Annotated in this window: 58 protein-coding genes and 3 pseudogenes (1 of these 61 only partly in view); 29 read left to right on the top strand and 32 right to left on the bottom strand. The window is 70.7% G+C overall.

Features of this window, described 5'->3' with window-relative positions:
- Together ACGFNI_RS04260 and ACGFNI_RS04255 are read right to left on the bottom strand one after the other, a co-directional pair.
- Positions 1 to 422: pseudogene (locus tag ACGFNI_RS04260) on the bottom strand (SDR family oxidoreductase); its annotated part reaches 292 nt to the left of the window's first position; the annotation flags it as partial.
- A gap of 110 nt (positions 423 to 532) precedes the next feature.
- Positions 533 to 1474: an NADP-dependent oxidoreductase gene (locus ACGFNI_RS04255; protein ID WP_393680444.1), complete on the bottom strand. Its 942-nt coding sequence runs from the start codon at positions 1472 to 1474 to the stop codon at positions 533 to 535.
- A gap of 69 nt (positions 1475 to 1543) precedes the next feature.
- Here ACGFNI_RS04255 and ACGFNI_RS04250 point away from each other — a divergent pair, with 69 nt between their 5' ends.
- Positions 1544 to 2521 (top strand): GlxA family transcriptional regulator, encoded by a 978-nt coding sequence (locus ACGFNI_RS04250; protein WP_393680443.1) that lies wholly within the window; start codon positions 1544 to 1546, stop codon positions 2519 to 2521.
- A gap of 109 nt (positions 2522 to 2630) precedes the next feature.
- On the opposite strand, the gene ACGFNI_RS04245 is transcribed toward ACGFNI_RS04250, so the two are convergent.
- A complete protein-coding gene (locus tag ACGFNI_RS04245) occupies positions 2631 to 3029 on the bottom strand; it encodes a DUF4345 domain-containing protein (protein WP_393680441.1) in 399 nt (132 codons plus the stop codon).
- A gap of 81 nt (positions 3030 to 3110) precedes the next feature.
- On the opposite strand from ACGFNI_RS04245, the gene ACGFNI_RS04240 reads away from it, so the two are divergent.
- Entirely contained in the window at positions 3111 to 3719 is a 609-nt protein-coding gene (locus ACGFNI_RS04240; protein ID WP_393680440.1) for a TetR/AcrR family transcriptional regulator, read from the top strand.
- Between the two features lie 245 nt (positions 3720 to 3964).
- Here the strand turns inward: ACGFNI_RS04240 and ACGFNI_RS04235 are convergent, their stop codons facing one another.
- Together ACGFNI_RS04235 and ACGFNI_RS04230 are read right to left on the bottom strand one after the other, a co-directional pair.
- Positions 3965 to 4231: a hypothetical protein gene (locus ACGFNI_RS04235; RefSeq protein WP_393680438.1), complete on the bottom strand. Its 267-nt coding sequence runs from the start codon at positions 4229 to 4231 to the stop codon at positions 3965 to 3967.
- Between the two features lie 56 nt (positions 4232 to 4287).
- Positions 4288 to 4674: a nuclear transport factor 2 family protein gene (locus ACGFNI_RS04230; protein WP_393680437.1), complete on the bottom strand. Its 387-nt coding sequence runs from the start codon at positions 4672 to 4674 to the stop codon at positions 4288 to 4290.
- A gap of 127 nt (positions 4675 to 4801) precedes the next feature.
- On the opposite strand from ACGFNI_RS04230, the gene ACGFNI_RS04225 reads away from it, so the two are divergent.
- On the top strand, positions 4802 to 5149 hold the full coding sequence (locus tag ACGFNI_RS04225; protein ID WP_393680435.1) for an ArsR/SmtB family transcription factor: 348 nt from the start codon (positions 4802 to 4804) through the stop codon (positions 5147 to 5149).
- A gap of 46 nt (positions 5150 to 5195) precedes the next feature.
- Here ACGFNI_RS04225 and ACGFNI_RS04220 read toward each other — a convergent pair whose 3' ends face one another.
- The gene (locus ACGFNI_RS04220) at positions 5196 to 6128 is read right to left on the bottom strand and encodes a LysR family transcriptional regulator (protein WP_393680433.1); all 933 of its coding nucleotides are present in this window, start codon (positions 6126 to 6128) and stop codon (positions 5196 to 5198) included.
- Positions 6129 to 6251: 123 nt separating this feature from the next.
- Here ACGFNI_RS04220 and ACGFNI_RS04215 point away from each other — a divergent pair, with 123 nt between their 5' ends.
- Positions 6252 to 7499 (top strand): MFS transporter, encoded by a 1248-nt coding sequence (locus ACGFNI_RS04215; protein ID WP_393680432.1) that lies wholly within the window; start codon positions 6252 to 6254, stop codon positions 7497 to 7499.
- 402 nt (positions 7500 to 7901) lie between these two features.
- Positions 7902 to 8732 (top strand): alpha/beta fold hydrolase, encoded by an 831-nt coding sequence (locus tag ACGFNI_RS04210; protein ID WP_393680430.1) that lies wholly within the window; start codon positions 7902 to 7904, stop codon positions 8730 to 8732.
- Positions 8733 to 9052: 320 nt separating this feature from the next.
- Here the strand turns inward: ACGFNI_RS04210 and ACGFNI_RS04205 are convergent.
- From ACGFNI_RS04205 to ACGFNI_RS04195, 3 genes and pseudogenes are all read right to left on the bottom strand, one after another.
- A pseudogene (locus ACGFNI_RS04205) lies at positions 9053 to 9781 on the bottom strand (hypothetical protein); the annotation flags it as partial.
- 100 nt (positions 9782 to 9881) lie between these two features.
- Positions 9882 to 10292 carry a RidA family protein gene (locus ACGFNI_RS04200; RefSeq protein WP_393680428.1) on the bottom strand — a complete coding sequence of 137 codons (411 nt, stop codon included), beginning with the start codon at positions 10290 to 10292 and terminating at the stop codon, positions 9882 to 9884.
- Between the two features lie 90 nt (positions 10293 to 10382).
- Complete coding sequence (locus ACGFNI_RS04195) at positions 10383 to 10940, bottom strand: quercetin 2,3-dioxygenase (protein ID WP_393680426.1); 558 nt, start codon at positions 10938 to 10940, stop codon at positions 10383 to 10385.
- A gap of 118 nt (positions 10941 to 11058) precedes the next feature.
- Between ACGFNI_RS04195 and ACGFNI_RS04190 the strand changes: the two genes are divergently transcribed.
- Entirely contained in the window at positions 11059 to 11502 is a 444-nt protein-coding gene (locus ACGFNI_RS04190) for a MarR family winged helix-turn-helix transcriptional regulator (protein ID WP_393680424.1), read from the top strand.
- Between the two features lie 69 nt (positions 11503 to 11571).
- Here the strand turns inward: ACGFNI_RS04190 and ACGFNI_RS04185 are convergent, their stop codons facing one another.
- Complete coding sequence (locus ACGFNI_RS04185; RefSeq protein WP_393680423.1) at positions 11572 to 13089, bottom strand: MDR family MFS transporter; 1518 nt, start codon at positions 13087 to 13089, stop codon at positions 11572 to 11574.
- 31 nt (positions 13090 to 13120) lie between these two features.
- On the bottom strand, positions 13121 to 13717 hold the full coding sequence (locus ACGFNI_RS04180) for an NADPH-dependent FMN reductase (protein WP_393680422.1): 597 nt from the start codon (positions 13715 to 13717) through the stop codon (positions 13121 to 13123).
- Positions 13718 to 13837: 120 nt separating this feature from the next.
- On the opposite strand from ACGFNI_RS04180, the gene ACGFNI_RS04175 reads away from it, so the two are divergent.
- On the top strand, positions 13838 to 14587 hold the full coding sequence (locus ACGFNI_RS04175) for a TetR/AcrR family transcriptional regulator (RefSeq protein ID WP_393680421.1): 750 nt from the start codon (positions 13838 to 13840) through the stop codon (positions 14585 to 14587).
- A gap of 36 nt (positions 14588 to 14623) precedes the next feature.
- Here the strand turns inward: ACGFNI_RS04175 and ACGFNI_RS04170 are convergent, their stop codons facing one another.
- The 4 genes from ACGFNI_RS04170 to ACGFNI_RS04155 all read right to left on the bottom strand — a co-directional run bounded on the left by ACGFNI_RS04170 (position 14624) and on the right by ACGFNI_RS04155 (position 20486).
- A complete protein-coding gene (locus tag ACGFNI_RS04170) occupies positions 14624 to 16744 on the bottom strand; it encodes a serine/threonine-protein kinase (protein WP_393680419.1) in 2121 nt (706 codons plus the stop codon).
- A gap of 54 nt (positions 16745 to 16798) precedes the next feature.
- The gene (locus ACGFNI_RS04165) at positions 16799 to 18958 is read right to left on the bottom strand and encodes a protein kinase (RefSeq protein ID WP_393680418.1); all 2160 of its coding nucleotides are present in this window, start codon (positions 18956 to 18958) and stop codon (positions 16799 to 16801) included.
- 4 nt (positions 18959 to 18962) lie between these two features.
- Positions 18963 to 19838: a serine/threonine protein kinase gene (locus ACGFNI_RS04160; protein ID WP_393680417.1), complete on the bottom strand. Its 876-nt coding sequence runs from the start codon at positions 19836 to 19838 to the stop codon at positions 18963 to 18965.
- A 114-nt stretch (positions 19839 to 19952) separates the two neighbouring features.
- Positions 19953 to 20486, bottom strand: coding sequence for a hypothetical protein (locus ACGFNI_RS04155; RefSeq protein ID WP_393680415.1), 534 nt, complete (start codon positions 20484 to 20486; stop codon positions 19953 to 19955).
- Between the two features lie 234 nt (positions 20487 to 20720).
- Between ACGFNI_RS04155 and ACGFNI_RS04150 the strand changes: the two genes are divergently transcribed.
- Positions 20721 to 21389, top strand: coding sequence for a class I SAM-dependent methyltransferase (locus ACGFNI_RS04150; protein ID WP_393680414.1), 669 nt, complete (start codon positions 20721 to 20723; stop codon positions 21387 to 21389).
- Here ACGFNI_RS04150 and ACGFNI_RS04145 read toward each other — a convergent pair whose 3' ends face one another.
- Positions 21390 to 21755, bottom strand: coding sequence for a VOC family protein (locus ACGFNI_RS04145; protein WP_393680412.1), 366 nt, complete (start codon positions 21753 to 21755; stop codon positions 21390 to 21392).
- Between the two features lie 62 nt (positions 21756 to 21817).
- Complete coding sequence (locus ACGFNI_RS04140) at positions 21818 to 22513, bottom strand: flavin reductase family protein (RefSeq protein WP_393680411.1); 696 nt, start codon at positions 22511 to 22513, stop codon at positions 21818 to 21820.
- Between the two features lie 56 nt (positions 22514 to 22569).
- Here ACGFNI_RS04140 and ACGFNI_RS04135 point away from each other — a divergent pair, with 56 nt between their 5' ends.
- On the top strand, positions 22570 to 23298 hold the full coding sequence (locus tag ACGFNI_RS04135) for an ArsR/SmtB family transcription factor (protein WP_393680409.1): 729 nt from the start codon (positions 22570 to 22572) through the stop codon (positions 23296 to 23298).
- A 65-nt stretch (positions 23299 to 23363) separates the two neighbouring features.
- Positions 23364 to 24029, top strand: coding sequence for a DNA alkylation repair protein (locus ACGFNI_RS04130; protein WP_393680407.1), 666 nt, complete (start codon positions 23364 to 23366; stop codon positions 24027 to 24029).
- A gap of 25 nt (positions 24030 to 24054) precedes the next feature.
- On the opposite strand, the gene ACGFNI_RS04125 is transcribed toward ACGFNI_RS04130, so the two are convergent.
- On the bottom strand, positions 24055 to 24978 hold the full coding sequence (locus tag ACGFNI_RS04125; protein WP_393680405.1) for a helix-turn-helix transcriptional regulator: 924 nt from the start codon (positions 24976 to 24978) through the stop codon (positions 24055 to 24057).
- A 222-nt stretch (positions 24979 to 25200) separates the two neighbouring features.
- On the opposite strand from ACGFNI_RS04125, the gene ACGFNI_RS04120 reads away from it, so the two are divergent.
- A complete protein-coding gene (locus ACGFNI_RS04120) occupies positions 25201 to 26235 on the top strand; it encodes a zinc-binding dehydrogenase (RefSeq protein ID WP_393680403.1) in 1035 nt (344 codons plus the stop codon).
- 31 nt (positions 26236 to 26266) lie between these two features.
- Complete coding sequence (locus tag ACGFNI_RS04115) at positions 26267 to 27118, top strand: aldo/keto reductase (RefSeq protein WP_393680401.1); 852 nt, start codon at positions 26267 to 26269, stop codon at positions 27116 to 27118.
- Positions 27119 to 27122: 4 nt separating this feature from the next.
- Here the strand turns inward: ACGFNI_RS04115 and ACGFNI_RS04110 are convergent, their stop codons facing one another.
- On the bottom strand, positions 27123 to 27569 hold the full coding sequence (locus tag ACGFNI_RS04110) for an Lrp/AsnC family transcriptional regulator (protein WP_393680400.1): 447 nt from the start codon (positions 27567 to 27569) through the stop codon (positions 27123 to 27125).
- Between the two features lie 74 nt (positions 27570 to 27643).
- Here ACGFNI_RS04110 and ACGFNI_RS04105 point away from each other — a divergent pair, with 74 nt between their 5' ends.
- Together ACGFNI_RS04105 and ACGFNI_RS04100 are read left to right on the top strand one after the other, a co-directional pair.
- Positions 27644 to 28393 carry an AzlC family ABC transporter permease gene (locus ACGFNI_RS04105; RefSeq protein ID WP_393680398.1) on the top strand — a complete coding sequence of 250 codons (750 nt, stop codon included), beginning with the start codon at positions 27644 to 27646 and terminating at the stop codon, positions 28391 to 28393.
- Positions 28386 to 28712, top strand: coding sequence for a branched-chain amino acid transporter permease (locus tag ACGFNI_RS04100; RefSeq protein ID WP_393680397.1), 327 nt, complete (start codon positions 28386 to 28388; stop codon positions 28710 to 28712). Before ACGFNI_RS04105 ends, ACGFNI_RS04100 begins: the two co-directional genes overlap by 8 nt.
- Positions 28713 to 28757: 45 nt before the next feature.
- Here ACGFNI_RS04100 and ACGFNI_RS04095 read toward each other — a convergent pair whose 3' ends face one another.
- Positions 28758 to 29375 carry a hypothetical protein gene (locus ACGFNI_RS04095; RefSeq protein WP_393680396.1) on the bottom strand — a complete coding sequence of 206 codons (618 nt, stop codon included), beginning with the start codon at positions 29373 to 29375 and terminating at the stop codon, positions 28758 to 28760.
- Here ACGFNI_RS04095 and ACGFNI_RS04090 point away from each other — a divergent pair.
- From ACGFNI_RS04090 to ACGFNI_RS04075, 4 genes are all read left to right on the top strand, one after another.
- Positions 29374 to 30651, top strand: coding sequence for an SAM-dependent methyltransferase (locus ACGFNI_RS04090; RefSeq protein ID WP_393680394.1), 1278 nt, complete (start codon positions 29374 to 29376; stop codon positions 30649 to 30651). The genes ACGFNI_RS04095 and ACGFNI_RS04090 overlap by 2 nt on opposite strands.
- Positions 30648 to 31778 (top strand): TauD/TfdA family dioxygenase, encoded by a 1131-nt coding sequence (locus ACGFNI_RS04085; RefSeq protein WP_393680393.1) that lies wholly within the window; start codon positions 30648 to 30650, stop codon positions 31776 to 31778. Before ACGFNI_RS04090 ends, ACGFNI_RS04085 begins: the two co-directional genes overlap by 4 nt.
- The gene (locus tag ACGFNI_RS04080; RefSeq protein WP_393680391.1) at positions 31775 to 32530 is read left to right on the top strand and encodes a sulfite exporter TauE/SafE family protein; all 756 of its coding nucleotides are present in this window, start codon (positions 31775 to 31777) and stop codon (positions 32528 to 32530) included. Before ACGFNI_RS04085 ends, ACGFNI_RS04080 begins: the two co-directional genes overlap by 4 nt.
- Positions 32531 to 32607: 77 nt before the next feature.
- Complete coding sequence (locus ACGFNI_RS04075; protein ID WP_393680389.1) at positions 32608 to 33204, top strand: hypothetical protein; 597 nt, start codon at positions 32608 to 32610, stop codon at positions 33202 to 33204.
- Between the two features lie 42 nt (positions 33205 to 33246).
- Here ACGFNI_RS04075 and ACGFNI_RS04070 read toward each other — a convergent pair whose 3' ends face one another.
- The 5 genes from ACGFNI_RS04070 to ACGFNI_RS04050 all read right to left on the bottom strand — a co-directional run bounded on the left by ACGFNI_RS04070 (position 33247) and on the right by ACGFNI_RS04050 (position 37492).
- Positions 33247 to 33765: a GPP34 family phosphoprotein gene (locus ACGFNI_RS04070; protein ID WP_393681432.1), complete on the bottom strand. Its 519-nt coding sequence runs from the start codon at positions 33763 to 33765 to the stop codon at positions 33247 to 33249.
- 178 nt (positions 33766 to 33943) lie between these two features.
- Positions 33944 to 34549, bottom strand: a complete 606-nt coding sequence (locus ACGFNI_RS04065; protein ID WP_393680388.1) for a DNA-binding response regulator — start codon at positions 34547 to 34549, stop codon at positions 33944 to 33946.
- Positions 34546 to 35778, bottom strand: coding sequence for a sensor histidine kinase (locus ACGFNI_RS04060; protein WP_393680386.1), 1233 nt, complete (start codon positions 35776 to 35778; stop codon positions 34546 to 34548). Before ACGFNI_RS04060 ends, ACGFNI_RS04065 begins: the two co-directional genes overlap by 4 nt.
- Positions 35775 to 36575 carry an ABC transporter permease gene (locus tag ACGFNI_RS04055; RefSeq protein WP_393680384.1) on the bottom strand — a complete coding sequence of 267 codons (801 nt, stop codon included), beginning with the start codon at positions 36573 to 36575 and terminating at the stop codon, positions 35775 to 35777. The genes ACGFNI_RS04060 and ACGFNI_RS04055 overlap by 4 nt, the downstream gene beginning before the upstream one ends.
- Positions 36572 to 37492: an ABC transporter ATP-binding protein gene (locus tag ACGFNI_RS04050; protein ID WP_393680383.1), complete on the bottom strand. Its 921-nt coding sequence runs from the start codon at positions 37490 to 37492 to the stop codon at positions 36572 to 36574. Before ACGFNI_RS04050 ends, ACGFNI_RS04055 begins: the two co-directional genes overlap by 4 nt.
- 440 nt (positions 37493 to 37932) lie before the next feature.
- Between ACGFNI_RS04050 and ACGFNI_RS04045 the strand changes: the two genes are divergently transcribed.
- The gene (locus ACGFNI_RS04045; protein WP_393681430.1) at positions 37933 to 39537 is read left to right on the top strand and encodes a CocE/NonD family hydrolase; all 1605 of its coding nucleotides are present in this window, start codon (positions 37933 to 37935) and stop codon (positions 39535 to 39537) included.
- A 165-nt stretch (positions 39538 to 39702) separates the two neighbouring features.
- Here the strand turns inward: ACGFNI_RS04045 and ACGFNI_RS04040 are convergent, their stop codons facing one another.
- Genes ACGFNI_RS04040 through ACGFNI_RS04025 form a run of 4 tightly spaced genes read right to left on the bottom strand, consistent with a single transcriptional unit; the run spans position 39703 to position 42658 of the window.
- A complete protein-coding gene (locus tag ACGFNI_RS04040; protein ID WP_393681429.1) occupies positions 39703 to 40005 on the bottom strand; it encodes an ArsR/SmtB family transcription factor in 303 nt (100 codons plus the stop codon).
- Positions 40006 to 40028: 23 nt separating this feature from the next.
- A complete protein-coding gene (locus ACGFNI_RS04035; protein WP_393680381.1) occupies positions 40029 to 40634 on the bottom strand; it encodes a hypothetical protein in 606 nt (201 codons plus the stop codon).
- Positions 40631 to 41911, bottom strand: a complete 1281-nt coding sequence (locus ACGFNI_RS04030; protein WP_393680380.1) for a hypothetical protein — start codon at positions 41909 to 41911, stop codon at positions 40631 to 40633. Before ACGFNI_RS04030 ends, ACGFNI_RS04035 begins: the two co-directional genes overlap by 4 nt.
- A gap of 3 nt (positions 41912 to 41914) precedes the next feature.
- Positions 41915 to 42658, bottom strand: coding sequence for an ATP-binding cassette domain-containing protein (locus tag ACGFNI_RS04025; RefSeq protein ID WP_393680379.1), 744 nt, complete (start codon positions 42656 to 42658; stop codon positions 41915 to 41917).
- Between the two features lie 446 nt (positions 42659 to 43104).
- Between ACGFNI_RS04025 and ACGFNI_RS04020 the strand changes: the two are divergent.
- From ACGFNI_RS04020 to ACGFNI_RS04005, 4 genes and pseudogenes are all read left to right on the top strand, one after another.
- Positions 43105 to 43155: pseudogene (locus tag ACGFNI_RS04020) on the top strand (hypothetical protein); the annotation flags it as partial.
- A 506-nt stretch (positions 43156 to 43661) separates the two neighbouring features.
- A complete protein-coding gene (locus ACGFNI_RS04015; RefSeq protein ID WP_393680377.1) occupies positions 43662 to 43850 on the top strand; it encodes a hypothetical protein in 189 nt (62 codons plus the stop codon).
- A gap of 154 nt (positions 43851 to 44004) precedes the next feature.
- The gene (locus ACGFNI_RS04010; RefSeq protein ID WP_393680375.1) at positions 44005 to 44739 is read left to right on the top strand and encodes a S1 family peptidase; all 735 of its coding nucleotides are present in this window, start codon (positions 44005 to 44007) and stop codon (positions 44737 to 44739) included.
- Between the two features lie 233 nt (positions 44740 to 44972).
- A complete protein-coding gene (locus tag ACGFNI_RS04005) occupies positions 44973 to 45308 on the top strand; it encodes an SCO0607 family lipoprotein (RefSeq protein WP_393680374.1) in 336 nt (111 codons plus the stop codon).
- Positions 45309 to 45557: 249 nt separating this feature from the next.
- On the opposite strand, the gene ACGFNI_RS04000 is transcribed toward ACGFNI_RS04005, so the two are convergent.
- On the bottom strand, positions 45558 to 46130 hold the full coding sequence (locus ACGFNI_RS04000) for a TetR-like C-terminal domain-containing protein (RefSeq protein WP_393680373.1): 573 nt from the start codon (positions 46128 to 46130) through the stop codon (positions 45558 to 45560).
- A 153-nt stretch (positions 46131 to 46283) separates the two neighbouring features.
- On the opposite strand from ACGFNI_RS04000, the gene ACGFNI_RS03995 reads away from it, so the two are divergent.
- Complete coding sequence (locus tag ACGFNI_RS03995; RefSeq protein ID WP_393681427.1) at positions 46284 to 47342, top strand: NADH:flavin oxidoreductase/NADH oxidase; 1059 nt, start codon at positions 46284 to 46286, stop codon at positions 47340 to 47342.
- 47 nt (positions 47343 to 47389) lie between these two features.
- On the opposite strand, the gene ACGFNI_RS03990 is transcribed toward ACGFNI_RS03995, so the two are convergent.
- Positions 47390 to 48262 (bottom strand): LysR family transcriptional regulator, encoded by an 873-nt coding sequence (locus ACGFNI_RS03990; protein WP_393680372.1) that lies wholly within the window; start codon positions 48260 to 48262, stop codon positions 47390 to 47392.
- Between the two features lie 70 nt (positions 48263 to 48332).
- On the opposite strand from ACGFNI_RS03990, the gene ACGFNI_RS03985 reads away from it, so the two are divergent.
- The 4 genes from ACGFNI_RS03985 to ACGFNI_RS03970 all read left to right on the top strand — a co-directional run bounded on the left by ACGFNI_RS03985 (position 48333) and on the right by ACGFNI_RS03970 (position 51700).
- Entirely contained in the window at positions 48333 to 48650 is a 318-nt protein-coding gene (locus ACGFNI_RS03985) for a hypothetical protein (RefSeq protein ID WP_393680371.1), read from the top strand.
- A complete protein-coding gene (locus ACGFNI_RS03980) occupies positions 48647 to 49393 on the top strand; it encodes an SDR family NAD(P)-dependent oxidoreductase (RefSeq protein ID WP_393680369.1) in 747 nt (248 codons plus the stop codon). Before ACGFNI_RS03985 ends, ACGFNI_RS03980 begins: the two co-directional genes overlap by 4 nt.
- A gap of 141 nt (positions 49394 to 49534) precedes the next feature.
- Positions 49535 to 50446 (top strand): LysR family transcriptional regulator, encoded by a 912-nt coding sequence (locus ACGFNI_RS03975; protein WP_393680368.1) that lies wholly within the window; start codon positions 49535 to 49537, stop codon positions 50444 to 50446.
- A gap of 267 nt (positions 50447 to 50713) precedes the next feature.
- Positions 50714 to 51700: an NAD(P)H-dependent flavin oxidoreductase gene (locus ACGFNI_RS03970; protein WP_393680366.1), complete on the top strand. Its 987-nt coding sequence runs from the start codon at positions 50714 to 50716 to the stop codon at positions 51698 to 51700.
- Positions 51701 to 51779: 79 nt separating this feature from the next.
- Here ACGFNI_RS03970 and ACGFNI_RS03965 read toward each other — a convergent pair whose 3' ends face one another.
- On the bottom strand, positions 51780 to 53435 hold the full coding sequence (locus ACGFNI_RS03965; protein WP_393680364.1) for a hypothetical protein: 1656 nt from the start codon (positions 53433 to 53435) through the stop codon (positions 51780 to 51782).
- Positions 53436 to 53750: 315 nt separating this feature from the next.
- Here ACGFNI_RS03965 and ACGFNI_RS03960 point away from each other — a divergent pair.
- A partial coding sequence (locus ACGFNI_RS03960) for a GNAT family N-acetyltransferase (protein ID WP_393680362.1) occupies positions 53751 to 54297 on the top strand: 547 nt, incomplete at its 3' end.

Below are 54297 nucleotides of genomic sequence, written 5' to 3'. Positions count from 1 at the left end.
TACAGACCGGTGTAGGCGGCGAGCAGCGAGGTGACGACGGTGATGATCCTTCCGCCGTCCTGGATCCTGCGGGCGGCCTCGCGCATGACGAAGAACGCGGCCTTGGAGTTGACCGCGAACATGCGGTCGTACTCCTCCTCGGTGATCTCGGTGAGCGGTTTCTTCAGCACCATGCCCGCGGTGTTGACGCAGTAGTCGAGCTTGCCGAACCGGTTGACGGTCTCGTTGAAGACCCGCTCCACATCGGACACCCGCGTCAGGTCGCCCTGGAGCGCGAACGCCTCGCCGGGCCCCGCGTTGATCTGCGCGGCGACGTCCTCGGCCTTGGCCCGTGAGGAATCGCTGTTGTAGTGCACCGCGACCAAGGCGCCCTCCGCGCCCAGGGTGGTGCTGATGAGCCCGCCGAGGTTGCGGGACGCGCCGGCGCGGCGGCCCGGATCCCGGACCGGCGCGCCACTTTGCTCACGAACACCCCGTCCCCCAGGCCGTGTTCACGCGCCCGTACGCCCGGTGCCGCCCGGTGGCGGGCGGCTCACACCGTGAGGACGATCTTCCCCACCGTGCGTCCCGTCTCGCCCTGCTCGTGGGCCTTGGCCGCGTCGGCCAGCGGGAAGGTCCCGGCGATCTCCGCGCGCAGGCGCCCCGTCGCGGCGAGTTCCGCGATGGCCCGCATCCCCTCCTGGTCGTACTCGACGACCATCGCCGCCGCCGTCACGCCGAGCCGCTGCGCTTCGGCGGACAGCTCGTCGCCGCCCATCAGGAGGGTCACGTACGTGCCGCCGGGGCGCAGCGTGCGCAGCGAACGCGGCCCGTAGTCGCCCCCGATGGTGTCCAGGACGACGTCCACGTCGCGCACGGTCCCGGCGAAGTCCACCGCGCGGTAGTCGACCATCTCGTCCGCGCCGAGCCCGCGCACGAACGCGTGCTTGCCCTCGCTCGCGGTGCCGATGACGTACGCGCCGCGCGCCTTGGCGATCTGCACCGCCAAGTGCCCGACACCGCCGGCCGCCGCGTGGATCAGCACCCGCTGTCCCTCGCGTACCCGGGCGACGTCCACCAGCGCCTGCCACGCGGTGAGGGCGGCCAGCGGCAGGGCGCCCGCCTGCACGTGGTCCAGGTTCTCCGGCTTGCGGACCAGGGCGCGCGCGGGCACGACCACGTACTCGGCGAAGGCGCCGACCCCCTCCGGGTACGGCAGCATCCCGAACACCGCGTCGCCGGCCCGGTGCAGCGTCACGCCGAATCCCACCTGCTCGACCACGCCGGAGACGTCCCAGCCCAGTACCAGGGGCAGCGGGCCGCTGACGGTCAGCCGCCGGCTCCTGTTCTTCCAGTCGGTCGGGTTGAGACCGGCGGCGTGCACCCGCACCAGGACCTGTCCGATCCCCGGTACGGGCCGCTCCCGCTCGGTCTCCTTCAGGACCTCGGGGCCGCCGAAAGTGTCCTGGCTGATCACTCGCATCGTTTTGCTCATGCCTCCACCGTGCCGTCCGGGAAGGCCGGAGAAAATGGCAGGATTGCCATCCTTCGCTAGGATCGTGCCATGTCCCGTTCCGCGCCCGCCCCGCATCGCGTCGTCGTCCTCGCCCTCGACGGCGTCTACCCCTTCGAACTCGGCATCCCCGCCCGGATATTCGGCTCGGCCGGCCGGCTCTACGAGGTGCTGACGTGCAGCGCGGACGGCAGACCTGTGCGGACCTTCGCCGACTTCACGGTCACCACCGAGCACGGTCCCGAGGTGCTCGCCACGGCCGACACGGTGGTGATCCCGCCGTCCGAGGTCACCGACGAGGTCCCCGAAGCCCTCGCCCTGATCCGCCCCGGCACCCGTCTCGTCTCCATCTGCACCGGCTCCTACGTGCTGGCCTCCGCCGGGCTGCTCGACGGCCGCCCGGCGACCACGCACTGGCACATGGCGGAGGAGTTCGGCCGCCGCTTCCCGCGCGTACGGATCGACCCGGGCGTGCTGTTCGTGGACGACGGCGACGTGCTGACCTCGGCGGGTGCCGCGTCCGGCGTGGACCTGTGCCTGCACCTCGTGCGCAAGGACCACGGCAGCAAGGTCGCCAACCAGGTGGCCCGCGCCTGCGTCGTCCCCGCCTGGCGCGACGGCGGTCAGGCCCAGTACATCGAGCGGCCGGTCCCCTCCCCGTCGTCCGAAAGCACCGCACTCGCACGCACCTGGGCGCTCGGCCACCTCCATCTGCCGCTCTCACTGGCCGAGTTGGCAGGCAAGGCGCAGATGAGCGGCCGTACGTTCGCCCGCAGGTTCCAGCGTGAGGTCGGCATGAGTCCGGGCCGCTGGCTGACCCAGCAGCGCGTGGACCGGGCACGCCACCTGCTGGAGTGCAGCGACCTGTCCGTCGACCGGATCGCGGGCGAGGTCGGCTTCGCCACGGCGGCGTCCCTGCGGCAGCACCTCCAGGCGGCGGTCGGCGTCTCCCCGCTCGCGTACCGGCGCACCTTCCAGGCGGGCGGGACGGCGGCGGGCGCCCCTGCCGGAGCGGGGGCCGCCCTCTGACGCCGGCCCCGGCCGTCATCCGGAGCCGTCCGCACGGCAGTTGACCGACGCGCGAAAAGGGGAGCGGCGCACCACGCCGGACGGCCCGCCCGCAGACAGTGATGCGTGCTCAGCCCTCCGCCCTGGACGCCTTCTCCTCGGCGTCCGCCAGCCAGATGAACAGGGGCGGCAGCGCCAACTCGACGGCGGTCAGCGCCACTTGGAACCAGTGCGGCCACCCGTGCACCGCGAGCGACAGCAACCGTCCGAACGCGCCCAGCAGGAACACCCCGGCCAGCCATCGCACCACCGTCGCGGGGACCGGTGACTGCCGGGACACCCAGAGCCAGCCGATGCCGTATCCGGCGAAGATCGCACCGAAGAACCGTCCGAGGCTGTCGATCGTCGTCCCGGCCGCGCCCGCGCCGGGGATCGAGGCGTTGCCGAGCAGCACGTGGTAGAGCCCGATCGCCACGCAGGCGTACCCCATCGCCAGTACGAGCCCCCGAAGTGCCTTGATCCTGGCCATGGTTCGGCAACCCCCTGCTGATAGACACGTGTCCACCAGGCTATGGCCAACTAATAGACGCGTGTCAAGTACCATGCGCCCATGCCTCCCCGCCGGCGCCTGCGCCCCGCCGAACGCCGTGCCCAGCTCCTCGCCGTCGCCGCCCGGCTCTTTGCCGCGCACCCGTACGACGAGGTGCTGATGGAGGACGTCGCCGAGCACGCCGGGGTCTCCCGCGCCCTGCTCTACCGCCATTTCCCTGGCAAGCGGGACCTCTTCGCCGCTCTCTACCGGCAGGTGGCCGAGCAGTTGCTCGCCGCGACCCGGCTCGACCCCGCCGGCACCCTGGTCGAGCAGCTCACCGAGGGCTTGGACGCCCACATCGAGTACTTCGCGGAGCACCGCAACACCGTCCTGGCGGCGAACCGGGTGCTGGCGGGCGACCGTCTGGTCCAGACGATCATCACGGACGAACTCGACGCCCTGCGTGAGCGGTTGCTCGGCGTGATCCCGCTCGCCGACGACGGCACCCGGAAGGCGGTGTCGGCCGTGCTGAAGAGCTGGCTGGTGTTCGTCCAGGTGCTGTGCGTGGACTGGCTCACCGAGGAGACCTGCACCCGCGCCGAACTGCGCGACGTGTGCATCGGCGCCGTACTGGGCGCCATCCGGCCCCTCCTCGACGAGGATCCCGCCCCGGACTGGCCCCGGTGACACCGGACTTGCCGGCCGGACGCAGCGCCCTGGCGGACTCCGTCCTCGCCGGCCGTGGATCGGGAACGTGCGTCGGTGCCAGGGAGTGGACGCCATGATCAAGCCCGCCCGGTGGCCGGCGCGTCGACGTAACCGTGGGGGATGGCTGTACCGTGCGTGGTCGGGGTCTGTTGCCCGTGGAGTGCGCTGTGGCGCCCCCGTGGGCCTGCTGACCTGGGGGCGCCGTGAGACGCGACGAAGAAGGGTCATCCCTTCTTGGGCGCCAGCTTGGCGATGTACTGGTGTGAGATGCCGAGCATGGCTCCCGCGTCCCTGACCGTGGTTCTGGTGGTCAGGGTGCGCGCGGCGGCCGTGAGGGCTTCAGTTGCCGCCTTGGCGGCTTCCTCGGCTTTCCCTCTGGCTTTCTCGGTCGTGACGATAGTGTTGGCCATATCGGGATCGGCCGGTCGCAGTACAACCTCAAACGCCTCCTCGGGAATGTCCAGCAACATCGCCACCACATCGGTGGCCATCCTCTGCGCTTCGCTCCACGTGCGGCCCAGCCCGCTCCCGGGGGAGTGGGCTCAGGTCAGACGAAGAAGGCGTTCATGCCGTCGACGTCGGAGAGGTAGGTCTCGATCGAAGCGATCCTGCCGTCGCGCAGCGTGCACACCGTGGACAGGTACTCGTCGAGGACGACGTCGTCGCGGCGGGCGGTGTTGTGCAGGGACAGTGCCATGTTCTCCCTGCTGACGAGGATGTTCAGCAGCTCGAAGCGGAGCCCGTAGCCCGCGATCTTCCGGGCTCGCTCCACGACGGCGTCCGCCCCCACGGCCGCACCGGAGATGGTGTTGTCTCCCGGCAGGACCCATACCGCGTCGTCGTGCAGCAGGGATCGGATGCCGTCCCAGTCAGCCGCGGCGAGCGCGGTGTGGAACGCCTTGCCGATGCCGTACCGCTCAGCGTGATCACTCATGGAGCCAGCCCCTCGGTTCGATTGTTCGTATGTACGCGAACATTACTCTAGATCATCAATGGAGGGGATCGATGGAATGGGACTGATCAACGAAAGAGCCGCGCGAACGTACGCGTACCATCGAACGGTGGCCGCCTTGAGGAACCCCCCAGCACAGGACATCCGCATCACCGACGTGCTCGAAGCGCTGTCCCACCCGCTGCGCCTCCTCGTGGTGCAACGGCTGGCGGCCCACGAGCGGGAAGGGCAGGAGACCTCGTGCGGCGAGGTGCTGCCCGAGATCTCGAAATCCACCGCCAGCCACCACTGGCGCGTGCTGCGCGAAAGCGGCGTCGTCCATCAGCACCGCGACGGCCGCCGCCTGCTGCTGTACCTGCGCCGGGCAGACCTCGACGCCCGCTTTCCCGGCGTACTCGACGGCATCCTCGCCGCGGCGGCCGACGACCCGGCCGTCGCCCAGGTCGTCGGCAACTAGCCGGCCAGGGCCTGCCGTTCGGGTCAGGCCGGTCCGGTCGCCCCGGCTACGGGCGCGTCGCCCAGGACGGGAGCCAGACCGTCTCGGGGAGCGGTGCCAGGGTTCTGAAGTGGTCGATGATCGCCCGGAGTCCTGGGTGTGGATTCGCTCGGGGGAGGATGAGCGACAACGGGTAGGCGAGCGTCGGATTCACGATCGGGATGCGGCGCAGGTCGTGGTGGGTCGGCCAGATGTACCGGTCGCGCGAGCCCACGAAGGTTGCCACGTCCGCGGAGTCCGCGAGGATGTCGAGGAGTACCTCGTTGCCGAAGTTCGGGCCCGCGGCGTCGATGCGGAGGTCGAAGGCGCTGGCGAGCTGATCGTAGAACTCTGCCCATTCGCTGCGTGGCGCGATACCCGGCACCCAGATCCGGTGCCGGCGCAGCTGGGACGGTGTCAGGGCGCGTGCGGAGGCGAGCGGGTGCCTCGGGCCGACGAGGAGTTCCAGTGGGGAGTGGAACGCGTGGATCATCTGCACGTCGCGCGGCAGGGTGGCCGGGTCGGTGACCGAGCGGAACGAGGCGTCGATATCGCCTGCTTGGACGGCGGTGACCGCCACGCGCGGGTCGTTGACCCTGAGGGTCACCACGTCGAGCTCGGTTTCCGGATGCGACCGCCAATAGTCGTGCAGGACGACGGCCTGTGCGGATCGCAGGCCGAGAACGTCGATCCGAAGGGCCCGCGAGCCCGGTCTGATCGCGGCGATGGCGCGATCGACACCCGTGATGATGTTCCGGGCGTGCGGGAGGAAGGCTTGGCCGTCGAGTGTCGGCTCGACCCCTCGGGCGGTGCGGGTGAACAACCGGACGCCGAGTGCGCGCTCAAGGGTGGCGATCCGCTTCGACACGGCCTGCTGCGTGACGCCGAGCTCGTCGGCCACGTGTTGCAGCTGCCCGAGCCCGGCCGCGCGGACGAACGACCGCACCGCCTCGGTATCCATGGAGCCAGCATAAATGTGCCCAACCGATGGTTGTGGCTCACCCGGGAGCCGGTTGTTTGATCGCGCGACGGTGCGGTCGGTGTGATGCACAGACCCAAACATCCGTTGTCACGAGGGAGTCGCATGCGCGTGCAGTTGGGACGCAGTTTCGGTTGGCTGTGGTCGGCCTACGCCGTCAGTACGTACGGGACGTGGATCGCCTTCGGCGCGTTCCCGCTGATCGCGGTACGAGCGCTGCACTCGCCTGCCTTCGCCGTGTCGCTCCTGGAGGCCGCAGGGCTTGCCGTCGCGGCGATCGTCGCGTTCTCACTCGGGCCGTGGGTCGAGCGCCGGGCCAAGCGTCCGGTGATGATCGCGATGGACCTGATCCGGTTCGTTGCGATGGCGAGTGTCCCGATCGCATACGTCATCGGTTTGCTTTCCTACGGCCAACTGCTGGTCGTCTCGGTCATCTCCGGGACCGCGAGCATCGCCTTCACCGCCGCGTCCGGCGCGTATCTGAAGCATCTCGTCCCGAGAGATCACCTCCTTGTGGCGAACGGGAGATTCGAGGGCACGAGCTGGGTGGCGACCGCGGCGGGCCCGCCCCTCGGTGGTGCACTCATAGGGCTGCTCGGCCCGGTCATCACTGTCCTGGCCGACGCCCTCAGCTACCTGCTGTCCGCGCTCGGGGTCCTCCGCATCCGCGGCGGCGACGTGGCGACACCCCGCGACCGGGCCACCGGATTGCGCGGAGCCGGCCTTCTCGGCGGCTGGCGGTTCATCCTCCGTGACCGCGCGCTGAGGGGCCTGTTCCTCAACTCGATCCTGGTCAGCGGCCTGATCATGGCCACCGTCCCGCTCCTGTCCGTCCTCCTGCTGGGCCAGTACCACTTCCCGGCCTGGCAATACGGTCTTGCCTTCGGCGTCCCGGCACTCGGCGGCTTCGTGGGCGCCCGCCTCTCCGCGCGCCTGGTGACCCGCTACGGCCGGCACCGGATCATGGCCGTCTCCGGCTGGCTGCGCTCGCTCTTCCCGCTCGGTCTCGCGTTCGTCCGACCCGGCATCCCCGGGCTCCTCACCGTGATCGTCGTCGAGGGCCTGCTGATCACCTGCATGGGCATCTTCAACCCGATCTACGCGACGGAACGCCTGCAAAGGACTCCCGTGGATCACACCGCCCACATCCTCAGTACCTGGAGTGCCGTCAGCAAACTCCTGCAAGCTGCCCTGATGGTGATCTGGGGCGTTCTCGCCACACTCACCAGCCCGCTCGCCGCGATCACCATGTCCGGCGTTCTGCTGCTCGCCACCCCGCTCTTGCTGCCCAAACGGATACATCTGTCCGCCCCTGAGCCCACCGCGCCGGCCGGAGATGTCCGGGTCGCGTGACCCGGTGACGGCGTCGGCAACGTTCTGACCTCTCTGGTCTCTTACGGCTGGGCGTTTCGTTCGGATCGCCGCGCGGGCCGGAGGCGGATCCCCGCCACCGGCCAACCCGCTCCGGTGTCCGGTGGCGGGAACAGCGGCTAGGTCCGAGCCCATTGCGCGTCAGTCAACGGCACACCCGGACCAGCGGCCAACCGACCCCAAGGGACCTCTCTTGCGCCAATATGGAGCGTCTGCAATGATTCGACAGGCCCGAAAAGGGCGTGTGCAACTAATTCGCTCGACGCGAGCCGGCCCGGTGCCGGCCGGTTTCCCGCCGTGGCACCCAGGCCCACCGCGCCTGGATCGCCCACACCGAACCTTCAGCGTCCCCATCACCCGCGACCGAAAGGCGGCACAACCGCCATGACCTACACGACCGTTCACGTCCCGATCTCCGGCGGTGACAGCGCCGTCAACTGCCTGGTCACCGGCTCAGGCCCGGCCCTGGTGCTGGTGCACGGGACCGGCGCCACCCCCGAGGGCAACTGGGGACCGGTGATCGACGCACTCAAGGACCGCTACACCATCGTCGCCCCGACCCTGTCAGGATCGGGCGCCACCACCGACACCGGCTCACCGCTGACCGTCGACGACCTGGTCGCCCAGGTGCTCGGCGCCGTGGACGCGGCGGGTCTGGACGCCTTCCATCTGGCCGGGCACTCTCTGGGGGCGACGGTCGCAGCCGCTGTCGCCGGAGCGCAGCCCGAACGGGTGCGCTCCCTCTTCCTGCACGCGGGCTGGGCGGTGACCGACCCGTGGCAGGAGTTCCAATTCGGCCTGTGGCAGCGGCTGCTGCGCGTGGACAAGGACCTGCTCTCGCGGGTGCTGCAGGTCACCGCGATCGGTGCCGGGACGCTCGCCGGGCGCCGAATCGAGGACTTCGAGCAGGGTGTGGCCGGGTTCAACGAGCTGTTCGACGCGGAAGGCATGGCCCGCCAGTCCGAGCTGAACACCCGGGTGGACATCACCGCGGCGCTGGCCCGGATCACCGCGCCCACGCTGGTCGTGTCCGGATCCCAGGACCTGATCGTCCCGCCGCACCACCAGAAGGAGTTGGCGGACGCCATCACCGGTGCCCGCCACATGATGCTGGACGGCGGGCATGCGCTGCCCTTCGAGCTGCCCGAAGTGTTCGCCCGAACCCTGACGGAGTTCGTGGAGGATGCTGAAGGGCCGGTCGGCCCGTCGGCGTAGGGGGTGGCCCAACGGGCGGCCTTCTGGGCTCACTTGGGTGAGGGTGATCCACGGTCCTGCCCGGCGGTGGTGGGCGGAGGCCGCGCCGGTGGCGGTGGTGACGGCGCTGTCCGTCCAGGACGCCGCCGCGGCATCGGGCGGCAGTCTCCTGCGTCCGGCCGCTGCGGCGGCGCTGGTGTCGGGGCTGTCGCTCTGGCCAGGGACGCGGGTGTCGTGGGGTGAGGAGCCCGGCCGGGGTTCGGGCGCCGGCGCTTACCTTGTTCTTCAACCTTTCAGCCGTCGCAGGGCGATGAGGGCCTTCTCGCGGCGGACAGTTTTGCCCGCGTCGTAGCGGGTGTGAGCCGGTGCGGTGCGGCCGACTTCGCCCAGGGATGCCGCAGGTCGCGGGTGGCCGGACGGGCGAGCCGGAGCTGGGTGCAGGCGGCGATGATCAGCCAGGTCCACCGGTCCGCCGCTTCCGGTTCCCGCAGCCGGGGCCGGGCCCAGCCGAGGGTCTGCTTGAACAGCCGGAACGTGTGCTCCAGGTCGAACCGGCGCGGGAACGCCTGCCAGGTCCGGTCGGCGTCCGTGTCATCGGCGCCGGTCTTCGAGGACCACAACCACACCGCGGGGGCCGCCCGGTCCTTCGACAGGTGCTCGACCTCCAGACGGATCAATGTGCCTTCGATCAGCGGGAGTTCGCCCCGGTGGTCCAGCCAGGCGGCGCGGTGTGTCAGCCGCGGGTGGACCCTGTCCCATGCCTGCGCGACGGCCTTGCCGTAGTTCGCGGTGGCCGTGCGGGTGGTGACGGCGGGCTCGGGCCAGGTCTCGGGCTTGGCGAAGCGGAACTCCGGCCCGCCATGGCCACGGCGGTGCTCGGGCAGCAGCGTCAGTTCGACCGCTGAGCGCACGGCACCAGGCGCGCACAGCACCGCGTCCGCCAGCTCGAACAGCTCCTCGCCACGCGCGGTCAGACACGCGTACAACTCGTCCCGGAAGCGTGACGCTTCAGCGAACGCTTCCCTCACAGCAGCGTCAGGCAGCAGACTCACCTTCACGGTCTTCGTCATGGTCACGTGCGCCTTGGGCGGAGCACATGATCAGGCGAAGGCCGCCCCAGCGTCCCGCGGATGCCCAGCTGGGCTACCCAGTTCGAGACGCCGTTCGAAGTCAGTCAGGCAGCGCCACGGTGAGATCCACCTCGACGAGCTGTCCGGGAAAGCCCAGTTGGGCGACGCCCAAGAGCGTGCTGGCGGTGGTGAACGCCGGGCCAAGGGGAGAATCGGTGAGTCGACGCCACGCGGCTCCGAGAACTTCCCTCTCATCGCTCCGCACGTAGATCACTGACCGCACCACGTGTTGCGGCTGGGCACTCACCGCTGCCAGGGCAGTGAGCCCGTTCGCGACAACCTGGTCGACCTGTGTCTCGAGGGAGCCGGAACCGGCGAGGTCACCATTCCGGTCAAGCGGGCACTGCCCCGCCAGATAGGCTGTACGGCCTGCCTCCACCACGGTGATGTGGTGGTAGCCGGGTGTCTCATGCAGCTGCTCGGGGTTGATGCGGGTGATCTTCTCAGTCATGTCAGCGAGTCTGACCAGCGTGGCGCCAGCACGCACCGCAATTTTCCCACCGTCAAGCACTCCGCAGCGACGTGAGGTTGAAGAACAAGCTTACGGGGTGTGCCACTGGTGGTCGGCGTGGAATCGGACGTCGTACCGCTCGGGGACGGTCGCGAAGGCGTGGGGTTCCGGGACGACGGGCTTGGCGGGCAGGCCGTGGCGTTCCGTGGGGGCGCCGAGGTTTTCGAAGAACCGCTCGAAGGTGCCCGCGGGGCCGGCGGCGACGCCGACGACCTGGCTGTGGTGGCGTTCCATGCGGTACGCGTGGCGGCAGTTCTTGGGGACGAAGCCGAAGTCGCCGGGGGTGAGCAGTTTCTCCTGCTGGTGGCCGGTGGTGTCCTCGACGAACAGGCGGACCGCGCCCTGGGTGACGTAGAAGACCTCGTGGGTGTCGGTGTGCAGGTGGGCGGGGATGAGGTCGCCCTTGGGGCCTTCGACGGTGAAGAAGTTGAAGGTGTTCTCGGTCTGTTCGCCGCCTGCGTAGATGGTGATGAGGTCGCCGAACAGGTGGGCGCGGTCCCCCTCTCCCTTCTCGATGAAGTAGGGCGTGCCCGGGTCCGCGGGGATGTGTGAGGCGCGGCGGTAGCGGGTGGCGTATTCGATGGTCACGGGGTCTCCTCGGATCGGCCTCCAGTAGAACGTCAGGTAGCCTGACATTAACGTCGGCCGGTGGCAAGCCGCCGGGTGCGGGGCCGGTCCCGCCGGTGCCGCGGTGAGGAGTGATCAGATGCAGGGTGTCCGCCGTAGCCTTCCCCAGCTGCTTGCCGAGGCCAGGCGCTGGTTCGACGAGGGGTTGCTGGCGGCGCTGGAGGCGGCCGGCGCCGTTCCGGTGTCCCCGACGCAGGTCCAGCTGTTCGCGGTGCTGGACGACGGGGGGACGACGGTGTCGGAGCTGGCCCGGCGGATGGGCGTCACCCGGCAGACCGTGCATCAGGCGGTGCACGGTCTGGTCGCTGCCGGGCTACTTGAACAGGCCGCCGATCCCGCTTCCGCCCGGCAGCGGCTGATCCGCCGTACGCGAGAGGGCGAGCGTGCGCACGATCGGGCGGTCGCCGTACTGGCGGATCTGGAGGGGCAGTTGGCCGGGCGGATCGGCCAGGAGAAGGCCGATACGCTGCGGACCGCGCTGGAGGCTCCGTGGGGCCGGCCGCCCTGTCCGGACGCGGGATGAGCCGCCGCACCCCGCACGCCTCGCCGGGTAGCGGTGCGGTGCGGGGTGCGGCGGCGGGCCGGGGTCGGGTCATTCCCTGCGCAGGGGCACCTCGCGTACCAGCCATGCCACGGCGAACGCCGCCGCTCCCAGCAGTGCGGCTCCCAGCATCACCGAGTGCAGTCCGCTGGTGACCGATGCCCTGACGGTTTCCCGCACACCGTCCGGCATACCGCGGACGGCTTGGGGCGTCCAGGCCGTGCCCCCGTCGGGCATACCGGACGAGGTCAGCCGGTGGGCGTAGACGGCGCCGAGTACGGCGATGCCCAGGGAGCCGCCGATGGTGCGCAGGAGGGTGGCGGTGCCGGTGGCGGCGCCCATGTCGCGGGGCGGTGCGCTGTTGATGGTGATGAGCAGCGTGCTCTGCATCAACAGGCCGAGTCCGGCGCCGAGTACGAGGGTCAGTGCGGAGGTGACGGCTGTGGGGGTGTCCGCGCCGACGGTGAACAGCGCGAGGGCGCCGACGGTGGTCAGCGCGCCGCCGGTGATCGGGTAGGCACGGTAGCCGCCGCCGTTGGAGGTGAGCCGTCCGATCAGGAACTGAGCGCCGAACATGCCCGCCATCAGAGGCAGCAGCAGCATGCCGCTGGCCGTGGAGGACGCCCCGCGCACGAACTGCATGTACTGCGGCAGGTAGCTGGAGGCACCGAGCATGGCGGCGCCGACCAGGAAGGTGAGGATCTGGGCGAGGGTGAAATTGCGGTCGGCGAAGAGCCGGGGCGGGATGATCGGCTCCGCGGCCCGCCGTTCGACGCGCGCGAACCAGCCCAGGGCCCCGATGCCGACCGCGCCGAGCCCGATGACCTGCGGTGAGGCCCATCCGTAGGCGGTGCCGCTCCAACTGCCGAGCAGGGTCAGGGCGAGGATGCCCGCGCTGAGCAGTGCGGCCCCCGAGTAGTCGATGCGTGCCGTGATCCGCTCGGTGTGCAGGCGCAGCCGCAGGCCGATGACGAGCAGGGCGACGGCGCCGATGGGGACGTTGACGTAGAAGACCCAGCGCCAGTCCAACTGGTCGGTGAGGAAGCCGCCGAGCAGGGGACCGCCGACCAGGGCGACGGGCATCATCGCTCCGACCATCGACTGCGAGCGGCCCGCCTGGGACGGCGGCAGCATGACGCTGATGATCGAGATGGCGCCCACCATGAGACCGCCGGCGCCGAGCCCCTGTACGGCGCGGAAGGCGATGAGCTGGCCCATGTCCTGGGCGAGCCCGGAGAGTACGGAGCCCGCGAGGAACACCGTGATGGACCAGATGAAGCTGCCCTTGCGGCCGTAGAGGTCGCCGAGTTTGCCCCAGATGGGGGTGGAGACGGACGCGGTGAGCAGGTACGCCGTCACCACCCAGGAGAGGTGGTCCAGGCCGCCGAGGTCGCCGACGATGGTGGGCAGGGCGGTGCCCACGATCGTGCCGTCGAGCAGGCCCAGCATCAGGCCGAGCAGCAGCCCGAAGAGGACGGGTTTGGACGGTCCGCCCCCGTCGGCGGGCGCTGGGCCGGTGCCGGCGTCCGGCGCTCGCGGGGTGCTCGCCTCTTCAGCGCGTTGACTCATGGGTTCCCCCTGAAAGAGATTTGGCGTGGCGTCAGGCGGCGTAGGGGCGGATGGACCTGGCGTCGCGCAGGGCGTGCGCCCACCAGGCCAGTTGGTCGAGCAGCGCGGTGGCTGCCGCGTCGACCTGGGGGTCGTCCACGGCGCCGTCCTCGCTGAAGCGGGTCCAGGCGTTGTGGAAGCTGACGGTGTTGCGGATGGTCGTGGCGTTCAACTCGGCCATCACGACGCGGAGTTGCTCGACGGCGCGCAGGCCGCCGGAGAGGCCGCCGTAGGAGACGAAGCCGACCGGCTTGGCGTGCCACTGCGTGTTGTGCCAGTCGATGGCGTTCTTCAGGGGTGCGGGGAAGCTGTGGTTGTACTCGGGCGTGAGGAAGACGAACGCGTCGGCGGCTGCGAGGCGGGGCGAGATGCGGGCGAGGGCCTCTTCGGTGCCGGCGGCGGGCGGCTGGCCGAAGGCGGGCAGCACGGTGGGCAGGTCGGTCTCGGCGAGGTCGATGACGTCGGTGGTCATGTCGTCGCGCCGGGCGAGCTGCCGCGTCAGCCACTGGGTGACGGTGGGCGCGAAGCGGCCCTCGCGGGTGCTGCCGACGAGAACGGCGACGTGCAAGGGCTGGGTGGTGCCGGTCATGGATGCTCCCGGGAAGGCAAATGTGTACGGCGTATCTGGGTGCGTACAACGTATGCATGAGTGTGTACGTTGTCTACTGCGAGTACGTTGTACGCTTTCCGCCGTGGAGAGGAGCCCGCTGTGACCGGCCACAAGAAGGACGCCAAGAAGGACGCCAAGAAGGCGCCGGACAAGTCGCTCTGGGAGCGCCTGGAACAGTCACCGGCCACTCCTCGCGCCTCACTGACGCTGGAGCGGATCGGCACCGTTGCTGTGGAGATCGCCGACGCCGAGGGCTTCGCCGCCGTCACCATGCGCCGCCTTGCCACCGAACTCGGTGTGGCACCCATGGCCGCCTACCGGCACGTCTCCGGCAAGGACGATCTGTGGGCGTTGATGGCCGAGCGGGTCGCCGCCGAGCAGCGGATCCCCGACGAGGTGACCGGATGGCGCGAGGTGCTGCGCGCCTTCGGCCTGCTGACCCGGCAGATGATGCTGCGTCACCCCTGGGTGGGGGAGCTGCCCACCGCACTGTTCGTCCTCACCCCGGGCCGGATGGCCATCGCCGAGCGGCAGTTGGCCGCACTCGACGGGCTCGGCCTCGACGAGGACACGATGATGGTGGGCTTCCGCACCGTCAGCGCGTTCGCGCACGGCGCGGCCGAATCCGAGGTGGCGCTGCGCAACTGGACGCAGTCCGTGGGCTGGTCGTCCGGCGCCGAAGCCCGCAGGGGCCTCGCGCCGCAGATGACGTACCTTATGGACACCGGCCGGTACCCCACCTACCGGCGCTACGGGCTCCAGGCGACCCGCAAGGACGACGCGAACTGGGCGTTCGAGACCGGTCTCGACTGTGTCCTGGACGGTCTCGCGGCGCGGTTCGGGATCTGAGCCTGCGCCTGGTCCTGGGCGCCCGCCGCCCGCGCGTCAGAACACCGGCAGCGCCAGCAGCGTCCCCGCGTTCAGGACGAACAGCCGGTTGCCTTCCCCCGCGGCCGAGCGGCCCTGACCGCCCGTGAGCGGGTACGTCTGCGTCGTGCCCCGCCCCGTGCGCGGCAGACCGCTCACGCCGGTGTCGCGGCTCTCCACCACCCATACGCTGCCCGCCTGCACCACCGGCGGCTGCCAGGGCGGGGTCACCCCGGCGACCATCGCCGGGTCGCCCGCCTGGTCGCCGTTGGGGCGCAGCGAGCGCAGCGCGTCGCCGTCCAGGACGAACACCGTCCCGCCCGCGACGGTGGGCGGCCCGAAGCCGTACGCCCCCTGCCGCACGGGCCGCATCGGCTCCTGGGACCACAGCTCTTCGCCGTCGCCCGCGCGCAGGGCCGCCAGGGTGTGGCCGCCGAGGAAGACGGTCCCGCCGTCGATCGCGGGCGGCAGCGCGGCGGCGGCCTGGTCCTTGCGTACCCACGCCTTGGCTCCGTCGCGGGTACGCACCGCGGCCACATCGCCGCTGTCACCGCACACCACCAGCACACCGGAGCCCAGTGCCGCCGCCGGACGCCTGCCGCTCAGTGCCAGCGGCGGCCGGTGGGTCCACCGCACCCGGGCGTCGGCCGTCGCCACACAGCGCAGGTCGCCGTCGGACGTCAGCACGTAGACGTGGTCGGCGTCGGCGGCCAGCAGCGCGCTCGCCCCGACGTCGGCGGTCCACCGCGCCGCGCCCGTCGAGGCGACGTAGGTGCGCAGCACCCCGTCCGCGTCCGCGGTGGCCACCAGCCGGCCGGCGATCGAGAGGTAGCCGGCGTCGGCGTGCGCGTCGTCGGCCCGCCAGCGCTCCTTGCCGTCGCCGGCCCCGTGCGCGGCGACGCCCCCGCCGGCCGCGGCGAAGACCACCACGTCCCGTACGGGCAGCGGCGGCGGCGACCCGGCGTCGGCCACGCCGTCGAGCGGGCCCCACAGCGGGTCCGGCGTCCCGGTGTCGCTGCCGAGTTCCGCCGGCCGTACGCGGGCGGCCTGCGGCACGTCGAACGGATCGGTCGGCACGGACGCCCCGCCGCCTTCCGACAGCCACCACGCCGCGCCGCCCGCACCGGCGGCCACCAGGGCGCCGCCGCCCGCCAGCGCCCGCAGCAGGCGCCGCCGCGAGGGACGGGCGGCGGGACGGGCGGTGTCAGACGTCGTGTCCGGTGCGCGGCGCGGCGGGGGACCGGCCCGTCCGGCCTCCCCGGCCAGGCGGCGGGCGGCGGCCTCCCGCTCACGGATCTCGTCGGCCAGCGGCCCCGACTTCCACAGCCGTTCGGCACGGTGCGGTGCGCGGGCGGCCTCGGCGACCTGGCCGGGCAGCGGGCGCGCACCCGGATCCTTCGCGAAGCACGGCTCGACCAGATACCGCAACGGCCCCGGTACCAGCGTCAGATCGGGAGCGCCGTGCACCACCTCGTAGAGCACCGCCGCGACCTCCGCACCCGAGTACACCGGCCGGCCGCCCGCGGCGAAGGCCAGGACCGCGCCGAGCGAGAAGACGTCAGCCGCCGGGCCCACGCGCTGCCCCAGCACCTGCTCCGGCGCCCCGTAGCCGGGCGTGACCGGGATCTGGCCGGTCCGGGTGAGCGTCAGACCGTGCTCGGGCCTGGCGATGCCGAAGTCGATGATGCGGGGGCCGCCCCGGGTCAGTACGACGTTGGACGGCTTGAGGTCACGGTGGATCAGCCCGGTGGCGTGGATGTCGCCGAGCGTCACCGCCAAGGACCTGGCCGTCTCCCGCAGCAGCGGGTCGCCCAGCGGGCCGTGCCGCTGCACCGCGTCGTCCAGCGTCGGCCCGGCCAGGAACTCCGACGCGATCCACGGCCGCCCCGGATCCAGTTGCGCGCCGAGCACCCGGGCCACACCAGGGCTGGTCACCGCCCGCGCGGTCTGTGCCTCCCGGACGAAGCGGTCCACCAGGTGCCCGTCGTGCGCCAGTTCAGGCAGCAGCACCTTGACCGCCGCCGCCTGCCCCGCCGCGTCCCGCCCGAAGTACACCTTGCCCATGCCGCCTTCGCCGAGCACCCCGGCCACGCGGTACGGGCCGAGGCGGAGCGGATCCTGGGGGCCGAGCGGTTTCACACGGTGTCCTTTCCTCAACGGGCGGTGCGGTGGGGGAGTGCGGTGCGGGGGGTGTCAGACGAGCGGGAGGGCGAACGTGGCCCGCTCCTCGCGGACGTACACCCGTCCCCGCCCGGGGTCGGCGCTGAGCACGGTCGCGTCGGTCGGGAACGTCCACACCGCACGGTGGGTACGCAGGTCCACCGCCCGCAGCCCCTTGTCGTCGAGGCTGTAGAGGTACTTCTTGCCGATCACCGGCGGCACCTCACGGTTCAGGCGCCGCCCCGTGAGGCCCTTCTCCAGCCAGTTGATGCTGCCGGTGACGGCGTCGACGGCGACCACCCCGCGATCACCCTCGGTGCAGTAGACCACCCCGTCCCGCAGCGCCGGAGCCCCGTACAGCCGGCTCTTGCCCGCACTGTCACCGGCGTTGCGGTCGGTACCGAAGAGCCATCCGATGCCGCCGTCCGACAGCCTGCGGGCGGTCAGCGCCTCGTCACCGAGATAGAGATGGCGCCCGTCGACGACGAGCCGGCCCGGCGGCGACCCGGTGAACGGCTCGGACTGCGCCCACCGCTTCTTCCCGTCGGCGACGGCGTGCACCGCCAGTTCGAGGAAGTGGATGCCCGAATCGGCCCGGCACACCACCAGCCGCTGACCGCTGACCGCACCGCACAGCATCGGCGGCCGGTACGTGTCGTGGGCCGCATCCACCGGGCTGCGCCACCGCTCCCGGCCCCGGCGCAGGTCGACGGCGAGCAGGTACCAGCGGCTGCCCGACGACGTACGAGCCACCAGATAGGCGCTGTCCTCGACCACACACAGCAGCTGATTGCGGGCCTCGCCGCCCGCGAAGTCCTTCAGTTCGGCCAGCGGCTTGCCGAACCGGCCGTCGGTGGGGTCGATCGTGCACACCGCGAGCGCCGCGCCCTCGTCGTGCTCGCGCAGTGCGTAGACCTTCGTGCCGTCGGTGGCCCACCGCCAGGTATCGCTGAGGTTCGCCTGCCAGGTCCCCTCGCCGCTTTCGGGGTTGACGCCGGCCAGCACGATGCCCGCGGGCATGGCCAGCCCGTGTGACGTCAGCAGCACGTCCCCGCCGTCGTCCGGGCGGCGCGAGGGGAACGTCCACAACCGGGACGGCGCCTTCACCGGCTTCGCCTCCGCACCACCCCCGCCGGGCGCGCGGTCGTCCCCGCCGAGCCAGGCCCATACCCCGCCGCCGCCCAGGACGGCTCCGGCGGCCACCCCGCCGCCGACCAGCGCCAGCATCCGGCGCCGCGACACCCCAGGACCCACCACCACGGTGTCCGGCGGCACTTCGGGGGGCGGCGGCGTCTGCCGTGGCGGCGGCTGCTGCCACACATCATCGCCGCGCCGCGCGATCTCCCGCAGCACCGCGTCCGGCAGCACATCGGCGAACGGCTGCCGCCCGCCGTCCGCGGCGAGCGTGGCCACCAGCTCGTCCGTCGTCGGCCGGTCCGCCGGATGGTTCGCCAGGCAGCGGCCCAGCACACCGGCCAGCTCCGGCGGCACCCCGCCGAGGTCCGGTTCGGTGTAGCGGACCCGGTAGAGCAGATCGGCCGCCTGCCCGCCGCCGAACGGCCCGTGTCCCGACGCGGCGAAGACGAGCAGTCCGCCGAGCGCGAACACATCGCCCGCCGCCGCGTGTTCGGCGCCCGCCGCCTGCTCGGGCGACATGAAGGCCGGGGTGCCCACCGCGCTGCCGACGTGCGTGAGCCGCTCCTCGCCGACCGCCCACGCGATCCCGAAATCGATGATCTTCGGGCCCGTCGCCGTCACCATCACATTGGACGGCTTGAGGTCGCGGTGCACCACCTCCGAACGGTGCAGCTGACCGAGCCCCTCGGCCAGGGCAGCCCCCAGCGCGCGGACAGCGGACCCGCCCAGCGGGCCGCCTGCCCGTATCGCGTCATCGAGCGGCGGACCGATCACGTAATCCGTCGCCAGCCAGGGCCGGACGGCCAGCGCGTCGGCGTCGTGGACGGCGGCACCGAACCGTCCGCCGATGACCCGCGCCGCATCCGTCTCCAGCTGGAACCGGGACCGCAACGCCGTATCCGACGCCAGATGTTCGTGCAGCACCTTGACCGCCACCGTGCGCCCGCCCGCGGTGCGCGCCAGGTAGACGGTGCCCATGCCGCCGCCGCCCAGCCGGGCCAGCAACCGGTAGGGGCCCACGGTCTGCGGATCGTCGTGAAAAAGAGCGGACAGCATCGCCTCAACGCACCTCTGCGGGAAGTTCCATGGAGAGCACGGCCGCCGCCTGCTCGGACAGCGCCCTGACCACCCGGGACGGCAGCGTGACGGGCTCCGCCCCCGCCGTCTGGGTGCCGTACGGGGCGGCGGGCGCCAACTCCGCCCGCACCCGCGCCGGTTCGGGCCGCGCGGCCGGATCGCGGGACAGGCACGCCGAAACCGTCGCCCGCAGCCCGGCGGGGATCTCCGCCCGCTCCGGCACCGTGTGCCCCGTCGCCGCGTAGGCCAGCACCGCGCCCAGCGCATGCATGTCACCCGCCGCGCCGACGGGCCCGCCCGCCGCTTCCTCGGGTGCCAGGCACCCCGCGTCGAGTCCGGGCAGACCGGCCCGCGGCGCACCCTGGGGTGCCGCGGCACGCACCGTACCGAAGCAGGCAAGCAGCGGCCCGTACGCGGTCAGCCAGACCGACGCGGGGCAGATGCCGCCGTGCACGACACCCAGGACGTGCGCCGACGCCAGCGCTTCGGCCAGCGCCGCGCCCATCGCGCGCACCGTTTCCTCGGGCAGCGGACCGCCGTGCGCGGCCAGCGCCGCGGGCAGCGGCAGCACCGGACGGTACGGCGAGGCATGCCAAGGAAAGGCCGCCGTACCACCGAGCTGCGCCACCTGCCACAGCCCCGGCTGCACCAGCCCGCAGGCCGCCTGCGCCTCGGCCGCCCAGCGCCCGGGATCGGCACCCGCAGCGGGCAGACTCACCAGCACCGTGCGCGCCCCGTCCGCACTGCGCGCCACGTAACGCCGCTCGGGCGCCGCCTGCGCCTCGGCCGCCGCATCCAGCCGGGCGAGCGTGACGAACTCCCCGATCCGCGCAGGATCTTCCTGCCGCAGTTCCTCCATGGCCGTCCCCCTCAGCCGATACCGGCACATGAGACTACCTGCGGGTCTTCGGGCGGCGGCGGGGAGGTGGTGCCATCGCGCGGCCGGCCGGTGCGGTGGCCGCCGGCGGTGTGATCAGTGGGCGACCTGGTCACCGTCCGGTGTGTCCTCGACGGTGACGACGCTGCGGGGCAGGCCGAGCCCCTGGGACACCGCCCGCGCGATCCCGTCGAGATCGCGCCCCTCGGGAACCGGCACCTGCTCGCCCTCGCCGTAGCTCTCGATCGCCTTCGTGAAGTAGCTCGGATGCCAGGCGCCGACGGCCCCCTTGACCTGGACCGACGTCACCGGACGGTCGCCGGCGAGCTTCCCGAGCGCGGCGAGAATCGCATCGGACCGCAGCTCACCCGGCACCTGGAACAGGCTGGCGTGCGCACCGACGAGACCGCCGTCCCGCAAGCGCACGGTCACGGTGAGGCAACTGGTGACACTGGGGTAGGTGATCACGCCTCCCGGTGCAACTTCCTTGACCTGCCCCTCCGTTACCGTCGCCGCACCGGGTGCCGTCGGGCTGCTCGCCGTGCGCGGTCCTGCGCCGGCGGGCTCGTGCGCCTGCGCCGCGGGGCCGAGTCCGAGCTGGAGAGCCAGCAGTGCCGCCGGCAGGGCCACGGCACACACCGCGATGGCCCGGCGCCCTGCCGTCGGGAAGGCTCGGCGTGCAGGGGGGAGTGGCTGGTGTGCTGACACGGATCGTCTCCTGAACAAGAACAACTTTGCTGAAAAATCCGTTCTATCACCATGGGTTCCGGCTTCTCCGAGCCAGCCGTAGCCAGGGCGAACGGACGGGAGGGAACATCATGGTTCTCCCGGCTCGCCTCGGGGTCAGGGGTTACTGTCGCGAGCATGATCGAACACGATGCCCTCAGCGCCACCCGCGAGGCGTACGACGCCGCTGCCTCCACCTATGCACAGCTGTTCCGCGACTCGCTGCGCGACAGTCCCCTGGACCGCGCGATCCTGGGTGCCTTCGCCGAGGCCGTCCGTGCGAGTGGGGACGGCCAGGTCGCGGACCTCGGGTGTGGGCCTGGCCATATCACCGCATATCTGGACGAGTTGGGGCTGACGGCGTGTGGCGTTGATGCTGCGCCTGCGATGATCAAGTTGGCTCGACAGGCATATCCGCGCCTGCGGTTCGACGTGGGCTCGATGACCGCGTTGAACATCGCTGACGGCGCGCTGGGCGGCATACTCTCCCGTTGGTCCGTCATCCACACTCCGCCCCAGGAACTCCCCGCCATCCTGGCGGAGTTCCACCGCGTGCTGGCACCTGGCGGCCACCTTCTGATCGGCTTTTCGGCCAGTGATGATGCGTCTCACCCGACGCAGGTCTTCGATCACGCGGTCGCCCCGGCCTATCGGTGGTGGCCCGATCACCTCGCCGCGATGCTGCGCGAGTCCGGGCTGGCCGAGGTGGCCCGCATGGTGCGTGAGCCTCAGCCCACCGACCGACGGCAGTTCCAGGAGATCCACCTGCTCGCCCGCAAAGCCCAGGGCAGGGGCGGCGACTCATGATCACTGATGGCCGGTGTTGATGACGCAGAAGCGGTTGCCCTCGGTGTCGGCGAGAACGACGAAGTCGGCGTCGTCCGGATAGGTCCAGTCGACCCGCTGGGCGCCCAGGGACACCAGCCGTTCGACCTCGGCGGCCTGGTCGGCCGCGTCCCCGGCATACAGGTCCAGGTGGGTCCTGGGAAATTCCTGCGGTGGCGTACCGCTCAGGCCCAGGGACAGCCGCACCCCGGCTCCCTGGGCCGGCATCAGCACCACCCAGTCGTCCTCCCACTCCTCGCGCGGGACGTAGCCCAGGGCCTGCCTCCAGAACGAGGCCGCCCTCGGCACATCCGACACACCCAACACAACGGATCCGACGCTCAACATGCCCCGAGTCTGCCGGACAACAGCGGGCCATGGCTTCCGGGTCGCGGCACGACCGCCCGAATTCAGCTGGGCGCCGTGCCGACGAGCGCGTCATCCGTGGCGGGCTCATCGGGGTTGCGGGGTGTCTGGGTGCGGTAGGAGTGGCCGAGTTCCGGGCCGAGGCCGAAGTAGTGACGGAAGTTGTAGACGAGGGGGCTCCAGGCGGCGGGGTCGATGTGGTCGGTGCCCGGCACGACGATGCGCGAGTCGGCGTGGACCTTGTGTACGGCGGCCTCGACGATGACGAAGTCCCCGGAGACGTCCGGCCGCACCCGCTGCGCGCACGCCTCCAGCTGGAGCGGGCACTCGGCGACCCGAGGCGGCCGGACCAGCTGGGACGGTGCGCAGGTCAGGCCGGCCGCGGCGAACTTGTCAGGCTCGAAGCGGAAGCCCGCTGCCTTGGCCGCCGGCACCGGATTCCGGCCGGTCAGCGGCGCCAGCCGCTCCACCGCGGGCCACTGCGCGGGCGCCGGCAGGCTGATCACCAGGTCGGGCCGGCTGCCGAGGTTGTGCGCGGTCTGTCCGTCGCGGCCCAGTCCGATCACCACCGTCCGCCCGAGTGCCCAGGCGGAGGAGATCGGGGCGAGGTTGAACGAGCCGTCCTGATTCTCCGTCGACAGGAGGACCACCGGCGTCCCGAAGTACAGGATGCTCGGCTCGATCTCCAGGTGGGTGGCGGCTGTCGCCGAGGGCAAGGTGTGGGGAGGTGCTGTGTGCATGGCGGGGAGCCTAAGAGCCGGTCGTTTCGGCAGGGGCCGAAGTGTCACGGGGGACAATGGACCGCATGGACACGCGGCGCGCACCCGGGGACGTCCCCGATCTGGCCTCCGTGGCGAGGCTTCTGGCCGACGGCACACGGGCGGGCTTCTGCCTGGCCCTGCTCGACGGCCGGGCATGGACGGCGACCGAACTGGCGCGTCATGCGGGGGTGGCGCCCTCGACCGCGACCGAGCACTTGCACGCACTCGTGCGCGGCAGCCTGCTCGCCGAGGAACGCCAGGGCCGCCACCGCTACGTACGGCTGGCCGGCCCGCACGTGGCCGAGCTGGTCGAGAGGCTCGCCGCGCTGGCACCCGGCCGCCCCACGCCGCCCCGTTCCCTGTCGGCGTCCGGCCGCCGGCAGGCCCTCGCCCACGCCCGCACCTGCTACGACCACCTCGCCGGCACCGTCGGGGTCGCCATCACCGACGCGATGACCCGGCGAGGACTCCTCGACCTGGAGCACGGACTCGGGCTCACCGGCGCAGGGAAGACCTGGCTCGCCGAACTCGGCATCACCGTCCCGACCGGCACGCGCCGCCCGTCGGTGCGGTCCTGCCTGGACTGGACCGAACGCCGCCCGCACCTGGCCGGTGCCGTCGGCGCCGCCCTGTGCCGCCACGCGTCCGACGCGGGCTGGATCACTCCCATCGGCACCACGCGCGCCGTGACCGTCACAGCCGTCGGCCGACAGGCACTCCGCCGCCATCTCGACCTGTCCGATGACCTCCTCGTGCAGAAATGAGCAGTTCTGGGCGGTACCGACGTCCGTCGTAGGCTGAATCCGCACGTGAGGGACAGGAGGCTGGGATGGCCGGGACGACGGTGGCCGAGGTGATGGCCGAGCTGGCCGCGCTTGAGGACCCGAAGGCGCGCAAGGTGAACGAGAAGCACGGTGACGATCACGGTGTGAACCTCGGCAAGCTGCGCGCGCTCGCGAAGCGGCTGAAGACGCAGCAGGAACTCGCGTGCGGGCTCTGGGAGACGGACGACACCGCGGCGAGACTGCTGGCGCTCCTGATCTGCCGCCCGAAGGCGTTCGCGCGTGACGAGCTGGACGCCATGGTGCGCCAGGCATGCACACCCAAGGTGCACGACTGGCTCGTGAACTATGTGGTGAAGAAGAATCCGCACGCCGACGAGCTGCGCCTGGCCTGGTTGGCCGACCCGGACCCGGTGGTCGCGAGCGCCGGCTGGGCGCTGACCACCGAACGCGTGGCGAAGAAGCCTGATGGCCTCGACCTCGCGGGACTGCTCGACGTCGTCGAGGCGCAGCTGAAGGACGCCCCGGACCGGCTGCAATGGGCGATGAACCACTGCCTGGCTCAGATCGGGATCGAGCACGCCGAGCACCGTCCCCGTGCCCTCGACATCGGTGAGCGCCTGGAGGTGCTCAAGGACTACCCGACGTCCCCGGGCTGCACGTCTCCGTTCGCGCCCACCTGGATCACCGAGATGGTGCGCCGGCAGCGGTGAGCGACCGCGCCGGCTCCGCTGTGCGTCAGGGCCCCGGGGGAGGGGTTCCCGTGTACGACGTGTGCCAGGTGGTCCGAGGGGCGGTCATGTCGAGCAGGAGCAGGGCGTCGTGGTCGGGTGTGCCCGGCTCGGCGGTGTAGACGCCGATGCGCTGGCCGGGGGTGCCTTCCAGATGCATGGCCTGGGAGGTGAGGGTGATCGTGCCGACCTGGGGGTGGTGGAAGGTCTTCTGCGCGGGCTTGCGGCCGGTGACGTCGTAGCGTTCCCACAGACCGGCGAAGTCGGGGCTTTTCAGGAGGAGTTCGCCCACGAGGCTGGTCAGGTCGGGAGCGTCGGGCGCGGTGCCGGCGACGGCGCGCAGCCGGGCGACGCAGCCGGTGATCTGGCGGTCCCAGTCCGGGAACAGGTCGCGGGCGGCCGGGTGGAGGAAGAGGTAGCGGGCGAGGTTGCGCTGCTTGGCAGGCCAGTCGTCCAGGCCCGCGTACAGGGCGAGACCGCCGGGGTTCCAGGCCAGCATGTCCATGCTGCGGCTGATGACGTAGGCGGGGTTCGGACGCATCGACTCCAGCAGTAGCTTCAGGTGCGGGCGCACCGTGCGGCTCGGCGCGGGCGGCGGCTCGGGGGCGTACCGGGCGGCGTGGGCGGCCAGTTCGCGCAGATGCTGGTGTTCCTGGTCGTCCAGGTGAAGCGCACGGGCGAGCGCGTCGAGGACGGAGGGGCTGGGGCGGGTCTCCTTGCCGCGTTCCAGGCGTACGTAGTAGTCGATGCTGATCCCGGCCAGGGTCGCCAGCTCCTCGCGGCGCAGCCCCGGGGTGCGGCGCAGTCCGGGGCCGACGGTGAGACCGACCTGCTCCGGACCGGTCTGCGTGCGGCGTGCCCGCAGGAAGCGGCCCAGCTCCGCGCCTTCGCCGCGCGCGCCGCTGCCGGTGGGAGTGCCCTCAGATGCCATGGCTTCAGTGTCACACCGCACTGACCTGGAGTGCAGGGCGGTGGGGGGCCCTGTCATTACCCCCGAAGAGCCCGCCCTGCCACACCGGCCGGAACAGCGCGAGGGTGGAGGAACGAGGCGCGGCCGCCGGCGAGACCCACACCGAGGCCGGCGGGCAGCTGCTCGAACGCTGACCCGGCCCCTTTTCCCTTTCCCTCCACACCCGCCAGGAGTACCTGTTCCATGCGCGCAGCAGTGATGTACGGAGCCGGAGACGTCCGCATCGAGGACCGTCCCGACCCGAAGATCCAGCAGCCCACCGACGCCATCGTGCGCACCGTCCACTCGTGCGTGTGCGGCAGCGACCTGTGGCCCTACAAGTCGCTGCCCGCCGCCGGCACCGGGCGGCCGATGGGGCACGAATTCCTCGGCGTCATCGAGGAGACCGGCGCCGACGTGACCGGCCTGCGGGCCGGTGATCTGGTCGTCGCCCCGTTCACGTACTGCGACAACACCTGCGACTACTGCGTCAAGGGCCTGCACATCTCCTGCCGGCACGGCGGCCGGTACGGGTTCGACGGGGTCGACGGCGGGCAGGGCGAGGCGGTGCGTGTCCCGCACGCCGACGGCACCCTGGTCAAGCTGCCCGAAGCCGTCGACCCCGCGCTGCTGCCCTCCTTGCTGACCCTGTCGGACGTGATGACCACGGGCCACCACGGCGCCGTCACGGCCGGCGTCGGCCGCGGTGACGCGGTGCTGGTCGTCGGGGACGGCGCGGTCGGCCTGTGCGCGGTGATCGCCGCCAGGCGCCTGGGCGCCGAACGCGTCGTCCTCATGGGCCGCCACCCCGCCCGCACGGACATCGGCCGCGACTTCGGCGCCACCGACGTCGTCGCCGAACGTGGCGAGGAGGGCGTCGCGCGGGTGCGCGAGCTGACCGGCGGCGACGGCGTCGACAAGGTCATCGAGGCCGTCGGCACCCGCGAAGCGTTCGAGACCTCCCTCGCCACGGTCGTCGACGGCGGAACCGTCAGCCGCCTGGGCGTCCCGCAGTACGAGGACGGCCCCCTCGGCCCCTCGCTGTTCATGCGGAACATCACCCTCACCGGCGGCGCCGGCCCGTCCCGCGCCTACATCCACGAGCTGCTGCCGGACGTCCTGGACGGCACCATCACCCCCGGCCGCGTCTTCGACCGGCACTTCACGCTCGACGAGACCCCCGACGCCTACCGGGCCATGGCCGATCGCCACGTCCTCAAGGCCCTGATCACCTTCTGAACCCGCCCCCCACCGGTAAAGGAACCACCCCATGCAGCACGTGACATTGAACAACGGTGTCGAGATGCCGATCCTCGGCTTCGGCGTCTACCAGATCCCCGCCGACGACACCGAGCGGGCCGTCTCCGAGGCCCTCGCCGCCGGCTACCGCCTCCTGGACACCGCCGCCGCCTACGGCAACGAAGAGGCCGTCGGGCGAGCCGTCAAGAGCAGCGGCATCCCGCGCGATGAACTGTTCGTCACCACCAAACTGTGGGTCCAGGACGCCCCCGCCGAGGCGAACACCGCGCGCGCCTTCGAGACGTCGCTGCACAAGCTCGGCCTCGACCACCTCGACCTGTACCTGATGCACCAGCCCTACGGCGACGTCTACGGCCAGTGGCGCGCGATGGAGGCCCTCCACCGCGAGGGCCGTGCGAGGGCGATCGGCGTCGCCAACTTCTCCCCCGACCGGCTGATCGACCTGATCGTCAACAACGAGGTGGTGCCCGCGGTCAACCAGATCGAGACGCACCCGTTCTTCCAGCGCGCCGACCACCAGGACCTGATGCGCGAGCACGGCGTGCAGATCCAGTCCTGGGGCGGCTTCGCCGAAGGCAGGAACGAGCTGTTCACCAACCCCCTGCTGGGCGCGATCGGCCGGCAGCACGGCAAGTCCGTCGCGCAGGTGGTGCTGCGCTGGCTGACCCAGCGCGGCGTCGTCGCGATCCCCAAGTCGGTCCGGCCCGAGCGCATGGCGGAGAACATCGACATCTTCGGCTTTGAACTCACCGACGAACAGATGGCGCAGATCACCGCACTCGACACCGGGTCGTCGCTGTTCTTCGACCACCACGACCCGGAGATCGTCACCTGGCTCGCCCGGCGGCGCCTGGACGCCTGAGCTCTCAGTCGTCGGTCTTGATCTTCTTCATGATCAGATGGGAGTCGACCCGGGCCACCGCCCGCAGCCCCATGAGCTTGGCGGTCAGGAAGGTCTCGAAGACGGCCTGGTCCTCGACGGCGACGCGGATGAGGTAGTCGGGCCGGCCGAAGAGCCGGTGGAACTCCAGCACCTCGTCGTAGGAGGCGATCGCGCTCTCCAGTTCCTCGACGGTCTGCAGGTCGTTGACGCTGATCTCCACGGCGACCATGACCTCGAAGCCGCGGCCGGCGGCGGCAGGGTCGATGCGTGCTCGGTAGCCGTTGATGATCCCGGCCTCCTCAAGGCGTTTGACACGGCGCAGGCAGGGCGGCGGGGTGAGGCCGACCTGCCTGGCCAGTTCGACGTTCGTCAGGCGCCCGTCCTGACGCAGCCGGAACAAAATTTCGCGATCCACGTCATCGAGTTTCATTTTATTGCTCACCCTGCGAGTAGAGCGGAATAATTAGAAACCATATTACGCGCAAAGAGTCCTACGATTGCTGCATGGTTGCTTCACCGGCCGACACCCAAGGCCCCGCCCTCGCACCGGCTTCACCGCCGCCCGTTCGACCCGCGTCGGATTTCCGGGCGGCGCTGAAGGACTCCAGCTCGGTGGGCCTTGCCCTGTTCCCGCTGGGGATCGCGCTGGGCGTGCTGGTGGTGCACGCGGGCCTGGCCTGGTGGTGGGCGCCCGTGTTCACCGCCTTCGTCTACGCCGGGTCGCTGGAGTTCCTGCTCGTCGGCCTGGTCGCCGCCGCCACGCCGCTGGCGCAGGTGGCGCTGACGGCATTCCTGGTCAACTTCCGGCACGTCTTCTACGCGCTGTCCTTCCCGCTGCACCGGGTCAAGAGCGGCTGGGGAAAGGGGTACAGCACATTCGCGCTGACGGATGAGGCGTACGCGCTCACCACGGGGGAGGCCGCGCGGTCCTGGAACGGCCGGCGGATCGTGTGGCTTCAGGCACTGTGCCAGGTCTACTGGGTCGCAGGCGGTACCGCCGGGGCCCTGTTCGGGGCGCTGGTGCCCGCGCGCCTTGAGGGCCTGGACTTCGCGCTGACCGCCCTGTTCGCCGTCCTGGCCGTCGACGCCTACCGGGCCCGCCGCGACATCCCCACCCCGGTGCTGGCCCTGGTGTGTGCGCTGGCCGCCCGGTTCGCGGTCCCCGGGCAGATGCTGCTGGGCGCCTTGGGCCTGTTCACCGCCTGCCTCCTGATCCGCCACGCCCTGACGAAGAAGGAACCGGTCCGTGCCTGACGCCCCCTACCTGATCGCCGCCGTGGCCCTGAGCACGGCCATCACCTGGGCGCTGCGGGTGCTGCCCTTCGCCGCCCTGGCTCCGCTGCGGGCCAGCGCCGCCGTTCACCACCTCAGCGAGCGCATGCCGGTCGGTGCGATGGTCATCCTCACCGTCTACACCCTCCGCGACGTCGCCCCGCCCGCCGCCCTGCCCGCCGCCCTCGCTCTGGCCGCCACCCTCGCCCTGCACCTGTGGCGACGCAACGCCGTCCTCAGCGTCCTTGGCGGCACCGCCCTCCACGTCGCCCTGGCCAGCACGGTCCTCGCTCACTCCTGAGCCCCGGGGGAGGGACGCGCGGGGCAGTCGGGCCTGTACGCCCGCTCAGTCCTGACGGGGAGCCTTTCGGCCGGCCGCGGCCACCTCTTTCCTCACCCGGGCGCGGTCGAGGGACCACGCGCCCAGGCCCACCAGGACGGTCACCCCGGCCCCGTACACCGGCAGCCACCGGGTCGTCGTAGCTGACAGGCAGTCGGCAACAGCCTCATGGCTCTGGGCTGCCTGTGCGTGAGCCAGGGCGGCACTGTCGCGACCCGCCAGATCCGCCAGCGCGGCCTCCACCCGGATGGCCTCGTACGCGCCCAGTTCAGGACACCCGTCACGGGTGCCCGGCATCGGAAAAAGCCACGCCCAGCGCTGCAGCACGGGGGCCAGCGCGATTGCTACGCACAGGCCGACGACCAGCGAATACGCGGCCAGATTACGCATATACGTGGATCCGAGGCCGGGACTCCACGTCGGCAGCCGGTAAAAGGAGAAGATCACCGCGAGAAGCGTCACCCCGATATAGGTGGAGAACCATTGCCAGGAACCCTGCGCGAGTGCGGCCGTGAGCACGGCGGCCAGCGCAATGCCGATGACTCCCGCCTGACCAGGAGCGTCGCCGTCCGCGCCACTGGATGGTGATTGCCGGGCTTTTTGCACGCCGGGCCGGTCGTCCATGATCTCTCCCGCAGAGTTCGGAGGCCCTCAGCATCCGGGCGCATCGCCCCTCGGCCCGGCACCATGCCGGACCGGCCCGGAAGCCCCGCCCGGTTGGCGGGGCCAGGCTCCGGATCCGGCACTCCGGCCCGGACGAACCGCCGGTACACCGCCCGGCCCCTCGGCGAGTGCAGAAGGCAGACTCTGCGACCTGGGAAGTTATCGCGCGGCCACACGGATTTCACTCACCATCCCTGATTCCGCCATAGCCGAAATTCCGCGCATGCGCTCGTGCGGCGCTCTTTGGCGTAAAACGACGCCTCTAGCACTTCGGCATGAGGGTATCCGTGCTGACGCGACGGAGGAGACCATCGCCGTCCCCCTCCCCATTCACCGGAAGGATCCGTCATGCCGGAGCCCTATCAGCATCGCCGAAGCGCAGTCCGAGGCGTTCTGTGATCGTGAGGATGATGTCTACCGGTCTTTCTGGGACAGCTCAGGGGCGCTGCATTGGGGATACTTTCCCGACTTATCCTGGACGGATCCCGATGAATTCCCCGAAGCCTGCCAACGATGGACCGATCTCCTGCTGGAGAAAAGCGGAATCGGTCCCGCCTCGCATGTCCTGGACGTGGGCTGCGGCAACGGCACCACCAGCGTCTATCTGGCACACAAGACCGGCTGCCGGGTGGACGGTATCGATATCAGCGGGGTCAGGGTCGGTCATGCCAAGGCACGGGCGGGCGCGCTGCCGAACGTCGCGTTCCACAAGGCATCGGTCTCGCAACTTCCCTTCCCTGACGGTACGTTCACCCACATATGGAGCCAGGCGACGCTGTATCACGTCCCGGACCGGAACCGGGCCCTGGACGAGATCCACCGGGTCCTGGCCGAGGGCGGCAGGCTCGTCCTGGACGATCTCGTCACCCCCTCACCCTCGATCACCGGCATGCTGAAGCAGGCCGCGGCCAAGCACGTCTACCGCGACCTGGTACGGCACGACATCGAGCAGCCGTTCCCGTGGGAGCGGGGTGCGTTCGACGCGGTCGTGGCCAGCGGCGTGTTCACCTTCGGCCACGTCCGGGCTCCGGCGCTCCGCCACCTCACCGACCAACTCAAGGAAGGGGGAATCCTCGTGGTGACCTTCCGTGAGGACTATCTGGACAGCGAGCCGGAGATCGAGCGGACACTCCGTGATCTCCCGCTGCGGCCGAGGTCCCGCACTACCCTCACCGTCTTCGGTGACACGCCCATGACGGTACGGGCATTCGAGAAGCGTGAGGAGGCAACAGCATGACGTCGTCGGCGAGAGACGATGCACCGCTCATCGAGGTGTCAGGACGCACCTTCCATCCGGCGTGGCTGCGCTACAGCTGCCCGTGCGTCAGATGCCGTCATCCCGAATCGTTCCAGAAGGTCTCCGACCTCAGCGCCCGCCCCGACCTCCCCGAAGCGGCCGGTGTCGAGCTGGACACCGAGGCGAACGAACTGCGGATCGACTGGCGCGAAGAACCCGCGCACCGCAGTTGCTACCCGCTGGACTGGCTGCTGCTGCACAGCGCGGACACATCGGATGCGCAGAACGGGCCGGTTGCGGCCCCCTGGGATGCGGCGACGCTGCGCGACCGGGGGGTGCGCTGGCATGAGGCGGCCGACTGCGGCACCGACGGCGGCCCGTGGTTCACGGACCTCCAGACGGTCGGCTTCGCCCTGCTGAAGGGGCTCACCCCGCACGGGCTGGAACGGCTGCTGTCCGGGCTCGCCCCCGTCTTCTACACCGAATACGGACGACAGGCCGACGTCAGGGCGGTGCCCGGCGCGGAGGACCTCGCCGAGACGGAAAGCGCCCTGCCGGCCCACACCGACTACCCCTACAAGGTGACCGGCCCGCTCACCCAGTTCTGCTACTACGCGGAAAACCAGGCAACGGGCGGCGAACTCTTCCTGGTGGACGGCTTCAGAGCGGCCGAAGACTTCCGGCGCGAACACCCGCGGTGGTTCGACCTGTTGACCGGCACACCCGTGGGGTTCGAGCAGCTCTACACGACATGGCGTTACCTCTACCGCGTCCGGCGCCCCATCATCTCGCTCGACGGCAACGGCGCGATCGACGCCCTCCATCTGGGCCACTCCCACGCCTGGGCCTGGGAGATCGCTCCCGAACGCTGCGGGGATTTCTACCGTGCCTACCACGGCTTCGTCCGGCAGCTGGGCGAGCGGCGCTACCACTGGAGCCACCGCTACGCCGATGGCGAGTGCGTGGTGTTCCGCAACAACCGCATCCTGCACGGCCGGGATGCCTTCGACCCGCGGACCGGCGTGCGCCACCTCATCACCGCGTACGTGCCGTGGCAGCAGCTGGAGTCCCGGGTGAGATTCCATCAGGAGCAGCGCCTCTACCTCCTTGGACAAGAGCAGAAGTGACCTGGACGCAAGACCTCATCGTCGTTCTGGCCGGGATCGGCGCGGGCCTCATGAACACGGTCATCGGCTCCGGGACGCTCATCGCCTTCCCGGCGCTGCTGGCCGTGGGCCTGCCGCCGATCACCGCCAACGTGGTCAACAACATCGGCCTGGCCCCCGGCTCGCTGAGTGGAGCCCTCGGCTACCGGGACCAGGTGCCGCCACCGCTCCGCCGGACGCTCACCCTCGCGGGAGCGGCCGGGACCGGTGCGGTGGCCGGTGCACTCCTGCTGCTCGTGCTGCCGTCGGACGTGTTCCAGGCCGCCGCACCCGTACTGATCGGTGTCGCCGTACTCCTGGCCGCCTTCCAGCCCCAGCTGAACCGTGCGCTCCTGGCCCGCCAAAAGGCTCCGTCGGCCCACGCCGCGGCCCCGCTGACGGTCGCGGTGTTCCTCACCAGCGTCTACGGCGGCTACTTCGGAGCAGGCCAGGGAGTTTTGCTGTTCGCTTGCATGAGCGTGCTCATGCGCGAGACGTTGCAGCAGGTCAACGGGCTCAAGAACACGCTTCAAGCGGTCGACAACACCGTCTCGGCGCTCATCTTCTCCTTCACCGCCCACGTCGACTGGACCGCGGTGCTGCTGCTGGCCGTCGGCGCGATGGCCGGCGGGCAGATCGGTGCCCGCGCAGGCCGCAGACTCCCGGCCCCCGCACTGCGGGGCATCGCCGTCGGCGTGGGCATCGCCGGCGTCGCCTACCTCGTCTCCAGCTGAGGGGAGACACGCCCAACTGACTTTTACCGCACGTAACTTGATGGTGATTCCGGTGAAGCGTCGGTACCTTCGACGGTATGGGGGACAACACCGGCCGCCGCAACGTCAACGACCCTTCCGTCACGAACGTGATCAGCGGACCGGTCAACCACAGCCTGGTGATCCAGACCGGTTCCTTCGAGGGCGACGTCCATGTGCATGCGTCGCCCGAGCAGAGCGCCGAACGGGACTCCGCCCTGGCGGAATTGAAGCAGCGCGTGGCCGCACAGGAGCGGGCCGAGGAGCAGGAGCGACAGCGGCGGGCCCAGGAACAGCGCGAGGCCGAGTCCCGCAAGGAGCAGAAACGCCGGCGCAGGAATCGGAACCTTGAGCTCGACATCAGGGATCAGGTCAGGGAAGAGCGCGCGGGACGCGTCAGGATGCTGCTGGGCGTCGCGTTCTGTGTGCTGGGGCTCGTCCTGCTGGTGGCCGGTTCCCTTGGCCATCAACCCTTCTTCATCCTGCTCGGGATCTTCCTGTTCTTCGGCGGCGTACCCCTTGCCCGCGCCATCCCGACCTCGGCCCTGGAGAGCCTCTCCCACAGGGAGATCAACTCCGGCCCCTCGGGAAGAGCTGCACCCGACGCCGATCGAGCGGCAGAAGCGCGATGGATGAGCAGGCGCCCGCCCCACTGACAGAGGAACAGGCGCCCCACTGACAGGAGATGCGGCCGGTGCTCATCTGCCCCAGCCGCCCCCGACGGCCCTGCTCGACAGGAACGAGTCGCGCAGCGCCTTGCGCAGACCGGGAACGAGTGCGTCGAAGCACTCGGCGAGCGCCTTGAGGGTGCGCTTGTGCTCGCGCAGTTCCTTCCGCGTGAACACGCTGGTCATCTGGCATTCGACGGGGAGCACGGCCATGGCCAGTTCATCCGCCGGGACGGCAGCCGGATCGCGGCCGGCCACCACGGCGTGGCGCGCCGTCTGCTGAAGGGCGAGGACCTGCTGCGGGTCGTTGAGGGTGACCTGGTGGGAGGCGAGCGGCGACAGGCTCCGTTCGCCGGGGAGCGTGATGACTCCCGCCGTGGCGAACTGGTCGCGCACGGGCTCTTCGGCCGTGTGGGCCTTGTTGTGCACGAACTGGATCCAGTGCTTCGGCTTCTCCGCGGGCACGTCACGCCACACCTCGGCGAGGAATCCATCGCTCGGCGGCCTGGCGGCGCGCCGTGCGACCTTGCCGCCATTGGCGGTGAGCAGCCCGTCAAGGGTCAGCTCGGTCAGCGTGCGGCGCGCAGCAGCTGGCCGCGCCCCTGGAGGTTGACGACCTCGAACTTCCCTTTGTCCACGGTGCAGCAGAGCAGGTACAGCCGTTGCGGCAGTGTCTGATTCATTCGCTTCCCGAGTACTTTCGCTGTTGATTGCTCGTGGTGCGGGGCTACAGCCATCCGCGTTCGCGGGCGACGCGGGCCGCTACATGGCGGTTCTCCGCGCCGAGCTTCGCTGCCGCCGCCGACAGGTAGTTGCGTACCGTCCCGGGGGACAGCGCCGCCTGCGCCGCGATCTCTGCCACCGGGGCTCCGTCCGCGGCCAGTGCCAGCAGTTCCGCCTCCCGGGAGGTCAGCGGTGACTCGCCCGCGGCGATCGCGTCCGCCGCCAGCTCGGGGTCGACGTAGCGGCCCCCTTCGTGCACCGTGCGGATGATCTCTGCCAGTTGCTGTGCGGAGACCGTCTTGGGGACGAAGCCACGGACGCCGGCAGTCAGCGCCCGCTTCAGCGCACCGGCCCCGGCGTGGCTGGTGACGATCATCGCCGTGCACTCCGGCACCGTCGTGCGCAGCTGTGCGGCCACCGCGACGCCGTCGGGGCCGGGCATCTGGAGGTCCAGGACGGCGACGTCGGGGCAGTGGGCGCGGGCCATCGCCAGGGCCTCGTCGCCCGATGCGGCCTCCGCCACGACGGCGAGGTCGTCCTCCAGCGCGAGGAGAGCGGCGAACGCGCCGCGGATGAGGTGTTCGTCGTCCGCCAGCAGGATCCTGATCATGCGGGGGCCTTCCACGGGATCCTTGCGGTCAGGCGGAAGGTGCCGCCCCTGCGCTGTTCCGTGGACAGCGTGCCCTCCAGGCCGGCCAGCCGCTCGCGCAGACCGGGCAGGCCGGCGCCGGTGGCCGAAGGCCGGGCGCCCGCCCCGTCGTTCTCCATCACCAGCACCACCGAACCCGACTCCGTCGCACGCACCGACACCTCGCAGTGCGAAGCGCCGGACGCGTGCCGGAGCACGTTCGTCGTCCCCTCGCGGACCACCCAGCCCAGCGCCGACTGCACATCGGTGGGCAGCCGCGCCGCCGGGCCGTTCTCGATCCGGCAGTCGATCCCGGCCGCTTCGAGCACGGACCGGGCACCGGCGAGTTCGGTGTGCAGGTCGGCGGTGCGGTAGCCGCGGACCACCGCGCGGATCTCGCGCTGCGACTCCTGCGCTATGCGCTGCACCTCCACCATCTGGTCCACCGCCTCTTCCCTTCCCCGCCGCGCGAGTTGGGCCGCGAGTTCGCTCTTCAGGGCCACGACGGCGAGGTTGCGGCCGAGTACGTCGTGCAGGTCACGGCCGAAGCGCAGCCGCTCCTCGGCCACGGCGAGGCGGGCCTGGGTCTCCCGGGCCGCGGCCAGCTCCTCGACGTGGTGCACGCTCCAACCGGAGACGCGGAACGCAGCCGCCATGAGCGGCACCATGAACAAGCCGGCGCCGACCACGAAGACCAGCGCCTCGCCCGTCAGCCCGCTCGCCGCGGCCGATCCGATCGCCGCCACCGACACTGCCATGACCAGCACGAAGCCGGTGCGGCGGGGGAGCGCCAGGGCCGGTGGGCCGGCGTAGAACAGCAACTGCCACACCAGGTACGGCGTCAGTTCCCTGCCCTCGATGCGGCCGGTGGCCAGCAGCACGCAGCCCAGGGCGATCACGGCGACGGTCACGGCGGAGTACAGCGCGACGAGCAGGTCCGGGCGCGGGGCGGTGCCGAGGTAGTGGTGCATGGCGGAGCGGCTGAGCAGCAACTGGACGACGATCTGTGCGGCGATCAGCGCCGCCACCAGGGAAAGCCAGGCCGGGCCCACGTCCACGACCGCGATCCAGAACGCCCACAGGCCCGCCTCGAAGAGGGCGAAGGAGGCGATGCTGGCGAGCGTGTAGCGGCGGAAGCGATCGGCGCCGTCCCCGCCCCCGAGGCGCTCCTGCCAACTCGCCACGCTCATCCCGGTCTCCGTGGTGCTCAATTCCGTGGCTCCCAGCGGAACCACCGGTACACAGCAAACACCGCCGCGCCCGTCCACATCAACGCGAAGAGCGTCAGCCGACCCTGGTCCAGGGCGCTCAGCCCGCCCGTCCAGCCACCCCGCAGCAGGTCCATCACCGGCGAGAACGGCAGCCAGGCAGCTATCTGCCCGACCGTGTCCGGCAGCAGATCACGCGGCAGGAACAGCCCGGACCCGGCCATGGTCACCAGCAGGAACGGCAGGAACGTCAGCTGCGCGCTCTCCGCGGTGCGGGTGAAGGCGGCCGTCAGCGCCGCCCCGGCGATCAGCAGGGCCAGCCCGGTCAGCAGCCCGACGGCCACCAGGTGCGGGGCGGCCGGCGCGGGCGCGTCCAGGGCCACGGTCAGCCCGGCGATCAGCAGCACGCACTGCACCAGCGCCAGCAGCACCGCCGGAAGCGCGCCGCCGGCGAGGATCTCCCAGTCGCGTACCTCGCCGGTGCGCAGCCGCTTGAGGACCAGCCCCTCGCGGCGCAGCACGTATACGCCGACCAGGTTCGTGTAGACGGCGAAGAACAGCGCCATCGCCAGCGCACCGGGCAGCAGGACGGTGGCCACCGACAGACCGGTGCCGCCCAGGTCCAGGCCCTTGACCATGCCGCGCATCGCGAAGGCCATCGTGACGGGCAGCACCAGCGCGGTGAACATCGACGCCTTGCTGCGCAGCAGCAGCGTCAGTTCGGCGCGGCCGAGGGCGGCCAGACGGCCCGTGGCGGCGGTGCGCCGAGCAGCCCGGACGGCCGGGATCGTAGCGGTCATCGTGCCACCTCCAGGTCCTTCGCGATGTGCATGAACGCCTCCTCCAAGGTCGCCGAACGGGCATCGAGGCCGCGCAGCGATATGTTCTCGTCCCGGGCCCACAACAGCAGCCCGGTCGCGGTGCGTTGCAGGTCGCCGGTCTCCAGCCGGACCGTCCCGCCGACCTCCTCCTGCCGGATCACCCCGAGCGGCGCCAGCGGCGGCAGTTCCCCCAGGAACCGGCCGTAGGGCAGCGCGAAGCTGATCTGCGAGGGCCGCTCGGCCACGACGTCGGCGACCCGGCCCGAGGTGGCGATCGCCCCCTCGTGCATGATCGCGAGCCGGTCGGCCAACTGCTCGGCCTCCTCGAGGTAATGGGTGGTGAGCAGCACCGTCGTGCCCTGCTCCTTGAGCTGCCGGATCAACTCCCAGGTATCGCGGCGTGACTGCGCGTCCAGACCGGTCGTCGGCTCGTCGAGGAACAGCACCTCCGGCCGCCCGAGCAGCGCCAGGGCGAGGTCGAGGCGCCGCCGCTCACCACCGGAAAGCTGCTTGACCCGCACCTTCCTGCGCTCCGCCAGACGCACGAGCTCCAGCGCCTCGTCCACGGGACGGGCGCCACTGGTGCAGCCCGCCCACATCTGTGCGGTCTCCACGACCGTCAGCTCCGTCGGGAAGCCGCCCTCCTGGAGCATCACCCCGATGCGGGGCCGCACGGCGGCGCGTTCGCGGTACGGGTCGCAGCCGAGCACCCGGACGGTCCCGGCCGCGGGGGCTGCCTGCCCCTCCAGGAGTTCGAGGGTGGAGGTCTTGCCGGCGCCGTTGGTGCCCAGCAGAGCGAACAACTCACCACGTGCGACGGTGAGGTCGATGCCGCGTACGGCCTCGAAGCCCCGATACCGCCGCCGCAGATCCGCGGCTTCAATCACTGTGTCCATGTCCTCCAGCGTTCCGGCACGCCCGGCCCGACGGGAGTGCGGTCTGTCATGAGCCCGCATGACATCTGTCATGCGGTGGCCGACGGGCGAGGGCTGGTTGGGAGGGGTTAGCCGCTTCCGAAGACCCTTCGTCAGGAGTTCTCAGGTCGGACGGCACAGGAAGCCGTGGACTGCCTCAGCGAACCGCGCAGCGGGACTCAGCCGGAGCTGTTCGGGATTCGAGGGCCAGCGGCGCCGGTCCCTCCGCCAAGGGACACCCTCCCGCGCTCCTTCCCCTGGTAGTTGGGGCGGCCCGTGCGCAGACCATCCAAGCCTCCTCTATTCTCGTACACTGTACGTAGTAACAGAGGAGGGGAACGATGCCATCACGCATGCCCGATGCCGCGGCCAGGCCGTCCTGGGTGTCACCTGCAGGAAAACCGCCACTGTCCTCACGGATGATGAGGGCGACCTGGCGAGGTCTCCCGGCGAAACGGCACGATGCCGGATGGGAGCCGGGGCTGGTGGTGCCGGCCGCCGACGGCAGCCCGTTGATCACTGACCACTATTTCCCGCGCGACGAGGGCGACTTCCCCACCCTCCTGGTCCGCTCGCCTTACGGCCGCGGCCTGCCGTGGTCTCCCATGTACGGCCTGCTCTTCGCCGAACAGGGCTTTCACGTGGTCCTGCAGAGCTGCCGCGGCACCGGCGGTTCAGGAGGCACGTTCGACCTGTGGCGCAACGAAGCCGCCGACGGCCAGGCCACGATCTCCTGGCTGCGCGAGCAACCCTGGTTCAACGGAACGCTGGGGACCGTCGGCCCCAGCTACCTGGGTTACGTGCAATGGGCCCTCGCCCTGGACCCGCCGCCGGAACTGAAGGCAATGGTGGTGCAGGTGGGCCTGCACGATCCCTACGCACTGTTCCACGCAGACGGTGTGCTACGCCTGGAGAACGCCCTCACCATCGGTGCCGGTGTGACCTACCAGCACCAGGGCGTGGCACCGTTCCTGAAGGCGACACTGCGCCTGCAACGCCGCCTGCGTGAGGTCATCACCGCGCAGCCCTTGCGCGGGGCGTACGTGTCCGCTCTCGGAGGTGAAGTGCCCTGGCTGGACGACGTGATGACTCACCCGGACGCCAAGGGCGCGTACTGGCGCGGCGCGTCACTGGCGGAGTCGGCGGAGCGGCTCCGTGTGCCCACGAGCCTGATCACCGGGTGGCACGACGTGCTGGCCGATCAGACCTTCGAGCAGTACGGCCGGCTGCGTCAGGCCGGATGCGAGACCGCGCTGCTCGTCGGCCCTTGGACCCACACCTCCGCGTTGCAACAGGGGTGGCCCGAGGTGTTCGCCGAGAGCCTCGCATGGCTGCGCGCCCACCTGTACGCCGACCCATCCGGCCTGCGCCCCACCGCGGTGCGCGTGCACACCGGCGGCGAAAACGCCTGGCGGGACCTCGACGAGTGGCCGCCGGCCACGGCTGCCACCCCCTGGTACCCCACTTCGGAAGGGCACCTCACCCGACAGGCCCCCGCGGACTCCGTACCGCTGACGTCATTCCGCTACGACCCGGCCGACCCCACCCCGTCCCTCGGCGGCCCTCTGCTCTCCCGCACCGCCGGCTCCCGCGACAACCGCACCCTGGAGGCCCGTTCCGACGTCCTGACGTTCACCGGCCCCCCACTGACCGAGCCCGTGGACATCCTGGGCCCGGTCTCCGCACGGCTGAGCATCTCCACGGACACCGGCCACGCCGACGTCTTCACCCGCCTGTGCGACGTGGACGCACAAGGCCGCTCCGTCAACATCTGTGACGGGCTGGGCCGGCTCCGGACGACCGAACACGCGCCCTCGCAGGTCACCGTGCCGATGAGCTCCACCGCCCACCGCTTCGCCGTCGGTCACCGCATACGCTGGCAGATCAGCGGCGGCGCCTATCCGCGCTTCGTCCGCAATCCCGGCACGGGGGAGTCGCCGGTCGACGCCACCACCTTCGCACCGGTGCGCATCACGCTCCACACGGACTCGGAACTGATGCTTCCGCGCAGCTCCGGGCTCACGTAGTTCTCCAGCCATGCAGGGAAGGGCTGACGAGCCGGGCTGTGAGGCCCGGCTCACTCCGCGACTCCGACGTGGTGGGCGGGTCAGCGCAGTCAGCCGGCGGCCGGCCGGCCGGGCAAGGCGCAGCACGGCGCGATGACGTAAAGCATGAGAAGTGCCGGGGCCCGCTCACCAGTTGGCGATCACGTCAAGCCCTTGGGAGACGGCGATGTCGAGCAGGCCAGGGAAGCGGGCATCGAGATCGTCCCGGCGGAGTCGGTTCAGCCGCCGGGTTCCCTCGTCCCGCTGGCGGATCACGCCTGCTTCCCGGAGCACCTTGAAATGGCCGCTCTGGGTCGACTTGCTGACCGGCAGCGCGAACGACGTGCACGCCAGTTCACCGTCGGGTTCGGCATCTGCGAGCCGGGTGACGATGGCCTCTGGTCGGCCGACTGACCTCGGCACCTGTGCTGCCGGGCGGGAGCAGAACAGGCGGCGTCGGGGCTCGGCCGGTGTCAGGCTGTGCGGGCGAGGGGATTGCACAAGGGGCGTTGCCTCCACAGGATCAGGCCGCAGCCGACGGCGAAGAGGAAGGCGGCCTCCCCCATGCCCAGGGCCGAGCCGGCTTCCTGGATGGGCCATGCCCACGGCCGGGCGGTGCCTCCTGGCCTGCGGCCCCCGGCGGCGCAGGCCAGGGGGAGCGCGGCAACGCAGATCGCGGCGATGCCGGGCCCCAGGACGGCGCGCACGATGAGAGCGGTCCCGAGAAATCCGGCGCAGTTGCGGGCCAACGACAGGGCCTCCGGCCGGTCCCACACCGCGTGGATGCCTCCGTCCAGCAGCACGGCCAGGAGCACAAATGCCAGGCACAGCGCCAGGTTGCGGCGTCCTCTGTGACGCAGGGCGACCTCTTCGGTGACGGTGTCGCCGCGGTCGATGCCGTGCAGAAGCAGGACGACGGGAAGGATTCCGAGGATCTGGGTCACCAGGAGTCGGCCGGAGGCCCCGACGACGGCGGGTACGGGGATGGCTTCCTGCCGGACCACGAGCGCCAGGAGGTAGACCGCGAGGGTCGCGGCTACGACTGCGGGGATGCCTTTGGCCTTGAGCCACCAGATCATCGTGCGGCCTCCACGGTGCGGGAGGAGGGCACCGGAGCAGGTCCGGTCGTGCAGTCGCGCAGGGCGTTCAGGTTGTGCCGGAACCACGCCAGCTGCTTGGCGGGGGAGAGGCGCTTGACGCGTTCGGCCACCGCGGAGTCCTGCGGACCGTACCGGCCGGCGACCTCTTGCCGGCCGGTACCGGCGGTCAGTGACAGCCACGCGGTACTGGGGCCGTACGCTTCGGCGCCGGGGAACGGGCCCGACCGGGCACAGGACGGCGGGCCGGACGGCAGGATCCCGGTGGCGACGCCGGAACGCACGTCCGCTGCGGAGGGGGCGGGCCAGACTCCGATGAACAGGGCGTCCTGGCCCGGGTGTTCCTGCATGGTGAGCGTTGGGGGAACGGTCAGGCCGGCCTGCTGGAGGCGGTGGCGGGCGTCGGAAGCGTTCTCCCGGATCATGGTGGCGTCCCGGGAGAGCTCTGGCCATACGCAGACGCGCGGCGTGTGACCGGAACACTGCAACTGGTCGGTGGAGCGGGCGTTCACGGGATCGGCGGGAAGTCCGTAGGCGAGTGTGCCGCTGCCGGCCAGGCCGATCACCAGCAGTGCGGAGAGGGAGAGGACGCGTGTCCGGCGGTGCAGGCCGGTCAGGGCGAGAACCGCGGCCCCGACGACACCGAGCGCAAGGACCAACGCGCTCGCTGCGGCGCGCCAGTTGGGAGTCTGGTCGAGGGAGCAGCACGACGGCATGCCTCCGGTGACCATGTGGCGTAGCCACAGCGGCTCCAGAGCCGCCGGGTATGCGGTCAGGAAAAAGCTGAGAATCAGGGCGAGGGGGGCGGCGACGACCAAGGGGAGCCGTGTGCCGAGCAGAAAGCCGGCCATGGAGTGTGCCGAGAGAACGACCAGCCACACGGCGACCATGCCCAGTGGCGGCGCTCCGACGTTCGGGTGGCTCTGGGAGATGGTCAGGGCGGAGGCGACTCCCATACCGACCATGCCCAGGACCAGGACGGGAAGCAGCAAGGGGAGCGCGATGCCAAGTCCTGAGCGCGTCGGTGCCCAGTGGGTGACCCGGCCGCGGGTGAGGCGTGATCCTTCCCAGGCCCCGGACGCGGCGCATGCGGGAGCGATGAAGGGCAGGGCAAAGCTGGCGGAGCCCAGGGCGCTGGGCCAGTAGCCGACGGTCACCTCATTGGTGAGGTCGTCCGACAGCAGCAGAGCGACGAAGGCGGCCAAGAGGGGTGCCAGCCAGGAAGCGGAGGAGGAGCGCAGTACGGTACGCCAGAGCACGGCTCACACCTCCTGGGCGATGAGCTGGGTGTAGGCGCCCTCGGCTCGCCGGCCTTCGGGGATGCCGGCTGCTGCCAGAGACAGGAAGCTTTCGGTGTCGCCTTCGAAGCGGACCTGGCCCTGATCGAGGATGACGACGTGGTCGTACATCGAATCCAGGTCTTCGGTCTGATGGGTCGACACCACCACCTGGATATCAGCCAGGAGATGGGTCACGAGGTCACGGAAGATCTGACGCTGTGACGGATCGAGTCCCGCGGTGGGTTCGTCGAGGAGCACAATCTCACTGCTGTGGACGAGAGTTCCGGCGATTCCCATGCGCCGCAGCTGGCCTCCCGAGAGCTGGTGGCTCTTCCGGTCCGTCAGGCTTCCCAGTTTCACCCGTTCCAGCGCGTCACGGGACTGGTCCCAGGCATCCGAGCGCGACATTCCCTTCAGCCACCCGATGTACGCGACGTTTTCCCGCACTGTGAGGCCGGGCATGGGCTTCACATCCTGGGGAAGCCATCCCACCGCCTTGCGGTAGGTCGCACGCGATTTCGCCTGAGAGGGGTCGGTACCACGCCAGGTAACGCTGCCGTGGGCCGGTAAAATCCACGAGGCGGCGATACCCAGGAGTGTCGATTTTCCCGCGCCGTTCGGCCCCAGCAGGACGGTAGCCCTGTGTCCGATGGAAAGATCGAGCCGATCGAGGACTGGCACCTTCCGGCCGTACCGGAAGGAGCACTGATGGAATTGCAGAGACATGCCGCCCTTACTTTTCGCGAGCCGACGAAAGCCGGCCGGAAGCACACTGCTTCCGGCCGACCCGTCATCGATTAATGAACTACCACGTCATCTTGACGGGTTTGGCGTACAGGTGGAACGTTCCCGGCCCCGCTGCACCATTGCTCTTGTCGAGGCTGAAGTAGTAATCACCCGACGCGAGATCCCCCCAGTACTTCGTTGCACTGCACACATCGCTCGGCTGAACTGAGGGCCGCGACAAGTCGCCGGTCTCGGACCGGCCCTGCTGTCCTGCGCTACAGAACTGGCCGCTGAGGGGAGATCTGTAGCGCAGGGCAGTGGCCAAGAGAAGTAGGTGAGCGCGGCACAGCCGGGCTGTTGTGGAGCAACTGGCTGCCTGTGAACGTGCGGATGCGGGTGTCCGAGACGTTATCCGGTGAGGGTGAGGCGCTGGTCGGCTGCTGCTGGTGTGGCTGGCCGCCGTGCACGACATCGGTAAGGCGGCGACTGCGTTCGCGTGCCCGGTGGATCAGCTCGCCGACCGTATGCGAGCGCACGGGCTGGAGATGAGGAGCGGACCGCTCATGCCTGGCTGCGGGGGGGAAAGAAGGCGATGCTGTCGCCGTTCGTCGCCGGGACGGTGGACCAGTTGTTGTGCGCGGGGCTCAAGAGCTGCTACCTGGCGCTGCGCCATTTCGCGGTCGCGGGAAGGCTGTGGCGATCGACGAGGCGCATGCCTACCTGCCCCCCGTGCCACGGGGATGGTCTCAGCCCGATACCCACGGCTGTCCCACAGGGGGAGTGCGCCTACCGGTTGTTGAATCCCCAGGCGTGAGGTTCGTCCAGGGGCTGGTCCGATATCGATGCTGTCGGCGTCGGTGTCTGTGGCCAAGCGGTGCCAACGAGCTTTGTTGGCACCCGGGTTCAGCTTCGGTCGCGTCGGCGGAGGGCGGCGAACAGGGTTGCGCCGATGGCCAGGGAGCCTGCCGCGGTTGCGGCAATCCAGGGGAGGGGCCCTGCTCCGGTGTCGGCCATGCTGCCGCCGGTCGAGCCTTCCGTCGGGTGCCTACTTCCGCTGCCCGAGCCCGTGCTCGTCCCGGAGACGCCGGTGATCCTCTCCACCGACCACCACTACGAGAGCGTCCTCGCCCCACGGACCACCGGCGAACAGTGGCTCGAAGTCTTCCCCGGCTCCACGCATTGGTACACCTGAAGAACATCCCCGCCCGCCAGGCGCGGGCTCACTTGTGCACGGCACAGGTGAAGCAGGCACCGACCCCGCGTCGACACCTTCGGAACTCTTCGGCCCAGCAGGGCATCTCACTAGCAGTACGGGCCTCATGCCCCGACGAGAGGAGCTGTTCAGAATGGTGCGTCGAGTTCGTGCACTGCTGCTAACCGCCTTACTGCTGGTGACGGGCGCGGTGATGTCGTCCGCGCCGGCCTTTGCCGTCATCGGCGGATCGAAGAGCGCCTATGGACCGTGGGCGGTGCGCATGCTCGTGGACGGCAAACCGGCGTGCACCGGGACGGCGGTCACACGTCAGTGGATCATCAGCGCCTCGCACTGCTTCTTCGAGCAGGGACAGCCGGTCGCCGACAAGCGGATCTCGTTCCGGGTCGGCAACCTCGACATGCGGAAGGGCACCACAGTCCACCCGGTGCCCGGCGGACGCGCGGGAAATGCCCACGCCGACATGATGCTCATCAAGGTCCCGCCGATGAAGGTCCGTACGGCACGCCTGGCCACGGCCGGTGTCCAACCCGGCCAGGACGTGCGGCAGTTCGGGTGGGGCGCCACCTGCACCGGGGACGAAAACACCTGCCAGTCCCCTGTGCTCAAGCAGTCGGACCTGCGGGTCGTACGGCCGGACGACCCCCGATGCGACGGCTACACCGCACCGGGCGGCTCGGACTTCTGCATGGAAAAGGTGTCCGGGATTCCGGCCGGCGGCGACTCCGGAAGCCCGGTGATGAGCATCTCCCCGCAAGGCACCGAAACCCTCCTCGGCGTCTTTGACGGCTCCGACCGGCAGAAGATCGCCGAGGCCGGGGAGATCTCCCAGCAACTCGCCTGGATCCGCTCGGTCACCCGGCGGTAATACACCCCAATCCCGCCCGAACGCGGGCAAATTCAGGGCCTGCTGTCCTCATCGGCGCTGGAGAGTTCGCAACAGGACCTGACGAGGGGCGACCGAGGGCGGATCGCTTGGAACTCGCGTTCAGATCATGACGAGTTGGATATGTACGTGCCGGCCTGAGTACATGTACTCAGGACCTTGCTCTCACCGTCGACCACGGTGAGAGCAGACCGAACAACCCACAGGAGACGACCGTGATCCCCGGCGCCAGCTGCCCCCGTTCCGCCTCTCGCCGCCGCCGCGTCCGCGCTGCCGCGGCCCTCGCAGGAGCTGCCGCAGTTGTTGCGCTCGCCGGCTGCTCCGGCTCCCTCTTCCAGGACGACATCTGCAGCAACGGTGAGTATCCCGTCATGACCGTCGGGGCCACCGGCTCCGCGTGCGTCAAGGACAGCGAGAAGGTTCCGAAGGGGTACACGCGCTACCCCGAGGGCAAGGTGCCGCAGAAGACCGACGACAAGTGGGACATGTACTGGCGCACACACACCGTCGACAAGACGGGCAACATCGTGGACGCGCCGGACGAGAAGTGAGCCGTCGCCGACGCGGGGCGTCAGTGCGGGAAGTCGATGACGTGCGTGTTCATGTCGGAGCCGACGATCCGTCGTCATTCTCGGCAGACCATCACGACCGAGCCCCACGCGGCACGCGAGCGCGCTTCGCTCCGGCCCGTAGCGCGGCTCGTGGCCGCTGTTGCCGCGCAGACACCGCGGACACCCCACCGCGGGCATCCGCTGCCCTGCGCGGTGATACAGGCGAAAGTCCCTTGTGGCGTGGTGTTTTCAGTCCGGCAGCAGATGTGACACGAGGGTGTGTGTCCATTCGCGGGTGAGGGGCTGGCCGGCGAAGACGGCCCGGTAGTAGAGGGGGGCGAGCACGGCGTCAGTGGTGCGTTCGAGGGTCGGGGGCTGATGGCCCCGGGCCCGGTCCCGTTCGAGTATGGCTTCGAGTGCTTGGCCGCGTTCTCCGCTGCATGCGAGGGCGCCTTGCCCGCCGGCTGTGCCGATGGTGGCGCGCACCAGGGCGAGGGTGTCCGGGTCGCTGAGGTCCTTGGCGAGGTCGGATGCGTAGCGTTCCAGGTCCTCGCGGAGGCTGCCGGTGTCCGGCACCACGAGGTCACCGGAGAAGCGGCTGGTCGCGACGTCGGCGAGCAGGTCGCCGATGGAGCCCCAGCGGCGGTAGACGGTGGTGGCGTGCACGCCTGCGCGGGCGGCTACCACCGGAATCGTCAGCAGCTCATTCGCCTCGTCGGCGAGCAGTTCCTTGACGGCCCGGTGGACGGCCGCCCGGACTCGGGCGCTCCGGCCGCCCGGCCGGCTGCCGGAGTGCGGCGGGGGAGAAGTCGTTGAGGACACGCGACTCATTATTGCATTGATCGCTGCTTTTTTAACGCAGTGGTTGCTGCGATTGTGGTACGTTGAAGCTGTAAACGCAATGATCACTGCGAGGGGCGCCTGCCTCAGGAAGTGAGTTCAGCTGTGTCCAGCCGAGAGTGTGCGGAACCCGAGATGCGCCCGCTGCGGCTGCGGGACGTCACGGTCCCCAACCGTGTGTGGATGTCCCCGATGGCCCAGTACTCCGCCGGATCCGATGGGAAGCCGACCGACTGGCACCTCGTGCACTACGGCGCGCGTGCGATCGGCGGAGTGGGTTTGACCATGGTCGAGGCCACGGCCGTGGGGCCATCGCACCGGACCACGTCGGCAGACCTCGGGATCTGGAACGAAGAGCAGGCCGCTGCGCACCGGCGCCTGACCTCGTTCATCGCCGAACGCGGCGCGGTTCCCGCGATCCAACTGCTGGCCGCGGGCAGGAAGGGGTCGCACCAGGTGCCCTGGGAAGGCGCGGGGCAGAACGGCCCGGTGAGCGTGGCCGACGGCGGCTGGGAGACGATCGGGCCGTCGGCGACGCGGTTCGGCGAACTGGGCGTTCCCCGGGAAGCCGGCCGTGCCGACATCGATGAGGTCGTCGAGGCGTTCGCCAGGGCGGCCCGGATGTCCCACCTGGCGGGGTACGAGGCCGTCGAGATCCACGCCGCGCACGGGTACCTCGTGCACCAATTCCTTTCCCCCCTGTCCAACCATCGGACGGACGAGTACGGCGGGAGCCTGCAGAACCGGATGCGCCTTCCGCTGCGCGTGGCGCGCGCCGTCCGTGCGGCCTTCCCGGCGGAGAAGCCCGTCTTCGTCCGTATCACCGCCACGGACTGGGCCGACGGCGGCATCTCCATCGACGAGGCGGTGACGTTCGCCAAGGAACTGGCAGCCGTGGGCATCGACCTCCTGGACGTCTCGTCCGGTGGGGTGGCGCGGGACCGGGAGGCCCGCCCGCCGGTGCGGGACGGGGTCCATGTCGAGTTCGCGGACACGCTCAAGAGGGCGTCGGGGCTCGCAGTCGCCCCGGTCGGACCGATCGGCGACCTGTCGCAGGCCCGCGAGCTGGTGGCCGACGGCCGGGCGGACGCGGTGCTGATAGGGCGTGCTCTGCTGCGCGATCCGTACCTCGCCCTGCGCAACCGGCCCGGCGCCAAGGCGGCCTGGCCGAGCCAGTACCACCGCGCACTGTGAGCGCAGAGCCTCGGCGGAGGCGATCGGGCATGGGTGAGCGCCTGTTTCTAGCCAGGTTCCTCGCGGCCTGACCCGGTCTCGTGCCGGCGCGACCCGAGCGCGGCGGCCACGAACGAGGCGACCAGCGGCCTGCGGTCCTGCTCGTTCCAGGCGAGCACCAGGCGGCTGGGCGGCGCGTCGGCCACCGGGACGCAGCGCAGGCCGGCCGGGACCGGTGCGACCAGCGAGCGCGGCAGCACCCCGATCATCCGGCTCACCGTGATCATGTGGAGCAGCTGGACCACGTCGGCGACCTCGGGACCGGTGCCGTCGCCCCCGGGAACCCCCTTCCAACGCGGCAGCGTCTCGCCTTCCAGATCGGACATCCGCACCGCAGCCTGCCCGGCCAGCCGGTGCCCGGACGGGACGATGACCACGCGGTCCTCGGCGAACAGCGTCTCGTGGTCCAGGCCGTCCAGATCGTCGAACGGCGCGTAGAGCAGGCCGACATCGGCCCGGCCGTCGCGCAGGAAGTCGGCGCGGTCGGCGGGGCCGCTGAACAGGATGTCCACCCGGCGGGCGTCGGGCTGGTGGGAGTACGCGGCCAGGATCCCGGACAGCAGGCCGGCGTCACCGCCGGGCTTGAGCACGAGCCGCAGATGGGCCCGGGTGTCGCCGGCGCGCCGGGCGTTCCGGACTGCGGCGCTGACCGCGTTGAGCGCGTGCCGCCCGTGTTCCCGCAACGCCTCCCCGGCCGGGGTGAGTTCGACGCGGCGGCTGGAGCGGATGAACAGCGGGACGCCGAGCCGGGTTTCGGTCCGCCGGATCGCCTTCGACAGCGCCGGCTGCGCGATCGAGAGCCGGACGGCGGCCCGGCCGAAGTGCAGCTCGTCGGCGACTGCGAGGAAGTACTCCAGCTCGCGGGTCTCCAATTCGATCATGCCTCCAGGTTATCGCCGAAGAACGAAACGGTCTTGGACGGCGGCGGCGTATGCCGTCAAGGATGGGCGCATGATCAACCACACAATGATCGTGTCCTTCGATCACCCGCTGCCGACCGCCGAGCTCGATCAATACCTCACAGACATCGAACGGGTCATGCTCGACTCCGATCTCGTGCGGTCGGTCGCGGTACGGCGCCACCTCCCCGTCCCCGGCGAGGAGGCCATTCCGGCGCTGATCGCGACCGCGATCGTGCAGGTCGCCGTGGCCGACACCGACGCGCTGGCGAAGGCGTTCGCCGCGCCCGGCATGCACGAGGTCATCGACCACTGGCAGTCGCGGCACCCGTACCGGGTCGCCTGGGCGAACCACGAGCCGCTGGCATGAGCCGCGCTTCCCGAAAGGTGGGACTGGTCACCGGCGCCGGCAGCGGGATCGGCCGCGCGGCGGCACTGGAGTTCGCCCGGAGCGGCGCCGCGGTCGCCGTGCTCGACATCGACGAGCGCACGGCGGCCGAGACCACCGAAATGATCAGGAAGGACGGCGGGGAAGCATTGACCTTCGCCGTCGACATCGCCGACGAACGCTCCGTCCAGGCGGCCGTCGAGGGCACGGTCACGGTGTACGGCGGCCTCGATTTCGCCGTGAACAACGCCGGCCTGGCCTCGCACCACCGGCAGCTCGACGAGATGACCCTGGACGAGTTCGAGCGCGTGCTCCACGTCAACCTGGCCGGGACCTTCCTGTGCATGAAGTACGAGCTGCCCTTGCTCCACGGTGGCGGCGCGATCGTCAACATCGCCTCCAACGGCGGCCTGTACGCGATCCCGCACGCCCCCGCCTATGTGGCCGCCAAGCACGGCGTCGTCGGGCTCACCAAGGCCGCCGCGGTGGACTACGCGCCGCAGAACATCCGGGTCAACGCCGTCTGCCCCGGCCCGACCCGCACCGCCGGGTTCGAGAAGGTGGCGGCCGGCACCGACATGATCGCGCAGCAGGCGGCGATCACCCCGCTCGGCCGGCTGGCCGCACCGGAGGAGGCCGCGGCGGCGGCGGTCTGGCTCTGCTCGGACGCCGCGTGCTACGTCACCGGCATCGCGATGTCGGTCGACGGCGGACGGCGGGCATGAGGGCCGTCGCGGTCGAGGAGCACATGGCCACCACTGAGGCGTTCCAGCCCTTTCGCGTACGGCCTGGACTTCGTGCCGCGGTTTTCGCGCCGTCGGCCGGAGGTAGGCTCCGGGCCACCCCGGACCCGTGTGGAGGCCGACGTGGAACTGTCCGACCTGCGAATCTTCCTGGCCGTCGCACGCACGCGAGGCATCACCAGAGCCGCTCAGGAACTGCACACCGTGCAGTCGAACGTCAGCGCCCGGATCCGCGCCCTGGAAAAGCAGCTCGGCGCACCGCTGTTCCGCCGGCACGCACGGGGCGTGGCCCTGACACATACCGGCGAGCGGCTGCTGCCGTACGCCGAGCGCATCAGCCGGCTCGTCGACGAGGCGCAGCAGGTCGTCGGCGACGAGACCGATCCGTGCGGACCACTGCGGATCGGCTCCTTGGAGACCACGGCGGGCCTGCGGCTTCCCGCGGTGCTGGCGGCCTTCGCCGAGGACTGTCCCCGCGTCGACTTCTCACTGGTCACCGGCCCCACCGAGCAGCTGGTCCGGGACGTCCTGGCGTACCGGCTCGACGGGGCGCTGGTCAGCGGCCCGGTGCGGCGGCCCGACGTGGTGGAGACCCCACTGTTCGAGGAGCGCCTCGTCCTCGTCACGGCCCGCCGGGTCTCCGATCCTGACACCGTGCTGCACGACCCCAGGATCCTCGTCTTCCGCACCGGCTGTTCCTACCGCAGGCGCCTGGAGAGCATGCTGCACGCGCGAGGCGCCGTCGGCGTTCGCTGCATGGAATTCGGAACGCTGGAGGGCATCATCGGCTGTGTCGGGGCCGGCCTGGGCATCAGCCTGCTGCCCGCCGCCGTGGTCGAGCGGCACGCCTCCCGCGAACAGATACGGGTGCACGAACTGCCGGAGGACGAGGGACGCGCGGAGACCGTCTTCGTCCAGCGCGTCGACGCACCGCCGTCGCCCGCCGTGACCCGCTTCCTCACCCACGTGCGGGCGGTGGAGCAGGTACCGCCTGTCCTGCGGATGGTCGGCGGTTCCGCCACGGCGACCGGCTAGTTCACCGGTCCGACGCTCCTCGGCCATCGGAAAGGTTCTCCGCCGGAGATGGCTCCCATCACCACCAATCGTTGGACCTGAAATCCCGGCGAATCTACTGTCCATCCAGGCGCTGTCGCCGAACTCCCCTCTGCCCCGCGGCGTCTGGCACGCCGCGGGGTCTGCTCTCCGGGCAGACAAGGGGAGTTCGACGGCAGAACCTGACGCTGACGCCGCACCGCCCGCCGTGCCACCGGCGGGCGGTGCCCGGACGAAGGGGACTGTGCCTTGCTGACCACGCGCCTCACCCACGCCTTGGGAGTCGAGCACCCCATCGTGCTCGCCCCCATGGACCTCGTCTCCGGAGCCCGGCTCGCCACCGCGGTGACCACCGCGGGCGGCCTCGGCATGATCGGCGGAGGCTACGGCGACGGAGAGTGGCTGGAGCGGGAGTTCGCCGCCGCGGCCGGCACCCGGGTGGGCTGCGGCTTCATCACCTGGAGCCTGGCCCGTCGCCCCGAACTGCTCGACATCGCCCTGGAGCACCGGCCCGCCGCGGTGATGCTGTCCTTCGGCGACCCGGCGCCGTTCGCCGACACGGTCCGCGCCGCAGCCGTACCGCTGCTGTGTCAGGTCCACACGCTCGACCAGGCCCGCCAGGCACTCGACGCCGGAGCGGACGCCATCGTCGCCCAGGGCGGCGAGGCCGGCGGCCACGGAGCCGGGACGCGCTCGACGTTCACCCTCGTACCCGACATCGCGGACCTGATCGCCGACCGCTCCCCGCACACGCTCCTGCTGGGTGCCGGCGGGGTGGCGGACGGCCGCGGACTCGCCGCCGCACTCGCCCTCGGCGCGGACGGTGCCCTGGTCGGAACCCGCTTCTGGGCGACGCAGGAAGCAGGGGTCTCCGCTCGCGCCCACGCGCGTGCGGTGGCGGCCGGCGGCGACGACACCGTCCGGACCAGCGTCTACGACATCGTGCGGGAGTACGCCTGGCCCGCCGAGTACAACGGCCGCCTGCTGCGCAACCGCTTCACCGACCGATGGCACGGGCGGGAGCCGGAACTCCGCGCACACCTCGCCGAGGCCGCCGCCGAGTTCAACACCGCTGTCTCACAGCGGGACTTCGACGTCGCGAACATGATCGTCGGCGAGAGTGTGGGCCTGGTCAAGGAGATCCTGCCCGCCGGGGAAGTGGTGCGGCAGATGACGCAGGACGCCGCCGCCCGCCTCGGCCGACGGACTCCGCAGACCGCCGCGGCCGGCAGCTGAGCACGCGGTCAGGGAAAGACGCCGCCGCGCCCGACTGGGCGGCCCGGTCCTGTGGCTCCACGGCGATCTGCGCCCGGGTTCAGCTTCGGGCACGTCGGCGGAGGGCGGTGAACAGGGTTGTGCCGATGGCCAGGGAGCCTGCCGCGGCTGCGGCGATCCGGGGGAGCGGGCCCGCTCCGGTGTCGGCCATGCTGCCGCCGGTCGAGCCGTCCGCCGGGTGCGCACCTCCGCTGTCCGGGCCCGTGCTCGTCCCGGAACCGCCGGTGGAGGCGCTGGGGGAGGGGGAGCCGGAGCCGCCGGTGGCTGTGCCCGTCCCGCCGCCCGGCTTGCCGTCGACGGTGACGGTGAGAGCTGCGGTGTTGTTGGTGCCGTCAGGATCGCTGTCCGGACGGGTGACCGTCACCTTGCCCGGGGCGAGGGCGCGCGGCTCGTCGATGCGCAGCTCGAAGGCGAAGCGGATGTAGTCGCCCGGTGAGAGGCGGTAGTCGTCGAGGTCCTGGTGGCACAGGTAGCGGGGCGCGCGGGGCTTTCCCCGGCCGGTTGCCGCGGTGCCCCAGCTGCGGCACAGCTCGGGGACCTGCACGGCGGTCGTGCCCGGCGGTAGCAGGACCTCGGTCTCGGCCACCGGGTCCTCACCGGGTTCGCTGCCCAGCCAACTCTTGGAGCCGGCAGGCCCGTTGTTGCGCAGCCCCACCTCCGCCGTCACGGTCTTCTTGCCGGTGCCGTCGACAACGGCCCCCACGGCCTGGAGGTCCATGGTGTTGTCCGCGGAGACGCGACCTGTGGCGGGCCCGAACTGCGGGGTGGCAGGGGCGTTCGGGTCGGTGCGAGGGGTGAGCTTCAGTTCAGGGCCGGTGCCTCGGTGCGCCGAGGTGAGGGTAAGGAAGTCGATGTCCTTCGCCTGCTGCCCGATACTCACCTGCCACTCCTCGGCCAGCGCGGCGCCGCCGACCTTCAGCGCGCTCAGGCCGAGGTCGTACGAGTGCCCGAGTTCCACCGGTACCTCGACGAAGCAGCGGGCCGCCGGTTCCTCGTCCCAGAGCCCGTACTCGCAGTTGCTGAACTCCTGGGCGAACGACAGTCCCGGCGTGGTCCACATGGCGACGTGGATGCCGCGCAGCTCTTTGGCTCCGTAATGCGTGAGACCGACCGACGGCCGGACCAGCGAGCCCGGCTTCACCTTGTCCCCGCCGGACGTTGCCTGACGGTCGATGACCAGCCCGGCATCCTGGACGGTCACCTTCAGGTCCATCTCGCCCAGCGTGACGCCGCCCGCCTCCCCGCGGACATGCAGCGCCCCCGAGGCACCGACCGCTGCGCCCTTGGCGGAGAGCGCCTTCAGACCGTCCACGCCGAAGGATTTGCCTGGTTTGAGCGGCCCTCCCGCCAGCTTGGCGCCGTCGCAGACGAAGACGCGGCCCTCTTTCTGCCGGCAGTCCGGATCCTCCAGCGAGACGTCGGCTATGCCCTTGAGGCCGGTGGCATCGAGCGTCACCGTGAAGGACTTCACCTCTTCGGCACTGGTGTTGCGCCCCCACACAGTGGTCTTGGCCCGGTGGTCCTCGTAGGGGTAGGTCTCCAGCCCGCCGGCCGCTTGGTCGTGGCTGAACTCCAGGACGGGGCCTGCCGCCGCGGCCTCCTCGGCGGTCGGCGCGACGGTGACCACGAGCCCCGCCACGAGAGCAAGGACGCCCACGCGGGCCGTGGCGCGGAACAGGGGCAGAGGTGCTCGCACGGGTCTCCTCAGGATGGCGGCTGCGTCGGAAACGGCAGATACGACAGGAACAGACCGCGAAAGCCACCGAAAGGTTGTACGAACACGCGTCGACGCATCACAAGTTCCCCGCCGCACAACGGCCTGCCCAGGCTGTCTAAGGAGCTGGACGCGGCCGGTGGTGTGCGCGGTGATGCGGCCTCCACCGTGGGGCGCGAGACGGCGGACACCGCCACGGCCGGGGTGTGAGAGGCCCTGGAAGATGCTGGCGAGACTGTGCCCGCCCCCTCCCGGATATCCTGCCTTGTCCTGAACAGGCCAGGGAGGTCTCCCACCATGAGCAGCACCGCGTCGTCTTTTCCCGAGCGGATGGAGCTCTCGGGGGAGGGCCTCGTTCTCCGCGACTGGACGGAGGCGGACCTGGCCGCGATGCCGGAGTTGTTCGACCACCCCGACATCGCGTACTGGACACCGATTGTTTCGCCCTTCGATGGGGCGGCTGCCCGTGCACGGCTGGACCGGAGCCGGCGGTTGCGTGCGGAGGGTACGGCCGTTCTGCTCGCCATCACCGTTGATGGTGGTGCACCGCTCGGCGAGGTGATGCTGCGGCGCGCTCCTGAGGGCACTGAGCTCGGCTACGCGGTCGGCCCGGCGTATCGCGGTCGGGGGTTGGCGGTGCGGGCGGTGCGGGCGGTGCGGGTGATGGCTGGGTTTGCCTTCGAGCGGCTGGGCGCGGGGCAGGTGATCTTGGAGCTGGAGGCGGGGAATGCTGCGAGTGTGGCTGTGGCTGTGGCTGTGGGTGCGGGTTTTGGGTTGTTGGGTGTGTCGTTGGTTGTGGGTGTGGGGGAGGGGCGGTCCTTTGCCCTGCAGGTGTGGGGTTTGG

It is taken from the genome of Streptomyces sp. NPDC048644 (assembly GCF_043199105.1).
GTDB lineage: Bacteria > Actinomycetota > Actinomycetes > Streptomycetales > Streptomycetaceae > Streptomyces.
The sequence above is the reverse complement of the archived record's forward strand: the minus strand, read 5'-3'. Positions and strand labels throughout refer to the sequence as shown.

Coding starts and splice junctions, on each gene's coding strand:
- ACGFNI_RS04255 (WP_393680444.1), bottom strand. CDS start 1,474: ATGAGCAAAACGATGCGAGTGATCAGCCAGGACACTTTCGGCGGCCCC.
- ACGFNI_RS04250 (WP_393680443.1), top strand. CDS start 1,544: ATGTCCCGTTCCGCGCCCGCCCCGCATCGCGTCGTCGTCCTCGCCCTC.
- ACGFNI_RS04245 (WP_393680441.1), bottom strand. CDS start 3,029: ATGGCCAGGATCAAGGCACTTCGGGGGCTCGTACTGGCGATGGGGTAC.
- ACGFNI_RS04240 (WP_393680440.1), top strand. CDS start 3,111: ATGCCTCCCCGCCGGCGCCTGCGCCCCGCCGAACGCCGTGCCCAGCTC.
- ACGFNI_RS04235 (WP_393680438.1), bottom strand. CDS start 4,231: ATGGCCACCGATGTGGTGGCGATGTTGCTGGACATTCCCGAGGAGGCG.
- ACGFNI_RS04230 (WP_393680437.1), bottom strand. CDS start 4,674: ATGAGTGATCACGCTGAGCGGTACGGCATCGGCAAGGCGTTCCACACC.
- ACGFNI_RS04220 (WP_393680433.1), bottom strand. CDS start 6,128: ATGGATACCGAGGCGGTGCGGTCGTTCGTCCGCGCGGCCGGGCTCGGG.
- ACGFNI_RS04215 (WP_393680432.1), top strand. CDS start 6,252: ATGCGCGTGCAGTTGGGACGCAGTTTCGGTTGGCTGTGGTCGGCCTAC.
- ACGFNI_RS04210 (WP_393680430.1), top strand. CDS start 7,902: ATGACCTACACGACCGTTCACGTCCCGATCTCCGGCGGTGACAGCGCC.
- ACGFNI_RS04200 (WP_393680428.1), bottom strand. CDS start 10,292: ATGACTGAGAAGATCACCCGCATCAACCCCGAGCAGCTGCATGAGACA.
- ACGFNI_RS04190 (WP_393680424.1), top strand. CDS start 11,059: ATGCAGGGTGTCCGCCGTAGCCTTCCCCAGCTGCTTGCCGAGGCCAGG.
- ACGFNI_RS04185 (WP_393680423.1), bottom strand. CDS start 13,089: ATGAGTCAACGCGCTGAAGAGGCGAGCACCCCGCGAGCGCCGGACGCC.
- ACGFNI_RS04180 (WP_393680422.1), bottom strand. CDS start 13,717: ATGACCGGCACCACCCAGCCCTTGCACGTCGCCGTTCTCGTCGGCAGC.
- ACGFNI_RS04165 (WP_393680418.1), bottom strand. CDS start 18,958: ATGCTGTCCGCTCTTTTTCACGACGATCCGCAGACCGTGGGCCCCTAC.
- ACGFNI_RS04160 (WP_393680417.1), bottom strand. CDS start 19,838: ATGGAGGAACTGCGGCAGGAAGATCCTGCGCGGATCGGGGAGTTCGTC.
- ACGFNI_RS04150 (WP_393680414.1), top strand. CDS start 20,721: ATGATCGAACACGATGCCCTCAGCGCCACCCGCGAGGCGTACGACGCC.
- ACGFNI_RS04145 (WP_393680412.1), bottom strand. CDS start 21,755: ATGTTGAGCGTCGGATCCGTTGTGTTGGGTGTGTCGGATGTGCCGAGG.
- ACGFNI_RS04140 (WP_393680411.1), bottom strand. CDS start 22,513: ATGCACACAGCACCTCCCCACACCTTGCCCTCGGCGACAGCCGCCACC.
- ACGFNI_RS04135 (WP_393680409.1), top strand. CDS start 22,570: ATGGACCGCATGGACACGCGGCGCGCACCCGGGGACGTCCCCGATCTG.
- ACGFNI_RS04130 (WP_393680407.1), top strand. CDS start 23,364: ATGGCCGGGACGACGGTGGCCGAGGTGATGGCCGAGCTGGCCGCGCTT.
- ACGFNI_RS04125 (WP_393680405.1), bottom strand. CDS start 24,978: ATGGCATCTGAGGGCACTCCCACCGGCAGCGGCGCGCGCGGCGAAGGC.
- ACGFNI_RS04120 (WP_393680403.1), top strand. CDS start 25,201: ATGCGCGCAGCAGTGATGTACGGAGCCGGAGACGTCCGCATCGAGGAC.
- ACGFNI_RS04115 (WP_393680401.1), top strand. CDS start 26,267: ATGCAGCACGTGACATTGAACAACGGTGTCGAGATGCCGATCCTCGGC.
- ACGFNI_RS04110 (WP_393680400.1), bottom strand. CDS start 27,569: ATGAAACTCGATGACGTGGATCGCGAAATTTTGTTCCGGCTGCGTCAG.
- ACGFNI_RS04105 (WP_393680398.1), top strand. CDS start 27,644: ATGGTTGCTTCACCGGCCGACACCCAAGGCCCCGCCCTCGCACCGGCT.
- ACGFNI_RS04090 (WP_393680394.1), top strand. CDS start 29,374: ATGATCTCTCCCGCAGAGTTCGGAGGCCCTCAGCATCCGGGCGCATCG.
- ACGFNI_RS04095 (WP_393680396.1), bottom strand. CDS start 29,375: ATGGACGACCGGCCCGGCGTGCAAAAAGCCCGGCAATCACCATCCAGT.
- ACGFNI_RS04085 (WP_393680393.1), top strand. CDS start 30,648: ATGACGTCGTCGGCGAGAGACGATGCACCGCTCATCGAGGTGTCAGGA.
- ACGFNI_RS04075 (WP_393680389.1), top strand. CDS start 32,608: ATGGGGGACAACACCGGCCGCCGCAACGTCAACGACCCTTCCGTCACG.
- ACGFNI_RS04065 (WP_393680388.1), bottom strand. CDS start 34,549: ATGATCAGGATCCTGCTGGCGGACGACGAACACCTCATCCGCGGCGCG.
- ACGFNI_RS04055 (WP_393680384.1), bottom strand. CDS start 36,575: ATGACCGCTACGATCCCGGCCGTCCGGGCTGCTCGGCGCACCGCCGCC.
- ACGFNI_RS04050 (WP_393680383.1), bottom strand. CDS start 37,492: ATGGACACAGTGATTGAAGCCGCGGATCTGCGGCGGCGGTATCGGGGC.
- ACGFNI_RS04045 (WP_393681430.1), top strand. CDS start 37,933: ATGAGGGCGACCTGGCGAGGTCTCCCGGCGAAACGGCACGATGCCGGA.
- ACGFNI_RS04035 (WP_393680381.1), bottom strand. CDS start 40,634: ATGATCTGGTGGCTCAAGGCCAAAGGCATCCCCGCAGTCGTAGCCGCG.
- ACGFNI_RS04025 (WP_393680379.1), bottom strand. CDS start 42,658: ATGTCTCTGCAATTCCATCAGTGCTCCTTCCGGTACGGCCGGAAGGTG.
- ACGFNI_RS04010 (WP_393680375.1), top strand. CDS start 44,005: ATGGTGCGTCGAGTTCGTGCACTGCTGCTAACCGCCTTACTGCTGGTG.
- ACGFNI_RS03995 (WP_393681427.1), top strand. CDS start 46,284: ATGCGCCCGCTGCGGCTGCGGGACGTCACGGTCCCCAACCGTGTGTGG.
- ACGFNI_RS03990 (WP_393680372.1), bottom strand. CDS start 48,262: ATGATCGAATTGGAGACCCGCGAGCTGGAGTACTTCCTCGCAGTCGCC.
- ACGFNI_RS03985 (WP_393680371.1), top strand. CDS start 48,333: ATGATCAACCACACAATGATCGTGTCCTTCGATCACCCGCTGCCGACC.
- ACGFNI_RS03980 (WP_393680369.1), top strand. CDS start 48,647: ATGAGCCGCGCTTCCCGAAAGGTGGGACTGGTCACCGGCGCCGGCAGC.